We start from the raw sequence: 52790 nt of genomic DNA on the forward strand, positions 1-52790 counted from the left end.
GGCCGGGACCCCACGGCGGGGGCGTGGTGGAAGTGGAAGAGGTCAGGCGGGCGAGCCGAGCAGGGGGCCGGGAGGAATGCGCAACGTCATCACGGGCAAGAGGTCGGCGACCGCGTGCGGGCGGTGGGCGGCGATGCCCGGAGGTGCGGGCGCCAGGGGTACGAGCACGTCGGTCGGGGCGAGTGTGCCGCCGGAGGGGTCGGCTTCGATGTCGCCGTGCAGCCACAGCGTGAGCATGTAGAGACCGGGGATGGACAGCAGGCGCGGCTGGTACGCGGCCGGCGCCGCTTCGGCCTGTCGCACGGCCAGCTCGGTCGAGGCGATGTACGGACCCTCGAAGAAGTGCGAGAAGGCCCAGCCGTCGGGAGTCAGCATGGTGTCCGCGGCAGCGATGGCGTGGTCCCCGTTGCGGATCATGAAGCGCCAGCCGGCGAGGCGGGTGCGGGGTACTGACTCGTCCGGGGTGATCCGGTTCAGCACATGGACGGGGAGCGGGAGTTCGGGGCTCAGCGGTCCCTGGACGGACCGGAGAGCGGGCGTGCGGGCCTCGCGGACTGCGGTAGGAGAACCGAGTGCCGTGAGAACGCTGCGCAATGCGGGCGCGGGAGCCTGGGATACGTGCAGCGGCATGGTGAGTCGCCTCTCACTTCGGAGACACGGTGATGCGTGGGCGGGGTGCAGACGGCGCTGTCGGCGTGCCGGGGCCAGAGGACGGCCGGTAACGGGGCCTGTGCGTCAACTCTCTGCCTCGTTCGCGGAGTTTATACGACACGCGTTCGCCCGGTGTTTCCGCTAGCCGTTTCCCATATGGTCCGCAAGGTGGTATCAGGACTTCGGAATGCGGAGTTTCTGGCGATTCGGCCTGCCCGGACTTCCTCCGCCAGGGGTTTACCCGATACGGCGGTAGGCTGAAACTCGTCGGCGCTTTCGCCACGCGTCCGGCAGCAGAATGTGCACCTGACTCATGCTGAGGGAATGTGCCCCCGGCTTCCGTCATCAGACTATCGGGTACCCGGGGTCGACGGGGGCGTTATCGATCACCTCGTCTGGGCATTATCGATCCTGATACGAACGGCCTGGGCCGCGGGCCGGTCAATCGAGGAAGGACGCTGCGATGGGCGAGAAGGTCATGGCGGGCGCCTTTGACCTGTCCGATCGGCAGGCGTACCGCGACAAGCTCAACCAGTGCCTGGAGGGGCTGGGGAGACTGCTGGCCGAGAGGAGGTTCGAGCGTCCCAGGAATCTCATGGGCCTGGAGATAGAGCTGAATCTCGCAGGTGCGGACGGTATGCCGCGGATGATGAATGCCGAGGTGCTCCAGCGCATCGCGAGCAGGGATTTCCAGACCGAACTCGGGATGTTCAATCTCGAAGTAAACATCGTTCCGCACCGTCTGAGCGGCCGCGTTTTCGATCAGCTCGCCGAGGAGCTGAGAACCGGGCTCGCCTATGCCCACAGGAAGGCTGCCGAGGTCGACGCGGGGATCATGATGATCGGAATCCTGCCGACCCTGGGCCGGGAGGACGTGGTCTCGGCGAATCTTTCGCAGGTGGACCGCTATACGCTGCTCAACGACCAAATGGCGGCAGCTCGCGGCGAGGATTTCGCCCTCGATATCGAGGGGGTCGAGCGACTTGTGTTCACCTCCCCGTCCATCGCTCCCGAATCGGCGTGCACCTCGGTCCAGCTGCATCTCCAGGTGACACCGGCCCGCTTCGCCGACGTGTGGAACGCGGCGCAGGCCATCGCCCCCGTCCAGGTCGCACTCGGGGCCAACGCCCCCTTCCTCTTCGGCAAGGAACTGTGGCGGGAGTCCCGTCCGCCCCTGTTCCAGCAGGCCACAGACGTCCGGCCGCCGGAATTCCGCAATCAGGGGGTGCGGCCGAGGACCTGGTTCGGCGAGCGCTGGATCAGCTCCGCGTACGAGCTCTTCGAGGAGAATTTGCGCTACTTCCCTCCGTTGCTGCCCATCTGCGACGACGAGGACCCGCTGCGCGTGCTCGACGAGGGCGGAGTGCCGCACCTCGCGGAACTCGTCCTGCACAACGGGACGGTCTACCGCTGGAACCGGCCGGTCTACGGCCTGGCCGGCGGTGTTCCGCATCTGCGGGTCGAGAACCGGGTCCTGCCGGCCGGCCCCACCGTGACCGACGTCATCGCCAACGCTGCCTTCTACTACGGTCTCGTGCGCGCGCTGGCCGAGGAACCGCGGCCGGTATGGGCCAGGCTGCCGTTCGCCGCCGCCGCCGAGAACTTCGACACCGCCTGCCGCTACGGCATCGACGCCGAGCTGCTCTGGCCGCGGCCCGGCCGCTCGGGCGGCGTCACCAAGGTGCCGGTGGTCGAACTCGTGCGCGACGAACTGCTGCCCCTGGCCGCCGCCGGGCTCGATGCCTGGAACATCGAACCCGCGGACCGCGACCTCTACCTCGGTGTCATCGAGGAACGGTGCAAGCGGCGGATGAACGGAGCCTCCTGGCAGGTCGATACATACCACCGGGCCCTGGAGGCGGGACTTGGACGGGATGCGGCGCTGGCCGCCACCACCCGCCGCTACGGCGATCTGATGCAGGCGGGCGAGCCCGTGCACACCTGGCCGGTTGGCTTCCCCGCGCCCTGAGCGACGAGGGCGTCCGGGTGCGGAAGGAATCACGGCAGGGCGGCCGCCCGCCGCGGGCTACTCGCCCGCCGCGTGGCCGCTCTGTCCGGCCGTCATGATCGCCTGAAGGATCACGGCCTGGATCTCGGCCGGGTCGGTGACCTGATAGCCCCCGCCCCCGGTCACCTCGGCTATCTCGGCCACCTCCTCGCGATCGGCGTCAGGACCGACGGCGATCGCGATGATCGGAACGGGGCGCTGCGGGTCCGCGAGCTTTTCGAGCTGGGCGATCAGCGCGCTGCGGGAGATGCTGCGGAGGTCCTGGTTGGAGCCGTCCGTCAGGATCACCAGGGCGTTGAACTTGCCCTTCACATACGTCGACAGCGCCTCCTTGTACGAGGCCAGCGTCGTGTCGTACAGGCCCGTCGCACCGTTCGGTACGGGCTGGAGCGCGGCGAAGGCGGCGGCGAGCTCCTCCCGGTGGGTGCCACCGCCCTTCCCCGGGTCACCCAGCCGGTGCGTCGGCATCAGCTTGCGGTAGTCCTTGGCGCCGTCGAGCGTGGTCGCGAACTCCCACAGCCCGATCTCGTCGTTGGGCGTGAACTGGGTGAGCGCCTGGATCAGGGACGCCTTCGTGACGTCCATCCGTGACTGGCCGCGGCCCGGTACGAGCGTGGCCATGGAACCGGATGCGTCGACGACCGTGGTGAGCCGCGCGCTCTGCACGGTGATCGTCCACATGCCGAGCGTCTCCTGGAGCGCCGCCGCCGACGGAGGAGCGGCGGCCGAGGTGGCGTAGGGCTGGGGCTTCCTGCCGCCCGCCGAAGCGACGACCGACGTACCGGCAGTGCCGTCGGCGGTACGGAATCCCCGCTGCGCCAGCATGCGTTGGGAGCCCTCGCTCTTGAGCAGGGTCATGAACCGCAGGGCCGCCCGGCTCTCGTCGGTGGTCAGTTCCGGTTCGTTGACCAGGGTGTACGGATAGTTGAGCAGCGGGGTGCCGTCCTTCGGATAGAAGAGGTCGAGCTTTCCGCCGCCGGCCGAGTCCGCGTTGTGCGCGAAGGCCGCCTGCTCCGAGAGCAGCACCGCCTGGTTGCGCCTGGGGTTGCCCGCTTCGGCCCCCGAGCTGTCGAGGGCCAGCGTTTCCAGCACCTGGGTGTCACCGTCCGACATCCGTTGCGCCAGGACCTTCGCGGTCTCGGCGACCCGGGTGTCGCTGTCGCCGCCCTGCTTGCCGGACGACGCCCCGATGCTCGCGAGCGCCAGCAGGCCGGTGGCGCTGCGCGCGGGGTCCGCGGCGCCGAGACGCACCTTGTCCGACTGCATGGCTGCGGCGATCAACTCGGCCCAGGAGTACGTCTTCCTGGGCCAGCCGAGGGACCTGGACGCGGAGGGCACCATGGCGAGGGTGACGGGGGAGGAGGCCACGGAGTCGCCCGGGGCGACGGGGGTGCCGTCGCCGTTCCCCATGGCCCGGTCCAGCCAGAGGTCCGAGTCGGGCAGCCAGATCTCGTAATCGGGGGCCTTGTCTCCTCTGGCCAGCGCGTCCGCGACCTTGTAGGAGTCGCGGGCCACCACCTCGACGTACAGGCAGTGGCCGTCCGATCTCACCTCGTCCTTGCGCGCCTGGTCGGCGACGGCACGCGCGGCGGGGGCGATGTCGGGGGAGGCGGCCATGGTCACCCGTACCGCCGAGTCCTCGCAGGACTCGGAGAACGACAGCAGACCGCCCTGTGCGGCGACCGCCGTTCCCGCAGCCACCGCGAGCACGAGCATGGTGGCGATGGCGACGGTGCGGCGGCGCGGGGGAGGGGCGTCCCCGGAGCCCTCCGTCGCGTAGTCGTCGGGCAAGCTGTGACGTCCCATGTCGATGGTGCCCCTCCTTGATGATGAACAAGGAAAAGGGGGACCACACCATCACCAATGGTGGTCGTCCCCCGGCCGGTCGCGCATGATCTTCGTACCTGTATTCGAGACCCTAGCGGGGCGGTGGGCAGGATGAGACGTGAATGCACAACTAAGGGCAGGTGTACAGGTGGAGGCGGGGCGTGTGGCTGATATTTACCCCCAAGTGGGCGTTCCGCGACGGATCCTGCGGTCCGAGACGGTGCTTGTTCTGGCTCTCTCGCTCGGCGCCAGCGGGCTTTCTGCCCTCATCAGTTTTGTCGGATCGCTGACGAAGCCGGGGGGACTGAAGGACCAGGCGGCCACGCTGAACGGTTCGTACGCGCCGGGGCGGCCATGGCTGGATCTCGCCTGGCAACTGTTCGGTATCACCACGGCACTGGTGCCCGTCGCCCTGGTGGCGCATCTGCTGATCAGGGAGGGGGCGAACCTGCGGGCGATCGGGTTCGACCGGACGAGGCCCGGGTCCGACCTCGGCCGCGGCACTCTGATCGCCGCGGGCATCGGCAGCGTCGGGCTCGCCTTCTATCTGGCGGCACGGGCCACCGGATTCAATCTGACGGTGGTGCCGGAGTCGCTGCCGGACGTGTGGTGGAAGTTCCCCGTACTGATTCTCTCCGCGCTCCAGAACTCCGTGCTGGAGGAGGTGATCGTCGTCGGCTATCTGCTGCGCAGGCTGGGGCAGTTGGGCTGGACGCCGATGGCCGCCCTGGTGGCGAGTTCGGTGCTGCGCGGCTCGTACCACCTGTACCAGGGCATCGGCGGCTTCATCGGGAACCTGGTGATGGGCGTCGTCTTCGTGTTGCTGTACCGGCGCTGGGGGCGCGTCGGACCGCTGGTCGTCGCGCATGCGCTGCTCGATATCGGCGCATTCGTGGGGTACGCGCTGCTCGCCGGGAAGGTGGGCTGGCTGCCCACGCCGTGAGCGGTTCGCCGGCGAAGGGGCGTACGGAGTCTTCGTACGCCCCTTCGGGGTGTCAGGGCGCGGTGAGCAGTTCGCCGTCGATGACGGTGACGGCGGTGCCGGTCAGCAGGGTGCGGTCGCCGCGCAGGGTCGTGCGGACGAGGCCGGTCCGGGCCGAGCACTGGAGACCGGTGAGCTCGTCCCGGCCCAGGCGTGCCGACCAGAACGGGGCGAGGGCGGTGTGCGCGCTGCCGGTCACCGGGTCCTCGTCGATCCCGATCCGGGGGAAGAAGCCGCGCGAGACGAAGTCGTAGCCGCGTGAGGGGTCCTCGGCCGCAGCGGTGGCGATGATCCCGCGCCGCGAGCAGGCGACGAGTCCGGGGAGGTCCGGCGTCAGCGCGCGTACGGCTGCCTCGTCCGCGAGCTCGATCAGCAGATCGCCGACGTGCTCCCCGGTGTCGAGGACGGTGACGGGTTCGGCGCCGAGGGCCTCCGTCAGGCCGGGCGGGGCAGTGGCGGGCGTCAGTGGGGCGGTCGGGAAGTCGAGGGTCAGCGTGCCGTCCTGGTGGGCGGTGGCCGTGAGAATTCCGCAGCGCGCCACGAAGCGCACCGTTCCGCTCGCGGCACCCGTGGTGTGCAGGACGTGGGCGGTGGCGAGTGTGGCATGCCCGCATATGTCGACCTCGGCGGCCGGGGTGAACCAGCGCAGCGCCCAGTCGGCCTCTCCGTCCGGCGGCAGCGGGTGGGCGAACGCGGTCTCGGCGAGGTTGACCTCGGCGGCGACCTGCTGGAGCCAGGCGTCGTCGGGGAAGCCACCGGAGTCCAGGAGCAGGACCCCGGCGGGGTTGCCGGCGAAGGGACGGTCGGTGAACGCGTCGACGATGCGAATCCTCATGGCGCGACCGTAGGCCCGTCGCAAGGCCGCAGGCCAAGGCCAATCCGCGGCAACTGGACCGGAAGGACCGCCGGGCCGGGTAGCCGGAGAACAGGGCATCCAGGGAGAAGGGGATTGCCAAGCCACACGTACCGATATATCGTTGAAGCATCGCGACAGATCAACGATGGAAGGAGCGTAGCGATGCGTTCACATGGACACGGCAATGAGCACGGACATGGGCACTGCGGGCCCGGTCATCGCGGTCAGGGCGACTTCGAGGGGAGGCGGGCGGCGTTCGGCCCGTTCGGTCCGCCCTTCGGTGGTGGGCCCTTCGGTGGCGGGCGTGGTCGGGGTGGCGGCAGGGGGAGGGCGCGGCGCGGTGATGTGCGTGCCTCGATCCTCACGCTGCTCAAGGACCGGTCGATGCACGGTTACGAGATGATCCAGGAGATCGGCGAGCGGAGCGGCGGGGCCTGGCGGCCCAGTCCGGGTTCCGTCTATCCGACCCTTCAGCTGCTGGAGGACGAGGGTCTGATCGTCAGTGAGAGCGAGGGTGGCAAGAAGCTGTTCACGCTTACCGACGCCGGGCGCACCGAGGCCGAGTCCGGCCCCGACGCCCCGTGGGAAGAGGCTGGGCGCGGTGTCGACTGGGAGAGCGTCAACGAGATCCGGCAGGCCGGCTTCGGCCTGATGGAGGCGTACGGCCAGGTCTGGAAGACCGGCTCCGCCGAGCAGCGGCAGAAGGCGCTCGCCGTCATCAACGATGCCCGTAAGAAGCTCTATCTGATTCTGGCCGACGAGGGCTGACCCCGTCGTGCGGGAGTCGACTGTGAAGGGCCCCGCGGCCGGTAGCCGCGGGGCCCTTCCGGGATTCTGAGGTCGATCGTGGGGCGGCGGTCAGATGGTGACCAGGCCGCCCAGTTTGCGCAGGGATTCGTGCAGGGCGGAGGTGGCCGAATCCTTCAGCTTGCCCGCCATGAGGGAGACCGCGGCGCCGGTGAACTCCCCGTCGATCCGCACGGTGGTGGCGTCCCCTTCGGGGGTCAGTGCGTAGCGCATGGTCAGGTTGACGCCCATCGGACCTTTGCCAGTGGTCGTCAGCAGCCGCCCGGTCTCCAGCTCCGAAACCGTCCAGGTCACCTCGGCCGGGAAGCCCATCAGTTTCATGTTCTCCTCGTAGGTGGCCGCGAGCTCGAGGGAGTCCGGCCCGCCCTTGGGGAAGCTGGTGTGGGTGGCGTTCCACTCGCCGTACGCCGAGAAGTCCGTCAGCTGCGCCCAGACCTTCTCGGCCGGTGCTTCGATGCGTGCCTCCGCGCTGACTTCGGCCATGCGACCACCCCTTGCTCGTCGGGTTACGGTGTCGCGGAACGTAGTGGCAGCGGCGGCAACATTCAATACTGATGACCCGTCAGATCTGTTGGGTCTGGCGGCTCGACCAGATGACGGCGGAATCGAACCAGTCCGAGGCGCGCGGGTGCGGGCCCTCGTCGTGGCAGTGGAACGCCGCCCAGAAGAGATCGGCGGCCGGTGCGTCGTCCGGGGCGTGGACCCGGTAGACGTACTGCTGTCCGTCGACCGCCGGCAGGGCGACCATCCAGAACATGTCGCCCGCCTCCTCCGGCCTCGTCATCAGACTGTGGCCTGAGGGACGTACGCAGCGTGGCTGTCGGTTGCTCCGGGAGTGCGAGGCAAGGCGGCGCGCGCCGTTTCTCCTGATCGGTACCGTGCGGCCGCCAGATCTCATCCGGAAGGATGAGGAACCGCTCTCGTGTGCCCAACTTGGGTGGGATGTGTAAATGGGCCCCTCCGGGGATGCCTTCCGGCCACGGGACTGATGGGGTGAGAGGTGTGCAAAACCGGACGCCGCGGATTCCCGAACAGCCCGCACCGACCCGTGCCGAGCTCGACGCCAGCTTCACTCTGGAACTGACCTCGGTCGTGACCGGTGCGCGCAGACGGGCCCTGCGTGACGGTGACCGTCACATCGACACCGCCCACTTGCTGCACTCGCTCATCGAGTCGGACCCCGAGGTCCGTGCGGCCTTCGCAGGCGGTCCGCAACTCGCGAGGGTGCTCGGCTATCTCGTGCAGCGCAGCATCGGCTACGGGCTCCGCTGGCAGGGGGCGGTCGAGGACTCGGGCGCGGTCCGGCAGGTACGTGAGCCCGCGGTGGACGGCTGGTCGCCCTCCGCCGTGGCCGCCATGGCAGAGGCCAGGGCGCGTGCCGAGCGGCGTGGGGAGAGCCGTGCCGGCGGTCTGGATCTGCTCGCCGCCCTCGCCGCGGACCCCGAGTGCCGGGCGGTGGAAGTGCTCGACAGGGCGGGCGTGGACGCCGTGTGGCTGGCGGACCGTACGGCTGACCGCATAGCGGAGGCGTCCGGCCGGGCATGACAGGGGTGACAGAGGTGACGGTGCTGTTGGCACCTGTCATGATGTGCCGATGTACGCGTCTCAGGGGAGAAGCGCCGGCCTGGGACTAGCCCTGGTCTCGGCGTTCGCATTCGGTGGTTCGGGAGTGGCGGCCAAGCCGCTGATCGAGGCGGGGCTCGACCCCCTGCATGTGGTGTGGCTACGGGTGGCGGGTGCCGCGCTCTTCATGTTGCCGGTCGCCTGGCGCCACCGGAATCTGGTCCGTGAGCGGCCCGCACTGCTGGCCGGTTTCGGACTGCTCGCCGTCGCGGGCGTGCAGGCGTGCTACTTCGCCGCCATCTCCCGTATCCCCGTCGGTGTCGCCCTTCTCGTCGAGTATCTGGCGCCCGCGCTCGTGCTCGGCTGGGTCCGGTTCGTGCAGCGCCGGCCGGTCACTCGGGCCGCGGCCGTAGGTGTGGTCCTGGCGGTCGGCGGTCTCGCCTGCGTCGTCGAGGTCTGGGCGGGGCTGAGTTTCGACGCCATCGGCCTGCTCCTCGCGCTCGGCGCCGCCTGCTGTCAGGTCGGCTACTTCGTCCTCTCCGACCAGGGCGGCCAGGACAGCGAAGGCGGCTCCGGAAAGCACGCCGAACCTCCGCACCCGGTCGGCGTGATCGCGTACGGACTGCTCATCGGCGCCGCGGTCCTCACCGTGGTCGCCCGGCCCTGGGGCATGGACTGGTCGATTCTCGGCGGCAGCGCGGACATGAACGGAACCGGCGTCCCCGCCTGGCTGCTGCTCGTCTGGATCGTGCTGCTCGCGACCGTCGTCGCCTACGTCACCGGGGTCATCTCGGTGCGGCTGCTCTCCCCGCAGGTGGCGGGCGTGGTCGCCTGCCTGGAGGCGGTCATCGCGACCGTACTCGCCTGGGTACTGCTCGGCGAGCACCTTTCCGCGCCCCAGCTCATCGGCGGCACCATGGTGCTGATCGGTGCGTTCATCGCTCAGTCCTCCGCGCCGAAGGCGCCGTCGGGGCCGGTGGCTTCCGGGCCCGGCGCCGACGCTGCGGAGCAGGGTGCTGAGGATTCCCAGGGGGAGTTGTCCGCCCGGCGGGCCTCCCCGTAGTGTGACGATCATGCATCTCACTGTGCTTCCGCCGCCTGCCGTCTAGCGCGGGCGGCACCTCCAGACGAAGACCGGGCTCGGGCAGTCCCCGAGCGGTTCGTCGCTGCCCGCGTGCGGAGCCGAGCGACCACCTTCCCGTTGTCTGTTTGGAGAAGCACGTGTCCCACCTCACGTCCGGCCTGCCCATCGGCCGGAGCATCGTCTATCTGATCGTTGCCGGAGTCGCCTGGGGGACAGCGGGGGCCGCAGCCTCCCTGATCTTCCGGGCCAGCGATCTCGGCCCGCTCGCCCTGTCGTTCTGGCGCTGCGTCGGCGGCCTCGTCCTGCTGGCGGGAGCGCTCGCGCTGAGGCCCGGGCGGCGCGCGTCGAAGCCTGATGAGTCCCGCCGTCGCCGGCTGCTGCGCATCCTGGGCACCGGCATCGGTCTCACCATGTTCCAGAGCGCGTACTTCGCGGCTGTGGAGGTGACCGGTCTTGCCGTCGGGACGGTGGTCACGCTCGGTGCCGGGCCTGTCCTCATCGCCGTGGGCGCACGGCTGACCATGGGGGAACGGCTCGGCAGCGGCGGGGTGGCGGCCGTGGCGGGTGCGCTCACCGGTCTCGTCGTCCTGGTGCTCGGGGGCGACGGGGCCGAGGTCGAGCCGCTCGGTATCGCCCTCGCCCTGCTCTCCGCCTCGGGGTACGCGGCCATCACGCTGCTGACCCGGTGGCTGGGGCGTGACGGCCGGGGCGGCGACGCGCTGGCCACCAGCGCCTGGGCCTTCGGAATCGGCGCTGTGGGGCTGTTGCCCATGGCGGCCGCGGAGGGGCTCGTACCGCACACCGCCGATACCGCCCATGTGGTGTGGCTGCTGGTGTACGTGGCCGCCGTGCCGACGGCGCTCGCCTATGCGCTGTACTTCGCGGGGGCGGCGGCCGTACGGTCCGCGACCGTGTCCGTGATCATGCTTCTGGAGCCGGTGAGCGCGGCCGTGATCGCCGTGACCGTGCTGCGTGAACAGCTCACGGCCGCCACCGTCGTCGGCACGCTGCTGCTGCTCGTCGCGGTGGCCGGCCTCGCCCTCGCCGAGGCGCGTGGAGCGGCCCTCGCGCGCCGGGAGGCCGTGCTCGTCTGACGCGTTTCTCTGCGACGGACCCGCTCCCCTGTGGCGGGTCCGTCGCAGAGGGGCCTTTCAGAGGGACGTCAGATAATCCGGCACCGCGATCGCCGGGTCCAGATCGTCGGCGGGGACCGGGGCCGCGTATCCGCTGGTGAGCGGGACGACGCCGGCCCAGTAGGGGAGTGAGAGGTCCTCGGGATCGTCGTTCGGACCGCCGGTGCGGACCTTGGCGGAGACCTCGTCGAGGTCCAGGCGGATCACCGCGGTTGCGGCGAGTTCCTTCGCGTCCGCGGGCCGCGAGTCCTGGGAACGGCCGGGAACGACCTGGTCGACGATGGCGTCGAGCGCGATCCGGCGCTCCTCGGGGTCGGTGACGGTACGGGCTGTGCCGTGGACGACCACCGAGCGGTAGTTCATCGAGTGGTGGAAGGCGGAGCGGGCCAGCACCAGACCGTCGACATGTGTGACCGTGAGGCAGACCGCGAGGCCCGGGTCCGCCTTGCCGGCGGCCAGCAGGGGCCGGGAGCCCGTCGAGCCGTGCACATAGAGCGCCTCGCCCACCCGGCCGAACAGCGTCGGCAGGACGACCGGGGCTCCGTCCCGTACGAAGCCGAGGTGGCAGAGGTAGGCCGCGTCGAGAACGGAATGGACCAGCTCGCGGTCGTAGGTGGCGCGTTCACGGCCCCTGCTCGGGACCGTCCTGTCCGTCGGCTCGTAGAGGGCAGCGACGCGCGGGCCCGTGCTGTCGGGCGTGAGGGTGTCCGGCACGGCGGTGTCCGACATTGCATACTCCATTGCACTAGTGCATAATGTTGTTTGTGCTAGGAGACTATCCGATCAGTGGGCGGCGTGCATCCGAGATTGCCGCGAGTGTGGAGCGGGCGGTCGGGTCGGGTGACCTCGCGCCCGGCCAAGTCCTTCCTCCTATGCGGGAGTTGGCGACCCGCTTGGAGGTCAATCCGAATACGGTGGCGGCCGCCTACCGAACACTCCGCGAGCGAGGGGTGATTGAGACGGCCGGGCGCCGGGGGAGCCGGGTCCGGCCACGCCCGGCGAGTACCGCGCGGGGCTCGCTGCGCGTCGAAGCGCCGCCCGGCGTACGGGACTTGGGGGAGGGTAATCCGGACCCCGACCTGCTGCCCGATCTCGGCGAGGCGCTCGCCTCGGCTGCGCGCGCGAATGCGGCGGGGCCGGGCATGTACGGGGATGCGCCGGTGCTCGCGGAACTCGCCGCGCTCGCGCGTGCCGCGATGGACGCAGACGGGGTGTCCCCGGGACCTGTGGTCGTGACGTCCGGTTCGCTGGATGCGATCGAGCGGGTGCTGTCGGCGCATCTGAAGCCGGGCGACGCCGTCGCCGTCGAGGACCCCGGCTGGGGAAGCCTGCTCGATCTCGTACCGGCTCTGGGACTGCACGCCGTGCCGGTCGGAGTGGACGACGAAGGGCCGCGGACCGCCGATGTGGAGCAGGCGTTGCGGGAAGGTGCGCGGGCGTTGGTGGTCACCGACCGGGCGCAGAACCCCACGGGCGCCGCGGTGAGCGCCGGCCGGGCGCGCGAATTGCGGGCGGTGCTCGCCGACCACCCCGGCGTCCTGCTGATCGAGGACGACCACGGGCACGCGATCGTCGATCTGCCGCTGCATCCGCTCACCGGGATCACGGACCGCTGGGCGTTCGTGCGGTCCGTCGCGAAGGCCTACGGTCCTGATCTGCGGCTCGCCGTGCTGACCGGTGACGCGGTCACGGTCGATCGGGTGGAGGGACGGCAGCAGCTGGGACCCGGCTGGGTCAGCAGACTGCTGCAACAGGCCGTGGTGCACCTGTGGACCTCGAAAGCCGTCGACACGGCGGCTGTCGCCCGGGCGTACGCGGAGCGACGGGACGCGCTCGTCCGGGCGCTGGCGGACCGAGGCGTCCCGGCGCACGGCCGGAGCGGGATGAACGTGTGGGTGCCCGTCAGTGACGAGACCGGGGCCGTGACCCGGCTGCTGCACGCCGGCTGGGCGGTGGCGCCGGGCGCACGCTTCCGGATGTCCGCTCCCCAAGGGGTGCGGGTCACCGTGTCGGGGCTGGCCGCCGCCGACATCGAACCGCTGGCGGACGCGGTCGCCGCAGCGGCGGGCCCGGCGCGGCCGATCAGCTTCGGCTGAGCCGTCGTCCCGGGGCGGTGCGCCCGTCCTGTGGCTCCTGCAGCGTCTTCCGGGGCGTTTTCCCGGGCGTTTGCCGGGGCGGCGTTCCGGCGGAGGAGCGGGCGCGGCTCTGGGTCAGGGCGGCCCCGGCGATGACGATCAGGGCGCCGACCGGAGTGTTCCAGCTGAGCTGCTCGCCGAGCAGGGCCACTCCGGCGGCGGTGGCGATGACCGGGACGAAGTACGTCACCATCTGTGCGGTCGTCGGCCCGATCTCCTGGACCAGTCCGTACTGGACCAGCATGGCGAAGCCCGTTCCGATCGCCCCCAGGGCCAGGACCGAGAGAGTCGGCAGCAGCGGGAACCCGTCCGGGGCGGCGGTGAAGAAGGGTGTCACCAGGGCGAGTTGGGCGGTTCCGACGAGGAGCTGGCTGCCGGTCAGTGCGAGGGCGGACGAATCGCTGCCCGTCAGGGTCCGGCGTACGTAGATCCAGCCGATCGGGTAGCAGAGGGAGGCGAGCAGTGCCATCGCCGTACCGGCGAAGTCCAGGCCGGAGAATCCCTGCCAGGCGCCGAGCACCGTCAGTACACCGATGAAGCCGAGTCCGAGGCCGGCGACGCGGCGGCGGGTCGGCCGGTCCTCGGAGAGCGCGACGAGGGAGAGCGCCATGCCCCACAGCGGCGAGGTGGCGTTGCAGATGCCCGCCAGCGTCGACGGGATGGTCAGTTCCGCGTAGGCGAACAGCGAGAACGGAAGCACGTTGAGGAACAGCGCGGCGACGAACAGATGGCCCCAGGTCTTCGCCGAGCGCGGCAGCCGCTCACGGCGCACCACCATGGCGACGGCGAGCACCGCCGCCCCCGAGAGCAGGCGGCCGAAGGAGACCTGGAGCGGGGCGTACCCGTCGGTGCCCACCTTGATCAGCAGGAAGCTGAAGCCCCAGATGAGTGCGAGAGCGGCGAAGCGGATGCGCCAGTCGACCGACCGGTGGCCGGGGGCGGCGGCTGCGGCGGCAAGGGCCGGCGGGGGAGGCGGGTCGACGGAGGACGGGGTTCCCGGAACTGCTCGCGGGGCGGAAGGGGCGCTCATGAGCTCAAGGATGACCAGCAAGACCACGTAGGACAAGTGAGACTTTCTGGTGACGTTCGCGTAGCATTTCTTACATGTTGAATCTGGAGCGGCTGCGGACGCTGGACGCCCTCGCCCGGCACGGCTCGGTGAGCGGGGCCGCCGACGGGCTGCACGTCACGACCTCGGCGGTCTCGCAGCAGATGGCCAAGCTGGAACGGGAAGTCGGACAACAACTGCTCGCCAAGAACGGCCGCGGGGTCCGCCTCACTGACGCCGGACGGCTGCTCGCCGATCACGCGGCCCGGATTCTCTCCCAGGTGGCGCTCGCGCAGTCCGACATCGAGGCGCAGCGCGGCCGGGTGGTGGGCGAGGTCCGGCTCGCGGCCTTCCCGACCGCTGCCCGCGGCCTCTTCCCCGCGGCGCTCACGGCGCTGCGTGCGGACCACCCCGAACTGAAGGTCCGTACAACGGAACTGGAGCCCGAGGACGGTATTCGCGCGGTGCTCCGCGGCGACAGCGACCTCGCGGTGGTGCTCGACTGGAGCAACAAGCGTCTGCCGGTGCCCGGCGGACTCGCCAAGGCCGAACTCCTCGACGACGCACCGGACATCGCCATGCCGGCCGGTCATCCGCTCGCGGACCGTACCGAAGTCGATCTGGAGGACTTCGCCGACGACGAATGGGTGTCCTGGCCCGAGGGCGAATTCTGTTACGAGTGGCTGATGTTCACCCTGCGCTCCAAGGGGATCGAGCCCCGTATCGCGCATCTGGCGGGTGAGCACCACACCCAACTCGCGCTGATCGCAGCCGGGTTCGGGGTGTGCGTGGCCCCCCGGCTCGGGCGCGGACCGGTACCGGACGGTGTGCGGCTGGTGCCCGTACGGCAGAAGATGCGGCGCCATATCCATGCGGTGTGGCGGACCGACGCGGACCGGCGGCCTTCGATCAGGGCGGCGGTCGAGGCGCTGCGCGCGGCGGGCCGGACGCTGGACGCACCCTGATCGCACCGCCCCGGGCGCGCTGACGGGCGGGTGCTACGAAAGGCCCGCCAGTTTCCGGAAGTCCCAGGAGGTGACGGCATCCGGCGTGAGGCGGAGCCAGGCGTGCCGGCCGTCGTGCGGCATGTCCTCCAGGCCGAAGTACTTCGACGCGAACAGCCGCTCCGGTACGTCCAGTTCGGCGAAGGTCTCGCCGGTACGGGGCGCCTCGCCCACAGCGACGGCCGTACCGGAGAGTTCCACGCCGCGCAGCTCGCCGTACTCCACTCCGTCGTCGACGACCACGGCGATCCGGGGGTCCTGGCGCAGCTGGGACCACCGCAGACTCCGGGTGATCGAGTACAGCCAGAGCGAGGTGCCGTCCCAGACGAACCACAGGGCTCCGATGTGCGGACGGCCGTCCTCGGAGACGGTGGCCACGCGGCACGTGCGCTGTTCGGCGAGGTAGGAATCCCGTTCGCCGGGGGTCATCATGATCCGGCGGCCTCGCCGCTGAGTGGCGGTCATGGGGCGTTCCTTCCTGCTGGGCCAGTGATCCGACTGAGTTCTGACTAGGTGTCAGGAAGCATGGAGCCTCTTCCTTCGTCACGCAATGGGCGCTAGCGTCGCGCGCCCGGCCGACACGTACGAAAGGGGACGCAGTGCCCTCGAAACAGTCGAAGGAGCAGCTCGCCGAGCAGCTCGATCCGGCGACCACCGTCCTGTTGACCGTCGAATGCCAGCAGGGCGTCGTGGGCCACGACAGCGCGCTGCCTGAACTCGCCAAGGAGGCCCGGTCCTCCGGCGTGCTCACCCGGATCGCGCGACTCGTCGCCGGGGCGCACGAGTCGGGGGTCCAGGTCGTGCACGCCGTCGCCGAGCGACGCCCGGACGGGCGCGGCGCCAGTCTTAACGCCCGTCTCTTCCGGGCCGCATCCCGGCTGCCCGTCCAGCAGCACACCGGCAGTACGGCGGTACGCGTCGCCGCGCCCATCGAGGTGGCGGACGAGGACTTCGTCGTACGGCGGCTGCACGGTCTGTCCCCGCTGGCCGGGACGGATGTGGACGCGCTGCTGCGCAATCTGGGCTGCCGGACGCTGGTCGTCACCGGGGTCTCGGCCAATGTGGCGATCCCGAACGCCGTCTTCGACGCGGTGAACCTCGGCTATACGGCGGTGGTGCCGGCCGACGCCATCGCGGGGGTGCCCGCCGAGTACACCCCCGCGATGATCCGCAACACGCTCGCGCTCGTCGCGACGATCACCACCACCGACGAGGCGCTGGCCTGCTGGAGGCGGCCGGGGCGGCAGGGGGCGGTCACACCAGGCTGATCGACCCGTCCTCGACCCTGATGGCCTTGGCGGGCAGCGGCTGGGTCGCGGGTCCGCCGGTCACAGTGCCGGTCTCCGCGTCGAAGGTGCTCCCGTGGCAGGGGCAGTTGATGACGCCGTCCGAGATGCCCTTCACCGAGCAGCCCTGGTGCGTGCACTTCGACGAGAACGCCTTGAACTCACCGGCCTTCGGCTGCGTCACCACGACACCCTGGTCGGCGAAGACCACTCCTCCGCCCTCGGGGATGTCGGCGGTCTTCCCGAGGATTTCGCCGCCCGTGTTCGCCCCGCCCCCCTCCCCGCCCGCTCCGGCCTTCTCGGTTCCGCACGCGGTGAGTGCGGCGGCCACCCCTGCCACACCGACCGCGGTGACGACGGTGCGGCGCCCGAGGCGGACCTGACGCTCCTGCGATGCGCTCATGCCGGCTTTCCCTTCATCGGATCCATGACGTCGATCATGCATACGGAAGCGAACGCCGCAGTGTTCAGGACGCGGGGGAGTTCAAGAACCGGGGGAGTTTCGTCCGGGTGGTGGATCAGGGCGTTTCGGCGGTGGTGGCCGGTGTGCCCTGCTCCAGGCAGGCCCGGAGCGTGGCGGCGAAGTCCTCGGCGCGGGACAGCTGGACGCGGAGCTTGTCGACCTGCTCGGTGGCGGCCTGCTCGTACGCCCGTACGCGACCCATCAGCGCCTCGCGTTCGTCCGCTTCGAGTTCCGGCCGGTGTCTTCCAGGTCGTGCTCGGCGCGCTCGGTGTGGCCAAGCTGCTGCGGTTCATTCCGCGTTGCGGAAACCGCGGCAGACGTGGACAGGCAGGCGCGCTTTCCCGCCGAAGCGGTGGCCGCGTTGCGAGTCGGTGGGCTCCTCAACGCGGCCGCCCCCGCGCACCTGGGCGGTCTCGGCCTGGCCACGCGGGACCTTGTCGAGATCGCCGGCAGTCTCGCAGCCGGCTGCGGCGCCTCGGCCATGGTGTGGGCGATGCACCAGGTTCAACTGGCCTGCCTCGTGCGCCATCACCCGGAGCGCCGCTGCTCGCCCGGACGGTCGATGAGCAGTGGCTGATTGCCTCGGTGACCAGTGAGTCCGGTGTGGGCGGCGACTTTCGCACCAGCAGGGCCGGGGTGAGCACCACGCAGGACGGGCACACGCTGGGGATGCGGGGCACCTGCAGCCCCTCGTTCGACCTGAGTACGACCTTCGAGGAAGCGCAGATCCTCCCCGTGCCCTTCGGTGACATCGCGGCCCGCACCATGGTGCCGCTTTCCCACCTCCTGTGGTCGGGCGTGTGGGCCGGGCTTGCCGCAGAGGCGGTGGACAGAGCTGCCCGTCGCGACCTCGATCGGCCTGTGCGTGGCGACGCCGGCTTCCCTCAGCCTCGCCGAAGCGAGACGGGCCAGATGCTGTCGTGGATCTTCCAGTCGATTGTCCTCGTCCTGGGGCGCGTCATCGCGCCTGGCCAGGTGATTGTCGCTCGGTACGTCGAGTCCGACTTCAGAAGGTCCGGTGACGCGGCGGAGCGAGGTTCGGAGACGAACTCCCCAGATTCTCCCCGTGGCATCCCAGGCTTTGGGTGAGGAGTGGACTGGTGCCCGCGCCAGCACTCGATAAGACCTGGCGGCGGGCCCGATAGCCTGGGGAAATGCTCACAGAAGTCACCGCGACCCGCTACGTCACGCCCCTGCGGGAGGGCGGCTCGCTCCCCGGCATTGTCGAGGCCGACGATTCCGGAACGTATGTCATGAAGTTCACCGGCGCGGGGCAGGGCCGCAAGACCCTCGTGGCGGAGGTGATCTGCGGGGAGCTCGGCCGACGGCTGGGGCTGCGTGTCCCGGAGCTCGTGACCATTCAGCTCGACCCCGTCATCGGGCTCGCGGAGCCCGACCAGGAGGTCCAGGAGCTGCTCAAGGCGAGCGGCGGCCTGAATCTCGGCATGGACTACCTTCCCGGCTCGCTGGGCTTCGATCCGCTCGCGTACGAGGTGGAGCCGGCCGAGGCCGGGAAGGTCATCTGGTTCGACGCGCTGATCAACAACGTCGACCGGTCGTGGCGGAATCCCAACATGCTGGTCTGGCACGGGGATCTCTGGCTGATCGACCACGGCGCCACGATGATCTGGCACCACAACTGGCCGGGGGCGCAGACCTCGGCGGCCAAGCCCTACAACGCGTCGGACCATGTCCTCGCGCCCTTCGGCCCGGACATCGCGGCTGCCGCTGCCGAACTGGCCCCGCTCGTCACCGAGGAGCTGCTCACCGAGGTCGTCGCCGACGTACCCGCCGAGTGGCTGGTCGACGAGCCCGGCTTCGATTCGACGGACGCCTTGCGCCGGGCCTATGTGGCACCGCTGCTGGCGCGCGCCGGCAGCATTCACGAGCGGATCACGCTGGACGCGCCGACCAGGACGAAGCCCTCGCAGGCTCCGGGCTGGCTCGTCGAGCGCCTCGCCCCCCAGCCCGCGAGCAGCGACGAGCAGAGCAGCAAGGACGGCGGCCGATGACCCAGCGCGATGTCTTCGAGTACGCCGTGCTGCGGGTCGTCCCCCGGGTGGAGCGCGGCGAGTGCTTCAACGCGGGCGTGCTGGTGTACTGCCGTGCGAAGTCCTTCGTCGCGGCCCGTACGCACCTCGACGAGGCCAAGCTCGCGGCGCTGGACCCGCAGGCCGATGTGGTCGGCGTGCGGGCCGCCCTGCGCGCCGTGGAAGGGGTCTGCGACGGCGGCGACGCGGCGGGTCAGGCATCGGGCGACGACCCGGGCCGGCGCTTCCGCTGGCTGATCGCGCCGCGTTCCACGGTCGTCCAGCCCGGCGCCGTACACAGCGGCCTCACCACCGATCCGGCGGCCGAGGTCGAACGGCTGCTCGACCTGCTCGTGCGCTGATCCGGCACTCGGCGGCGCCGCGCGGGAGGGTCCGGGCGCGGCGTCGGCGAGTGTGACATGCACCCCTGCACCCGTGGGCCGTTGACACCGGGTGCCAGGGCTTCTAGCGTCTCGTCTGCTGAAGGTACTAAGCGGTTGCTCAGTCATCGGGAACTTTTCTGTCAGGGAATGTCCCACGTCCGCTGAGCCGCGATCCAAGGGCGAGGAGAACCAAGCATGTCCACCACCGAGCAGCGCGTCGCCATCGTGACGGGAGCGGCGCGGGGCATTGGCGCCGCCACCGCAGTGCGCCTGGCGGCCGAGGGCCGCGCCGTCGCCGTACTCGACCTCGACGAGGCGGCCTGCAAGGACACGGTCGAGAAGATCACCGCCGCCGGGGGCACCGCCCTCGCAGTCGGCTGCGATGTGTCGGACAGTGCGCAGGTGGAGGCCGCCGTCGCGCGGGTCGCCGCCGAGCTGGGCGCCCCGACGATCCTCGTCAACAACGCGGGTGTCCTCCGTGACAACCTGCTCTTCAAGATGAGCGAGTCCGACTGGGACCTCGTGATGAACGTGCACCTCAAGGGGGCGTTCCTGATGGCCAAGGCCGTCCAGAAGCACATGGTGGACGCCAAGTTCGGCCGGATCGTGTCGCTGTCCTCCTCCTCGGCGCTCGGTAACCGCGGCCAGGCCAACTACTCCGCCGTGAAGGCCGGTCTCCAGGGCTTCACCAAGACCCTCGCCAAGGAGCTCGGCAAGTTCGGCATCACCGCCAACGCCGTCGCCCCCGGCTTCATCGTCACCGAGATGACCGCCCAGACGGCGGCCCGGGTCGGCATGGGCTTCGAGGAGTTCCAGGCCGCGGCGGCCACCCAGATCCCCGTACAGCGCGTGGGCCACCCCGCGGACATCGCCAACGCCATCGCCTTCTTCACGGGCGACGACGCGGGCTTCGTCTCCGGCCAGGTCATGTACGTCGCCGGCGGACCGCTCAACTAACCCGAAGGGCAAAGGACATGACTGTGCAGGACAGCGGCAGGGTCGCCCTCATCACGGGTGGGAGCCGCGGCATCGGCTACGGGATCGCCGAGGCGCTCGTCGCCCGCGGCGACCGGGTCTGCATCACGGGCCGGGGAGCGGACGCGCTCAAGGAGGCCGTCGAGAAGCTCGGCGCCGACCGGGCGATCGGCGTCCCCGGCAAGGCTGCCGACGAGGAGCACCAGGCGGCGGCCGTCGCCCGCACCATGGAGGCCTTCGGCCGGGTCGACTTCTTGATCAACAACGCCGGTACGAACCCGGTGTTCGGCCCGATGGCCGAGCTCGACCTCAACGTCGCCCGCAAGGTCTACGAGACCAATGTGATCTCGGCGCTAGGCTTCGCCCAGCAGACCTGGAAGGCGTGGCAGAAGGACAACGGCGGGGCGATCGTCAATATCGCATCGGTCGCCGGCATCTCCGCCTCGCCCTTCATCGGCGCGTACGGCATGAGCAAGGCCGCCATGGTCAATCTGACCCTGCAGCTGGCGCACGAGTTCGCGCCGGTGGTCCGGGTCAACGCTATCGCTCCGGCCGTGGTGAAGACCAAGTTCGCCGAGGCTCTGTACGAGGGACGGGAGGCGGAGGCGGCCGCCGCCTACCCGCTCGGCCGGCTCGGCGTACCGCAGGACATCGGCGGCGCGGCGGCGTTCCTCACCTCCGAGCAGTCCGACTGGATCACCGGACAGACGCTCGTGGTGGACGGCGGGATCTTCCTGAACGCGGGCGTCGGCTGAGACGGCCTGAGCGGATTTGGCCCTGATTGACGTAAGTGCCCCGTCGGGCCAGCGGATTGACCCGATGGGGCACTGCGGTATGGTCTGCCGACCCATGGCTGATCGAGGAGCGTGCACGTGTTCTACCGGGCCAGTCTGCAGGCTGCTGCAGCCCTTGCTTCCCTGTCATTGCTGGCCGGCTGCGGTTTGCTGTCCGACAGCAGCTCCGAGACTGATCAGCAGATAACGGTCGGTACGACGAGCTCACCCTCGACGCTCGACCCCGCCGCGGCCTGGGACGGCTCCTGGGAGCTGATGCGGAATGTCTTCCAGACCCTGGTGAGCTTCCCCACGGGCAGTACGAGTCCCGAGCCCGATGCGGCCGACTCCTGCACGTTCACCGACGAAACGAGCATGGCCTACCGGTGCACGCTCCGTAAGAACCTGAAGTTCTCCAACGGCGAGAAGATCGATGCGGAGGCTGTGAAGCACTCCATCGACCGCATCAGGACGATCAAGGTCAAGGGTGGCCCCCTCGGCATGCTCGGCTCCCTGGACCGGGTGGAGACGAAGGGGGATGACGAGGTCATCTTCCACCTCAACAAGTCGGACGCCACGTTCCCGTTCATCCTCGCCACTCCGGCGATGTCGCTGGTCCCGCCGAGCGAGTACCCCGAGGACAAGCTCCGCAGCGACGGGAAGGTCACCGGCTCGGGGCCGTACCTCCTGGAGTCGTACAAGGCCAAGAAGACGGCCGAGCTGACGAAGAACCCCGACTACAAGGGCTTCGCCAACCGCAAGAACAATGCCGTGACCATCCGGTACTTCGATGACTCGGCCTCGATGGTGGCGGCACTGAAGGCCAAGGAGATCGACGCCACGTACCGCGGTCTGACCGCCGAGGAAGTGGTCAGCCTGGAGGACAAGAAGTCCGACAACAACGGTCTCCAGATCGTCGAGACGGTCGGCGCGGACATCCGGTTCCTGGTCTTCAACCCGCAGGACACCGCGGCGGGGAACCCCGCGGTACGACGGGCCATCGCCCAGCTCGTGAACCGTGACGCCCTGGTCGCCAAGGTCTACCAGGGCACCGCCGAGCCCCTGTACTCGATGGTGCCGAAGGGCATCGCCGGTCACACCACCAGCTTCTTCGACACCTTCGGCGACCCCAGCGAGGCCAAGGCCAGGGCCATCCTCACCAAGGCGGGCATCACCGAGCCGGTCAAGATGACCTTCTGGTTCACGACCGACCGGTACGGCTCCTCGACCGCTCCCGAGTTCGCCGAGCTGAAGCGTCAGCTGGAGGAGTCCGGGCTGTTCGAGATCACGCTGAAGAGCGCGCCGTGGACGGCCTTCCAGGAAGGTTTCACGAAGGGGAATTACCCCGTCTTCGGACGTGGCTGGTTCCCGGACTTCCCGGACCCGGACAACTTCATCGCCCCCTTCGTGGGCAAGGAGAGCGTCACCGGCACCCCGTACCTGAACGCGGAGATCACCAACGAGCTGCTGCCGTCCTCCCGGCAGGAGAGCGACCGGGGCGCGGTCAGTAAGCAGTTCGAACAGGCGCAGCAGATCCTCGTCGAGGACGTCCGGCTGCTGCCACTGTGGCAGGGCAAGCTGTACGTCGCGGCGGGCGAGGACATCGGCGGCGGCGAGCGGGCCCTGGACCCGCAGACGGTCATGCAGATGTGGGAGCTGTACCGGAAGACCAGCTGGTAGGGCTCGCCGGGCCCGTTGTCAGTGGCCCCCGGTAGGTTCTGTGGTCAAGAACCTGATTGCTTACCGGAGGTTGTGGACGTGACCGACACCGACCTGCTGCCCGAGTCCTGGCGCGGCGTCCTCGGCGAAGAGCTGCAGAAGCCGTACTTCAAGGAGCTTGCGGACTTCGTCGAGGAAGAGCGGGCCAAGGGGCCGGTGTATCCGCCGCGCGAGCAGGTCTTCGCCGCGCTGGACGCCACTCCGTACGAGCGGGTGAAGGTCCTCATCCTCGGCCAGGACCCCTACCACGGGGCGGGCCAGGGGCACGGACTGTGCTTCTCCGTGCAGCCCGGCGTCAAGACGCCCCCCTCACTGCGCAACATCTACAAGGAGATGCAGGCGGAGCTCGGCCTGCCCATCCCGGACAACGGATATCTGATGCCGTGGGCCGAGCAGGGCGTCCTCCTGCTCAACGCCGTACTGACGGTCCGGGGCGGCGAGGCGAATTCGCACAAGGGCAAGGGCTGGGAGAAGGTCACCGACGCGGTGATCCGGGCCGTGGCCGCGCGCCCCGACCCCGCCGTCTTCGTGCTCTGGGGCAATTACGCGCAGAAGAAGCTCCCGCTGATCGACGAGGAGCGCCATGTCGTGGTGAAGGGCGCGCACCCCTCTCCGCTTTCCGCGAAGCGGTGGTTCGGCTCCCGCCCGTTCACCGGTATAAACGAGGCGGTCGCCGCCCAGGGCCATGAGGCCATCGACTGGCGCATCCCCGACCTCGGCTGACCGCGCGGCCCCGCTGACCGTGCACGGACCCGGCCGACGGGGCCGGGTCCGTGCCTGAGCGGGATTCTCCATCGCGGCGGCTAGCGTCAGGACGACCGGAACGGGCCGGACGGGCGCGAAGGAGACCGCAGTGTCAGAGCAGCAGGAGGCGTCACGGGACGCTCTCATGACCAGGATCGGCCAGGCGATCATGCTGCTCCACGGCGGGGACCGGGAAGAGGCCCGCAATCGCTTCGGTGTCATCTGGTCGGAGATCGGCGAGGACGGCGACGCCCTGCACCGCTGCACCCTCGCGCACTACATGGCCGATACGCAGGACGACCCCGGGGACGAGCTGGCCTGGGACCTGCGGGCGCTGACCGCGGCGGACGGCCTGACCGACGAGCGCGTGGGCCGGCACCAGGACGCGCTCGCCGTGCGCGCCTTCTACCCCTCGCTGCATCTCAATCTCGCGGCGGACTATCTGAAACTCCACCGTCCCGAGGCGGCCCGGCTCCACCTGGACCGGGCGCGGGACGCCGCCGACGTTCTCACGCACGACGGGTACGGGGGAGGGGTGCGCGCCGCCATCGGGCGGCTGGAGCAGCGGATGCGCGACCGGTGACACCGAGGCCCGTCGGATGCGACGGGCCTCAGTGGTACATGAGCGGATCAGTGGCCGTAGCTCTCCTCGCAGATCCTCGCCTCGGCGCTGCCCGCGGGCCAGCCCCCGTATCCCCTCCCGAGGGCGCAGACGTCCGTCCCGGTAAGAGACGAGTCGGGTGCCGCCGGTACGCCGACGGGAGGCACACGGGGAGCCTGGTGCGGTGCGCGCCGGGTAGGTGCCTGGGCGGGCCTGCGCTGCTGAGGTGCGCGCGGCTCGGCACGGTCGGCCGCGGAAGGCGCCTCGGGCGGAGTGGCGGAGGCGGACGGTGTGGGGTCCGGCAGGGATTCCAGGGACTCCCGGACGGGTGGCTGCACGATCTGCGGGGCCACGTCCTGGATGGGCCTGCTCGTCTCGGGCCGGGGCGGCGGGACGGCCGCCTGGGGCCCCACCGACACGCAGCCGGAGACGGCCGTGACAGCCACCCCGACCAGGAGCTTCACTGTGATTCTGGTTCGATGCACGCGCCAACCCTGCTGGTGCGCGGGGCTCGTTGGGAGCCGGTGGGCCGGGATTGGCCCGCACGGGTGACCCGGTCAGCGGGACGACACCGGGAGACGCCCCAGGAACAGGGGGCCGGGCGCCGGGCGCATGCGGGCGCCCGTCCTTCGGCCACGGTCTCCAAGGCCACGGCCTCCCGGCCTCGGATCTGCCCGGGTGGCTCAGACGCCGGTCGCGCCGTCGATCCGCTCCCGGACAAGATCCGCGTGGCCGTTGTGCCGCGCGTACTCCTCGATCATGTGCGTGTAGATCCAGCGGAGGTTGAAGGGCTTGCCGCTGCGGCTCAGGCCGACCGACAGGTCGTCGAGCCCGTACTTCGCCGCGTTCGTCCTGGCCTGCTCGATCTCGGCGAGCCAGGTCGTACGCGCCTCGTCCCAGGTGTCCGTCTCGCTGAGATGGAACTCGCCGTCCGGGTCCTCGTCCGTTCCGTAGATCGGCGGAACGTCCTCACCGACCAGCACCTCGCGGAACCAGCCGCGCTCGACCTCCGCCATGTGCCGCACCAGCCCGAGGAGCGTGAACTCGGACGGGGGGACGGACGCCTCCCGCAGCTGGGTATCGGTGAGGCCCGCGCACTTCGAGGCCAGCGTGTCGCGGTGGAAGTCCAACCAGCCTTCGAGCATCGGGCGTTCGGCGGCGTCGATGGCGGGTTCGGTTCGTTCAGGTGTTGTCATGCCGGTCATACTCGCCGATGGATCATGACCCGGCCACGCGATATCGGTTCTGTTGCGCGAGCATGCCGTGCAGGAGCTCGTAAGTCGGCACAGGTCGCCCGGCTTATGGCGTGGTCCAGCGCCCCCGCCGTCGCCCTCCGCGACGGCCTCATGGCGACCGTCACTGGCCTCGGACCCGGACTCGTCCTGCGCACCCTCGACGGCATCGCCGACTGGCGGCCGCCGCAGCGCACGTATGCTGCGGAACCGAAGACGCGCATATGACAGTGACGAGGGAGACCCTTGTGAAGGTCGGCTGTATCGGGCTCGGCGACATCGCGCAGAAGGCGTACCTGCCGGTGCTGAGCACACTGCCCGGGGTCGAACTGCATCTGCAGACCCGCACCCCGGCGACCCTGGCCGCCGTTGCCGCGACCCACCGGATTCCGGCGGCGCAGTGCCACACGGACCTCGAGTCGCTGCTCGCCCAAGGGCTCGACGCGGCCTTCGTGCACGCCCCGACAGCGGTACACCCGGAGATCACCCGGCGTCTCATCGAAGCGGGCGTCCCCACGTACGTCGACAAGCCGCTCGCCTACGAGTACGCCGACTCCGCACGGCTGGTGACGCTCGCAGAGGAGCGCGGCGTCGGCCTCGCCGTGGGATTCAACCGCAGGCTCGCCCCCGGATACGCACAGTGCGCCGACCACCCCCGCGAGCTGATCCTCATGCAGAAGAACCGGGTGGGACTGCCCGAGGACCCGCGGACCCTCGTGCTCGACGACTTCATCCATGTCGTCGACACCCTGCGCTTCCTGGTGCCGGGTCCGGTCGAGAGCACCGTCGTACGGGCGAGAATCGTCGACGGGCTGATGCACCACGTCGTGCTCCAGCTGTCCGGCGAGGGCTTCACCGCGATCGGCATGATGAACCGCCTCAACGGATCGACCGAGGAGATCCTGGAGGTGTCGGGACAGGACTCCAAGCGTCAGGTGCTCAACCTCGCCGAGATCATCGATCACAAGGGCCAGCCCAGCGTGCGGCGGCGCGGCGACTGGGTGCCGGTCGCCCGGCAGCGCGGCATCGAGCAGAGCGTGCTGTCGTTCCTGGATGCGGTCCGGGCCGGGAAGGTGCTCAGCGCCCGGGACGCTCTGGCGACCCATGAGCTGTGCGAGCGAGTGGTACGGGACGCCCTGGAGCAGGCCGCCTGAGAAGCCGCGTCCCCTCGGAGGCGCCCAGGGCGGCCAGCAGCGCCAGCGCCGCGTACACCGCCCAGTCGCCCAGCCGCACATAGAGCGTGGTGCCCGTCGCGAGTGGTACGTCGTAGACGGCGGCGGTGCTCGCGTGCGTACCGAGCGGTGAGCCCACCCTCTCGCCCTGCGGGCCGTACACCGCACTCGTGCCGGTGAGCGTGGCGTGCACCATCGGGCGGCCGCTCTCGGCCGCGCGCAGGGCGCCGAGCGAGGCGTGCTGACCGGGCGCCCAGCTGTGCTGGAACGTCGAGGTCGACGACTGGGCGATCAGTACCTGGGCACCGTCCCGCACCAACTGCCTGCTCATATCGGGGAACGCGGACTCGAAGCACACCAGCGGTCCGAGCCGCGGCCCGTCGGCGCCGGGCAGGTCCATCACCACCTGCCGTGTCCCGCGCAGCCGGTCCTCGCCCGCGGCCTTGCCGACCGAGGTGGCCCAGCCCAGCATCGAACGGAACGGGATGTACTCGCCGAACGGGACCAGGCGCATTTTGTCGTAGCGGTCCCCGGTCGGTCCGTCCGGACCCACCAGGACCGCGGACTTGAAGATTCCGGTCCGCTCCGCGGCGTCCGTCTGCCGGGCGTCCGTATTGACCAGCACCTCGGCCCCGACCCGGCGCGACAGCTCCGCGATCCGGGCCGCGGTCGCGGGGCTGCCCGTCAGATCCACGCCGACGCTGCTCTCCCCCCACACCACCAGATCGACGTCCCGGCCCGCGAGCCCGCGCGTCAGCTCGGCACTGCGTGCCAGGCGGCGCTGCACACTGTCCGTGCCCTCCACTACACCCGGCTGCACGACGGCGATCCGGACCTGGCCGGTGCGTTCCGGCTGCGGCGCCCAGGTCCAGACCGCGCCCACTGCCAGCGCGCAGACCACGAGCGAGGCGGCCGCCGTCGTGCGGGCCGGCGGCGAGACGAGCAGCAGGACGACGGCGGTGTTCACCGCGAGGACGAGCAGACTCACCAGCCATACGCCGCCCACCGATGCCACCCGCAGAGCGGGCGCGAAGTCCCATTGGCTGGCCCCGAGCAGCCCCCAGGGGCCGCCGAGCCCTTCCCAGGACCGCACCAGCTCGATCATCAGCCACCCGGACGGCACCGCGGCGACGGCCGCCGCGCAGCGCAAGGCCGACGGCGATCCGCCGAGCAGCCGGGCCACGAGCAGACCCCAGGGCGCCCACAGCAGGCCGAGCAGCGCCGCCAGCACGACGATGAACACATGCAGGTTCGGCAGCAGCCAGTGATGTACGGCGATGACGAAACCGGTCCCGCCCAGCCAGCCGTCGAGAGCGGCACGGTGGGGCGTGGGCGCCGAGCGGATCAACAGGAGCCAGGGCACCAGCGCGACGTACGCGAACCAGCCCAGCGACGGCTCGGGAAACGCGAGGGCGGGCAGGGCGCCCGCGAGCAGGGCCGCGGCACCGCGCCCCCAGGGCGACCGCAGCAGCGCCGCGCCCCGCTCCCGTCGGCCGGCGGGGGGCCTGCCCGCGGAGTGCGCGTCGGCAGGCGGCCGGTCGTCAGGAACCCGGCCCGCCGGGGCTCGCCCGATCCGCATGCCCATGCCGCGCCCTCCTCGTCCTGCCTGGTGAGCGATGTCCGTATCGCCGCATGGTCAGGCTGTGATCCCAGTGTGGAGGAGAGCGTCCGGGGCGGACAGCGGGCCTGTGCGTACGGGCGCGTCACCGGGGCGGTCCGGGCCGGCCGGATCAGCCTGGCATGCGCCGCCACTTCTCGTGGACGACGACGGAGCGGATGCGCCAGCCCGGCTCCGTGCGGAGCAGGTCGAAGGCGTAGCGGCCGCCCGAGACGAAGTTCGGTGCCGTCTCCCCGCCCGCGGCCGCGTCCTGGCCGCCCGCGTCGAGACGCATCGGGTTCAGGTAGTCGGCCCGCACCTGCGCGTGGTCGCCGGGATAGCCGCCCAGATCCTGGAGGTCGAGCCGCCGATTGACGATCAGGTGCTGACGGAGGGGGAAGAGCCGCATGGTCTCCGCGAGCCACCGCGAGACGTCGGCGGCCGGGCCCTCCATGCCGCCCGCGCTCCGGTAGTCCGCGCGGCCGTCCGGCACGAACAGGGCGCGGTAGTCCTCCCACGCGCCGTCGTCCACCGCCACCGCATAGCCGGTGATCACCGCATCGATCGAGAGCTGGTCCATCACCGTTGCCAGAGCCACGCGCTGTGTCATCGGCCAAGTCTCGGCCACCGGACCCGTGAGGCCAAGGGGCCTGCAACGACCCGTCGGGCCGGGCGGCCGACAACTGCCGTTGACCGGCCGCCTGTTCAGCAGGGGACGACGGCCACCGGGCCGAGTGCGTGCGTCACCGTGGTCTGGGCGACGGGGGAGAGGCCGAGACCGAGGTCCTCGCCGCCCTTGCGCCGGCCGACGACGGTCAGCGCCGCGGTGCCCGAGGCCGTGACCAGGGTGCGCGAGGCCGATCCGCTGACCGGTTCGCGTACGACCTCCACCTGCGGGTACTTCTCCTGCCGGCCCGCGGTCACCTCCGCGAGGCTCCGCTCCGCCGCACCCGCCGCCGCCTCCCGGTCGAAGACGGGGCCGCCGGAGAGCATGGAGGAGAACATCGTCCATCCGTGCACGAGCCGCAGCCGGGCGCCGGGCCGGGTCGCGGCCGTCGAGAAGGCGAACTCCAGCACCGCCCCACTGCTCTCGTCGGCAGCCACTCCCGCGACGATGTCCGGGAACGCCTCCGCCGCCTCCTCGTCCTCCTCGCCGCTCTCGCCGTGGACGACGACGACCGGGCACGCCGCCATCGATGCGACCGCCAGGCTGTTGGAGCCGATCATGAGGGAACGGAAGCCGCCCAGACCGCGCGAGCCCACCACGACCATCGACGCGTCCTGGCTGAGCGAGATCAGCGCCGCCGCCGGGAAGTCCAGCGGGGCGAGGGTCGACGGGTGCAGTTCCGGGGCGAGCAGAGCGGTCCGCCGTACGGACTCCGTCAGCAGTTCCTCGGCCTCCCGGAGCTGGGACTCCTGGCTCATCCGCCGGGTCGGCGGCCGGACGTGCACGATCATCAGAGGCAGCTGCCTCCGAAGCGCCTCCTGGGCGGCCCAGTCGAGGGCCTGCCGGCTGTGCGCGGAACCGTCGACTGCGGCGATCACGGGAAGGTCGGTGGCGGTCATGGTTCCCTCCAGGGTCCGGGGGTGGCGGTGGGGCACGGTCCGAACGCTACGGCCGTACGGCGGAGGCCGCCCGGGACGCACGCCCGTCCGGGCCAGGGTTGGACAGGTCCTGGGGTGCGATGCGCCGCACCAGACGCCGCGTCCTGTCCGACCCTGATCCGCCGGACAGGCCCTAGTCGTGGTTGTGGGTGGAGGAGGTGTCGTCGGGGGGAACGGCGCGGCCGCCGTCGTGCCCGCTGAGTACGACCGCGAGTACGGCCACGGCGATGCCCGCGACCGCCAGCCGCCCGGTCAGGCGCAGGGTCCAGCCCGCCGGAGACCCGGTGCCGGGCCGGGGCAGGCGCTCCGAGCGGCGTGCGGGCCTCAGCAGCCGCAGAAGCAGAAGGGCCGCGATCGGGAGCTGGAGGAGCCAGATGCTGGTCCGGAACCACCCGTCGTACCAGACGTTCGTCCCGTAGAGCAGGGTGTGCCAGACGCTCAGGACGTACACGACGATCACGCAACGGTGCAGGACCCGCCAGGTCCTGGGGCCGATGCGGTGCCTGACGTAGAAGAGCAGGCCGAGCGGTATCGCGAGGTACAGCGCGGCCTGGCCGACGGGAATGGCGATCCGGCCGGTGCCGGAGTCGTACCCGCCCGGCACGAACGCCTCCATGAAGGCGGTGGCGATGGCCGAGTGCCAGCGTGCGGTGTCGTGGCGTATCAGCTCGGCGGCGAAGAGCAGGGCATGAGCCGCGATCAGAGCCATCGTATTGAGGCTCGTGGTGCGGTGGAGGCGTTCGAGGCGGGGGCCGGACAGCGGGAGCCGGCGCGGCCGGGGGCCGGAGAGCAGCAGACCGAGGACGATGGTGCCCCACGCCCAGAGCAGTGCTGACCAGCCGAAAGCCTGGCTCAGGAAGTACATCCAGAAGCCGCCCGCGTCGGCCATGAACGGCATGACGGAGACCGTCGATGAGGTCTTGGCCTTGATCCGGACGTAGAGCAGCGCGAAGACGGCCCCGGTCACGGCCAGGGCGACCAGTCCGTCGGGCAGGGAGGCGCGGAGATCGGAGCGCAGGGTGGGGCGCGGCTGCCGGTCGCCGGTGCCGGTCGTGGGGGTGACGGCGGAGGCGTCGGCCTCGGAGGGTTCCGGTGCGGGTGGCGCTGGGGACGGCTTCATCGTGCGGCCTCTTCAGTCGCGTCGGCGGTGCGGCGGGTACGGTCCCGGGCCACCAGGCGTGCGGGGGTGCGTTGTTGGAGCAGTCGCGGACGGGGTGCGGAAAGTTCCCACGGGTTTCGTGTGACATGGATCACGCGGTGCTCGTATCGGCTGATAGTCGGTCAACTGCGGTTGTTTGAGGACTTGATGGTCTTCTCGCGAGGGCGGGTGGCGCTGGCACGATGGCGGTCATGGAGGCCGGACCCGCACTCCGTTTCGTACGCGCCGTGATGTTCGCGGTCGTGTGCGTCGCCGTGTCCGGGCTCGGGCATGCCCACATGTCCGGCGGGTCCCTTCCGCTTCCCGTCCTGGGGTCCGCCCTGCTGCTGGTGACCGGCGCCGGGTGGTGGCTGGCGGGCAGGGAACGGACCGCTTCCGGCGTCGTGGCGGCGAGCGCCCTGGGCCAGGTGTCACTGCACGCCTTCTTCAGCTCGCTCCCGTCCGCTCCGGCGTCGATGGCCGGCCACGCATCGGCTGTCCGTCACTCCGGCGCGATGGACCACTCGGCCCACTCTGCCCACTCGGCCCACGAGTCGATGGGCGACGGTCCGTCCGACCCGATGGCCCTGGTGGCCGCCTTCGACGGGTCCGTGCTCACGACGGGTATGGCGGCGGCCCACCTGATCGCCGGGCTGGTCTGCGGCTGGTGGCTGTGGCGCGGCGAGACGGCCTTCGTTCAACTCGGCCGTTCCCTCGCCCTGTTCGTCTGCGCACCGCTGCGAACGGCCTGGCGGCTGTGGACTGTTGGGTCATCCGCAGGGCCGGTCACGCGATGGCGCACGCGGCGCCGGCCGGGACGCCGTCTACAGGGCCTTCTGCTGCTGCATTGCCTCTCCCTGCGCGGCCCGCCCCCACACGGCTTCTCCGTCCGGCCTTCATCCGCCCACTGACCCTGCCGGGCGGCTTCCGGGACGTGCGCGCGGTTCGCGTGCACGCGCCCGTGACAGGCATGCCGGTTCCGCTCCCTGACGCACGGTGACAGGTCGGGGGAGCCGGTCACGAGGAGCCCGTGTGTGTACGCCGCGGCTCCGCGAAAGACGCGAAGGACGTGTTGTGATGACCCCTGCCCCGATGCTTTCCCCTGCCCCGATGCTTTCCCCTGCCTCGGCGCTTTCCCCCGCCACGCTGCTTTCCCCTGCCCCGGCGCGTTCCGGCGCCCGGAGGATTCCCGCCCAGCAGCGGGACGTACAGATCACCGGCTGGGCGCTGGCCGCCGGCTGCGGAGACCGCGAGGCGGCCGAGCACTTCGTCCGGGCGACGTATGACGACGTACGCCGCTTCGTCACGTACCTCGGTGCCGACGGGCCGGGCGCCGAGGATCTGGCCCAGGAGACCTATCTGCGGGCCATGACCGGCCTGGCCGGCTTCGCGGGACGGTCCTGTGCCCGCACCTGGCTGCTGGCCATCGCCCGGCGCGTCGTCATCGACGGCTACCGCACGGCCTCCGTCCGGCCACGGATCGCCGATACGGCCGACTGGCAAGCGGTGGCCGAGCGCGCCCAGCCCCGTCATACGCCCGGATTCGACGAGACCGTGGCGTTGTTCGACGCGCTGCGGACCATGGACTCCGCGCGCAGCCAGGCCTTCGTACTCACCCAGCTCCTGGGGATGTCGTACGAGGAGACGGCGAGCACCGCCGGCTGCCCGATCGGCACGGTGCGCTCCCGCGTGGCGCGTGCCCGGCGGGACCTCGCGGCGGCCTGGAGTACGGAGCCGTCGGCACCGGCCGGTGGGTCAGGCCCCGAGGCCCTACTGCCGTGACCTGACAGGCTCGCCGGGTTTCTCCGGCGGCCGTCGGCTCCTCCGTCGCCGGACGGTTTCCGAGACCGGACCTGTCCGGCGACGGAGGAAGCACACGGGAAGGATCAGAGCCTGGAGGCACACGGCCACCCAGAACCCCCGGGCCGAGCCCGCCGCGTCGGCCGCCGCGTACAACTGCCCCCCGACGACGCCGCTCCCGAACGCGCCGATCCCCGCCGCCAGCCGCTGTCTGCCGAAGACCGTGGCGGCGGGCGTGGACGAACGGGCCAGCGCCTCGAGGTCGTTCTTCAGGAAGAGGACGATTTCCCCCAGGCACATCAGCACCGCCCCCGCGCCGATGCCCGCGTACCCGCCGAAGCCGATGACGGCCGTCCCGGCAGCCATGGCGCCGAATCCCACCCGCATCGCATTCCGGTAGGTCAGTGCGGCGATCCGGCGCGACAGCAGCGGCTGGGCGACCACCAGGAGGCCGGCGTACCCCATCAGTACGGCTCCGTAGAAGGCCGCCGAGGTACGTGGCACCGCGTACAGGGCCAGGTAGTGCTGGAAGAACATGAAGACGTATACGCCGAGGACGGTTACCGCGAAGGGGGAGGGGCCCGGACTCCGGCTGCGGGAGTGACCGCTCCCCACCGCAGCGGCGGTCGCCGCCGGTCCGGAACCGACCGGCGGCAGCAGCGCGTGCCCCACCCCGACGAGCGCGAACAGCGCGGCGACGCAGGCGAACAGCACGGCCGGCGAACCCAGGACGAACGGCGCCGCGGCGGGCGGCCCGAGGGCCATGCCCGCGTTGAACGCCGAACTGCCGGCCGACAGTACCCGGGGCCGTTCCGCCTCCGTGGCGCCCTCCACCAGATACGCCTTGTTGGCCGGCAGATAGAGGGCGGCACCACACGACACCAGCAACAGGGCACCGATCGCGACGGCCGGGCTGTGCAGCCCCGGCAGGAACGCCGCGAACCCCGCCGTACGCAGCGCGAGCGCCACCAGCATCGTCGCCCGCAGACCGATCCGGCCGGCCACGGCCCCAGCCGCCACACCCCCGGAGAACTGCACCAACGAGGCGACGGCCAGGACGAATCCGACCGTGCCGAGCCCCAGCCCGAGCCGCTGATGCAGCAGCACCGACATATACGGCAGGACGGCGAAGCTGCCGAGCGTGATCAGGAACGAGCCGGCCAGCAGGAACGCCTGCGGGCCGGTGACCCGCCTCCCGACAGCCGTGGGCTCACGGCCCACCGGTGACGACGGGCCGCACCCGTGTGGCCGCGCTCCACGCCCGGTGCTGCGCCAGCTCCGCCGTCGCCGCCTCGGCCAGCACGATGCCGGTGCACCCGCGCTGATCGCCGACATGGGGCAGGACGTCGCCCGGTTCCCTCGTGGGATACCAGCGCACCGAGCCGGGGAAGGAGGCCAGTTCCTCCAGCCCGAGCCAGCCCTTCAGCACACCGGGTTGGTCCGCGTGGACGAGGACGAAGCCGAACGCGGGCCCGGTGGAGCCGAGTTGCGCGTCCATCAGGCCGGGTCGCCGGCCGAGCGCCTCCTCCATCATGGCGGTGTACACATTCGTCCCCAGGGAGAGGCACAGCACCTCGCCCACCAGCGCCCCGCCGATCCGCCGGTTGATCTCGACCAGCTCGGGGCCCCCGGTCGTGAGGATGAACTCCACGTGAGCGAAACCGCTTCGGTGCCCCGCCGCCGCCAGGACCTGGCCGACCCACTCCTCGATTCCGCGTCGCTCGGTGTCCGGCAGGGCGACGGGAAAGGCGGCGGCCTCCTCCCGTACCGCGGGCTGCCGGGAGGTCTGGCGGCTCAGAACGCCGAGCAGCCGTGTGGTGCCGTCCCAGCTGAGCGTCTCCGCGCTGTACAGCGGTCCGGACAGGAAGCCCTCCGCGAACAGCCCGCCCATGAGCCGCTGTTGCCCCGCCTCGTCCAGCGCGTCACGCAGCGCCTCCTCGTCGTGGACGATCCAGACGTTGCGGGAGGAGGTGCCCGCCGAGTCCTTGAGCACCGCGGGCAGACCCACCTCACGCAGGACGTCCCCGGCCGCGTCGCCGCCCGCCTCGATGCGCACGGCGGTGCTGCGGCTCAGACCCCGGCGGTGCAGCAGGCCGCGCACCCGGGACTTGTCGCGCAGCAGCCGCACCGCTGCCGGGTCCGGTCCGGGGAGCCCGAGTTCCGCCGCGAGATCGGCGGCCGGGACGCTCCAGGTGTCGGTGGTGTTGATCAGACCGGCCAGACCGGGCACCGCGGCCAGCGCGCGACAGACCGCGACCGGGTCGTGGGTGTCGACATCGACGACGGTCAGCGCATCGTCAGGGAGGGTGGCCAGTTCGTGCTGGTACACCGACCGGTCGCCGGTGAGCAGACACAACCGGTGTCCGGTCTCCGCGGCGGCCGAGGCCATGCGGCCGAGACCGAAGGAGAGCGATTCGAGTGCGGCGAGCGTCATGGTGTCAGCTCCACGGACGGTACGGGTTCGGGGGCGGCCTCGCCGGCACAGCGACCGCCCGCCGGTGCGGCGCGGTGCGCCCACTCCATGACCGACCACGGCGGGCGCAGGTCGGCGAGTGATCCGATGGGCAGGGGCCGGAGCCCTGCCATGTCCTGGGCTTCGGCGTGCCGGGCGAAGACCCGCTCCGCGTACCGGTGGCCGGTGTCGGCGCCGAGGACGAGATGGAGGCGTTCGGGGTGTCTGGCGGCCTCCCACGAGGCGACGAGATGAGCGGCCCCCGTGGACAGCCCCGCGAATACCGCGTGATGGCGCAACAGGCCGACGGCCCCTGCCATCGCGTGCCGGAAGTCCAGCCAGTGCACGGTGTCGTACAGCTCGTGGCGGACATTCCGGAAGGGGATGGAACTGCCGATCCCGGCGATGATCGCCTCCGGGTCGCTGAACTGCTCGCTGCCGAACGTGACGCTGCCGAACGGCTGGATGCCCACCAGGCGCACCGCGCGCCCGGACGCCCGCAGGGCCTGGGCGAGACCCCCGGTGGACGCCCCCGTGCCCACGGCGCCCACGACCGTCACCGGCCCCTCGGGCAGCGCCCCGGAGAGGAGATCGGCGCACTCCCCGTAACCCTCGTAGTGGACGGCGTCGTGGTACTGCCGCATCCAGTGGAAGTCCGGACGGTCGGCGAGGAGCCGGCGCACATGGCGCACCCGGCGCTCCTGATCGAGGAGGAGGCTCTGCGAAGGCGGCATCTGGTCGACCGTGGCGCCCAGGATCTCCAACTGGGCGCGCATCACCGAGTCGACGGTCGTGGATGCCACGATGTGGCACCGCAGACCGTAGCGGTGACAGGCCATGGCGAGGGCGAGCGCGTAGATGCCGCTCGAACTGTCGATCAGTGTCTGCCCCGGCACGATCCGCCCCCGCCGCAGCAGTGAGCGGACCGCGCCGAGCGCCGCGTACACCTTCATCGTCTCGAAACGGGCGAGCACGACATTGCCGTCCAGCCGGACGAGGTCGGGGGCCTTGATGGCGTCGGTGATGTGCTCGTGGACGGCCCGAGGCGCGGAACGCGCGTCCGTGGTGGGAGGGCTCGCCTCCGGGCGGGGGCTCACTTGCGCCGCCCGCGGACGATCAGCCGTTCGGACCGGTGGTCGTAGGCCGATCCGTCGAAGCCGCCGAAGCATTCGACCTCGCTGAATCCGGCGGTCTCGAACAGTTCGTGCAGTTCGGCGGCGCTGTAGAGCCAGGACGTCAGCGAGGCCGCACGCGCCGAAGTGCCGCGCACCAGCGTCCAGTCGGTGCGCAGCCGCCGCCAGCTGTCGAGGACGGTATCCCGCTGGACGACGTACGAACCGTCAGGCAGATCCACGGCCTGCGGGCGTCCGATCCAGCCGGCCAGCACCTCCTTGCCCATGACGTCCACCAGGAGCCGGCCGCCCGGGGCGAGGTTCTCCCAGGCGTTGCGCAGAACCCGAAGATTGTCGTCGGGGTCGTCGAAGTACCCGAAGGACGTGAACACGTTGAGTACGGCGTCGAACGCGCCCGGAGCCGTGTACGTCAGCATGTCGGCCCGCTCCAGCCGTACTTCGGCCCCCGCCTGCTCGCACGCGCTCCGGGCCCGGTCCAGCATGGAGGGCGAGAGGTCGACGCCCGTGACGATGTAGTCGCGGCGGGCCAGCGGCACCAGGAAGAGCCCCGGGCCGCAGCAGAGATCGAGCACACGGCTGCCCGGTGGGAAGTCCAGCAGTGGTGAGGACTCCACCAGGGTGGCCGCGGTCGCGGTGCGGCCGGCGGAGAACATCGTGGGTGCGAAGTCGGACCACAGGGAGTCGTCCTCGTACCAGTGCATGCCTGTCGGCCTCCTCCTGGGCCACATGGGCCCCTGATACCGCTTGTGTCACTGTGCTTCGTCCCAGTAGTCGGTGGATTCCGGCGCCTGGTTCCCGGAGATCATGACGGAGGACGAACCCGGGGGACGCGGGACGGGGCGGTGTCAGTGGCCGACGAGCCGTACTTCGGTGGCCTTGATGCCGGCGAACACGGCGCTGCCCTCATGGAGGCCCAGTTCGGCGGCGGACGCCGGGGTGATCTCCGCGACGAGTCCGGGCACACCCTCGCAGTCGACGAGAATCCGCAGGCGGCTGCCGAGCGCGGTGATTTCACGGATGGTGCCGGGGTAGACGTTGCGCGGGCTGCCCTCCGGTCGGCTCCGGTGCAGCGATACCGCTTCGGGGGCGATGACGGCGAGGGCGTCGGTGCCGGTCGCGAGGGGTTCCGCGGCCACGAGGTGCGCGCCGCCGCTCAGCGTGAGGCCGTCGGAGGTTGCGGTTCCCGTCCAGGCGTTGCTGCCGAGCATGCGGGCGACCCAGGGCGAGCGCGGATGCCGGGTGACCTCGGCCGGCGGGGCGTCCTGGATCGTCCTGCCGTCCTCCAGCACCAGCACCCGGTCGGCCAGCGCGACCGCTTCGACCGGGTCGTGGGTGACGATCAGGCAGACCCCGGCGAAGCCGTCGAGATGGGCGCGCAGGGTGTGGCGGACCTGGGCGCGGGTGGTCTGGTCGAGGGCGGCGAGCGGTTCGTCGAGGAGCAGCAGACGGGGGCGGGCGGCGAGGCCGCGGGCCAGGGCGACACGGCCCGCCTGACCGCCTGAGAGCTGGGCGGGGCGGCGGTGGGCGAGGTGGCCCACACCGAGCCGGTCGAGCCACCGCTGCGCCTCGCGCCGCGCCTCGGCCCGGGGGACGCCGTGGGCGCGCAGCCCGTACGCCGTGTTGGTCAGGGCGCTGAGGTGCGGGAAGAGCGCACCGTCCTGGGGGACCCAGGCGACGCCCCTGCGATGCGGTGGCAGTTCGGTGACGTCGGTGTCGCCGAGGCGGAGTTCCGCGTGGGCCCTCGGAGTGAGGCCGAGAAGGGCGCGCAGGAGGGTGGTCTTGCCCGCCCCGTTCGCGCCGACCACGGCGATGGTGGTGCCGGGAGCGGCGTCCAGGGTCAGCCGAGTGAAGCCGGTGACCACCGCGTGGAGCGGCCACTGCTGCTCGGGGAACGCCTCATAGGCGGGTACGGGGACCGGCGGCTGCGCCGGGGGCGGCGTGGTGTCTTCGGCCGGATTCCGTGCCTCGCGGACCCTGCCTCCCGCCCCGCCGGTCCAGCGGCCCCGCAGGGCGACGAGGACGGCCATGGCGATGGCCAGCAGGAGCAGGGACACGGAGGTCGCGGCCTCCGGGGAGTCCTGGAGCAGCAGATAGACCTGAAGGGGCAGGGTCTGGGTGGTGCCGGGCAGATTCCCCGCGAAGGTGATGGTCGCGCCGAACTCACCCAGCGCCCGCGCCCAGGTCAGCGCCGCGCCCGCGGCGAGTCCGGGGGCGACCATCGGCAGCGTGACGGTCCAGAAGACCCGCAGGGGGGACGCCCCGAGGGAGCCCGCGGTCTCCTCGTAACTGGGGCGCAGCCCGGCGAGCGCGCCTTCGAGACTGATGACGAGGAACGGCATCGCGACGAACGTGGCGGCGAGCACCGCACCCGAGGTGTGGAACGGCAGCGTGATGCCGAAGGTGTCCTCCAGCCACGGCCCGAGCAGCCCGCGCCGCCCGAAGGCCAGCAGCAGGGCCACGCCCCCGACCGTCGGCGGCAGCACCATCGGCAACAGCACGAGCGAGCGGACCAGGGCCTTGCCGGGGAACTCCACACGGGCCAGCAGCCAGGCCAGCGGCACCCCGAGGACCAGGGAGAGACCCAGCGCCCAGAAGGAGACCAGCAGCGACAGCCGCAGTGCCTCGGTGACGCCGGGGCTCATCAGATGGGTGCCGAGGTCGCTCCACGACGTACGCGCCAGGATGCCGACCAGGGGCATGAGCAGGAACGCGATCCCGAGCAGCGCGGGAACGGCCAGGGCCAGGGGAGTACGGGCGCCGGTGGTACGGCGGCGAAGGCGTCTCATCGGCGGTTCCTGAACTGGGACGGGGCCAAGGGGGATGACCGGGGGCGGGCACGGACCGCCCCCGGATGAGCCGCGCGGTTACGGCTGCTGGAACCCGGCGTTCTTAAGGATCTTCTGCGCCTCGGGCCCGCTGAGCCACTTCACGAACGCCGTCGCGGCCTTCGTGTTCTTCGACTGCCGCAGGATGGCGGCCGGGTAGGAGGCGACGGCGTTCTGCGCGTCGGGGATGTCGACCGCGTCGACCCGGTCCATGTCCGACGCGGCGTCGGTCCGGTAGACGAGGCCCGCGTCCGCTTCGCCGAGCGCGACCTTGCTGAGGACCGCGCGGACGTCCGTCTCCTGCGAGACCGGCTTCACGGTGAGCTTCTGGGCGTCCAGGATCTGCTTGCTGTAGCGGCCCACGGGGACCTCCGGTGCGGCGAGAACCACCTTCAGCCCGCTGTCGGTCAGGTCCCCCAGGCCCTTGATCTTCTCCGGGTTGCCCTCGCCGGTGGCGATGACCAGCCGGTTCTTCGCGATCACGGTGGGCGTGCCCGTTTCGGACGTCAGCCCGTCCATGGTCTTCGTGTCGGCGGTGACCAGCGCGTCCGCCGGGGCACCCTGCTCGACCTGGGCGGCGAGCTCCTGGGAGCCGGCGAAGGAGAACGTCACCTTCGTGCCGGGGTGCTCCTTCTCGTACGCCGCGCCCGCCGTCGCGAACACGTCGGTGAGGGAGGCGGCGGCAAGGACGGTGAGTTTCGTGTCCGGCGCACCGGAGGCACTGTCCTCGCTCCCGCCGTCGCTGCCGCAGGCGGCGAGCGGTACGAGCAGGGCGGCGGTCAGCGCGGTCGCGGCGAGACGGCGTCCGCCGAACGTGGGTGACATGGGTGGGGACTCCTCGGGAAACGCGTCGGCCGGTGCCGGACGGCAGCCGGCGGGGTCAGGGACTCAGACGCTCAGGTCCTCAGGTCTCAGGTGCGGTCGATGTGCACGCTGGTCGACTTCACACGGGCGGTGGCCCGCATGCCGACGGCCAGCCCGAGCTCCTCGACGGCCTCGCGGGTCAGGAGCGAGACGATCCGGTGCGGTCCGGCCTGGATCTCGACCTGGGCCGCGACATCGCCGAGCTTGACCGCGGTGACGATGCCCGGGAAGGCGTTGCGCGCCGAGGTGAAGGAGGGGTCCTCCTCCTCGCTCCCGGGCCGGCCGACCTCTACGGCGAGGGCCGCGAGGTCACGCCCGTCGATGAGTCGGCGCCCGGCCTCGTCCCGGTGGGTGGCCACCCGTCCGGCGTCGGCCCAGCGCCGGGCGGTGTCGGGACTGACGCCGAGAAGACGGGCCGCCTGACCGATTGTGTAGGACTGCATGTGCGACAAGATATTCGAATTCATCTCGCATCTGCAATGAACATCGCCCATGTTTGGAGCACCTGCGGATGCGGCTGGAGGATGATCCAAAGAAGTCGCCGCGGCGCGCGCAGGTGGCCGGTATCCCGGGGCCGTCAGGCGCCGTACAGCACGTCCCGCAGGAAGGCGTTGGTGAACGTGGCCGACGGGTCCAGCTCGCGGGCCAGCGCCTCGAAGTCCGCCATCCGCGGATACCGCTCACGCAGCCGGTCCGGGCGCACGGTGAACACCTTCCCCCAGTGGGGCCGCGGGGCGAACGGGGCGAGGCGCTCCTCCAGGCGGGCGAGCACGGGCACTACGTCCGCGGTCTCGGGCACCCAGGTGAAATGCAGGCCGACCGTGTCCCGGCCGTGGGCGGGGCTCAGCCACTGCTCGTCCCCGGCCATCGTGCGGACCTCGCAGACCTGGAGTACGGGGGCGATGGCCTCCCGCATCCCGTCCAGCACGGTCAGTGCCGCCACCGCGTCCGCGCGGGCCACCAGATACTCGGACTGGAGCTCGGCGCCGCTGCTGGGGGTGAACTCCGCGCGGAAGTGCGGCAGTCGCTCATGGGCGGGGCCGGGCACGCCCAGCTGCGGGGTGCAGTTGACCGCGGGCATCCCCGGCACCGGATGGAGCTGCTCCACGGCCGGCGCCGCCCACGGGAAGTCGGGCCGGGGCTCGTCCGCACGGCACTTGAGCCACACCTGCCCGAAGGACGAGTCCTGCCACCGGGTGAACAGGCTCACGCTGTAACCGGCCGACGTGATCGCGTCGAAGTGCGCCAGCGCGTCGGAGAGGTCGAGGCCCGTGTGGACGTACTGCCGCACGTCGAATCCGGGCACCAGGTCCAGCGTCAGCGAGGTCACCGCACCGAGCGCGCCCAGAGCGACCACGGCGCCGCCGAAGCGCTCGCCGTCCTTGTCGCGGCTCAGGGTCCGCAACTCACCGTCGGCGGTGACCAGTTCCGCCTCCCGGACCGCCGTCGCCAGCGCCCCGTTCGCATCGCCCGAACCATGCGTACCGGTGGCGACGGAACCGGCGACGGAAATGTGCGGCAACGAGGCCATGTTGTGCAGGGCGAACCCCTGCTCGTGCACCCGCCGCGCCAGCTCGGCGTAGCGCACCCCGCCCGCCACCCGCACCGTGCGCGCCGCCGTGTCGACGTCCACGGCCGGCGGCAGCCCGGCCAGCGACACGAGCACGTCGTCGCTGTCGGCGATCGAGTTGAACGAGTGCCCACTGCCCAGCACCCGCACGCGCCGCCCGTCCGTGACGACGCGCCGCAGCTCGTCGAGCGTGGTGGGACGCAGCACCTCGTGGGCCGTGAAGCCGACGTTCCCCGCCCAGTTGGTCACGGTCGTCCGCAGGTCGTCCGCCGTCATCGCGTTTCTCCCCAGCCCTGGTCCCACAACGGTCGAAAGACCCTAACCGGCCGACTCACCCGCGTGCGCGGGCTGAGCACACCGGCCGACACAAGCACGAACAGGAGGATGCCCAGCAGCACGCGATAGATGACGAACGGCATGAAGCTGTTGGTGGTAATGAATTTCATGAACCGGTCGGTCAGTTGAGCGATGCTGCGGCTGTGACCTGCCTGTTCATCCAGCCCACAAGATCCACTGGGAGAGGTCTGGGAGAAATGGGCTCCCAGTCCTGCCCCAACGTTCCGGCGAACTGTACCCATCGGACCTGCAACGACACCATGATGGCACGCTCCATCACCGGCGTGACGTTGCTGTACGTCCCCTCGACGCCAGGCAGCTCATGCCTCATCCGCGACTCGACGGCGACGCGGCTGTGCCCGTCCTCGTCGGTCCACTCCTTCGCGCCGTGACGCACCAGGTAGAGCCGCTTCCCCTTGTACGCCGGCACCTCACGCCAGGCGGGCAGCGGGCGACGCGAACCGCCCCGGCCCCCGCGCTTCCCGCGAATGACCGTCGCAGGGCGCCCGTCGGCGATGGGCCTCCAGTAGTGGTAGCTGAAGTTGGCCTTCGCCAGTTCGCCGCCATTGATTGAGGGAAACACGTACTCGGACTGGTGCGAGGCGAGCAGCATCTCCAGCAGCTCCGCCAGGAACGGGGGGATGACCAGCGTCCTGTGGGAGTCGTACTTCGGCGGCAGCAGGGACAGGGTTGGCTCGCATCGCCCTGACGCTGATCCGCAAGAACCCCGACCTCGCCGACTGCACCACCGAGTCCTTCCTCGGTGCCCTGATGACCTGCTCGCAGCTGGGCTTCGAGCCCGGCTCGCCCACACAGGAAGCGTTCATCATCCCGCGCCAGGGGCAGGCCGAGTTCCAGCTCGGCTATCAGGGCATGGTGACGCTCTTCTACCAGCACCCCATGGCGTCCTCGCTCAAGGTCGAGACCGTCCACGAGAACGACCACTTCGAGCACGAAGAAGGGCTTGAGGAAAAGCTCGTTCACCGCCCGTGCCCGAGCGGCCCCCCGGGGCGCGCCGTCGCGTACTACTCCGTCGCCCGACTGATCAACGGCGGGCGGACCTTCAAGGTCATGTACCCGGACGAGATCGAGGAGCGGAAGAAGAAGTCGTCGTTCGCGAACTCGCCGGCCTGGAGGAACCACTACGACGAGATGGCGAAGAAGACGGTTCTCCGCAACCACTTCAAGGCCCTGCCGAAGAGCGCCGAACTCGCGCGCGCCATGGCCCACGACGGCACCGTCCGCACGGACCTCGACCCCAGCCGTCATCGACGTGCCGCCCGAGTACCTCGAGCCGACACCTGCACCTGCCGCTATCACCACCGGCGACGACCGGTGGGCCGGCGAAAACGTCACCCCGTAACCACATTCCGCGGTCGGGCCGCCGCAGCCCGAACCTGCGGCGGCCTCGGCATCCAGCACATCCACGTCCTGTACGAGAGCGACGTGGACATGAACCTCGCACTGCGACCGGCATCTGACCAGGAGGGATTGCCATGACCAAGATCGTGAAACATTCCGTGAAACCAAACGTGTCGGTGCCGTTCCGTAAGACGGACGACATGACAGCACCGATCCAGTCCGCCCTCGACGGCACCGTTCCCGTCGCCCCGCTCGCCAACTCCCGCCGTCAGTCCGAGGACTACGAGACTTGGCTCGCCGACGTCTGGCCCAAGTTCATAGACGCCGCGGCGACCGGCCGCACCTTCACCTGCTACGAGATCGTCGACGCCCACAAGCTCCCCGACCCGCCGAACCCGCAAGCGCACTGGGGCCGGCTGATGACCCTCCTGCGCGACGAGGGCTACATCCGCACCGCGGGCTGGGCCTGCTCCGACCGGCCCACCGTCCACCACTCCGGGGTCCGCACCTGGAAGGGCACCGCCGCAGCCAGGCGGGAGGCAGTCGCATGACCGCCGCCGACCTCTTCTTCACCGCCAGCATCGTCGCCGAAGTCCTCGCCTGGACCGCCGCCGTGTTCGCCCCCGGCCTCTTGCTCGCTGCGCTGCACCACCTCGCGAAGCGCGCCGCCGCCCGTCGGGCCTGGGCCGCCACCACCCGCACCGTCGCCGCCGAATACGAGCAGGCCGCCGTGCTCGACGACCTTGCCCACCATCTCGACGCCTACGCCGAACGCGTCATGCCGCTGTACGGAATGGGGGAGTGATGGGCACCGCGACCCGGGCCAAGGGGCCGCTCGTCGACGCAGAACCCGTCCGCCGACACGTCCGCGAACTCATGGCGGGCGGCGCCGGATACGCCCGCATCGCCAGAGCAGCAGGCGTCAACGTATCCACGATCAACCACATGCTCTACGACCGAGGCTCACAGCCCCGAACCCAGCGGCTGACCAGTAAGAACCCGCAGCGCATCCTCGGAGTTCAGTCGCACCAGATCTCGACCGGGCTCGTCGACAACACCGGGTCACGCCGCCGCCTCCAGGCGCCGGCATTACGTCAGCGAGGTCCAGCGCACCCCCAAGGTGTTCGCAAAAACGGCACACGCTCTCGCCGTCACCTACAACGAGCTATGGAACCAGCAGCCAGAACTTCACGGCGTCACTCGACAGGCTGCCAACCGCTTCCGTAACTACGCGCGCGCTAAGGGCTGGCCGCCGCCGGCCGCATGGGATGACGATGTCATCGACGACCCCGCCGCCCTGCCGGAATGGACCGGCTGCTGCGGTACTGACCGCGGCTGGTGGATGCACACCCTGCAGAAGCTCCCGATGTGTGAGCTCTGCGAGGCGGCTCACGAGCGGTGGAATGCCAAGCACCGGGGCCTCGAGAAGGGCGCCTTCCAGGCAGCCCTCATGAAGTCCCGTGCCTCCGCTTCCAGTCGGGGCAGCGACATCGCCGAAGACGGGCGCGAGCTCATGCGCCTCGGTCACAGCTACGACACGGCCGCCGGCCGGCTCGGCGTCACCCTCAACCACCTGCAGCAGGAACTCCACCGTCATCCGGCCAGGCCCCGCGGCCGATCACCGACGGCGGTTGGGAAGAAGCCGCCCGAGCCATCCACCGGCAGATGATGGCAACTTGACCCCCAACCTGCAGCGCTGGCCCTAACCGGCAGATCGGCACCAACCGGACCCCACACCCGGTACATTCACGATCCCCCACGGATCACCCGCACCGCGCCCATAAGGGGAACCCATGAGCAACCAGTACCCGCAACAGCCCTACGGCCAGCCGCACCCCGGCCAGGCCTACGCCGGCGGCCCCGCCTTCCCGCCGCCCCCGAAGAAGGGCCTGTCCACCGGCGCGATCGTCGGAATCGTACTCGGCGGCATCTTCGGGGTCTTCGTTCTCCTCGTCATCCTCGGCCTCGCAGTTGGCGGCAGCACAGATAACGCCGGCAACAAGCAGCCAGCTGCAAGCGCCAAGCCTGCCGCGACGGAATCAAGCGCCCCCGCCAAAGCCGACGACAAGCCCGCGACGAAGGCCCCCACCAAGCCCAAGGCGGCCGAGAAGAAGCCCGAACCGACGAAGGCCACGGAGTTCCCGTCAGGCGACTACGTCGTCGGCGAGGACATTCCCGCCGGGACGTACACGTCAGCCGGGGCAGAGAAGGGCATCTTCGAGTTCTGCTCCATCACCACCGAGCCGACCGGCGAGACGACAATGCCGAAGATCAAGTCGGCCAACACCAACGAGCGCATCATCATCACCCTGACCAAGGCTGACGGCGTCGTCACCATCCACGGGTGCGAACCCCTCAAGCCGCGGCAGTAGTTCACCGCACGACAAGGCCCCGGACCTCAAGGTCCGGGGCCTCGGTGTTCGGCGCGCAGTGTGACCTCTAGTCGTCGAGGTCCGGTTCCGTCTGCCCCCGCTTCTTCGCGCAATCCACGCAGTAGTCCCTGCTCCACGTGCCGGTGTGGCGCGTCCCGCAGTCCTTGCACTTCAGCTCGTTCGACCTGCCCATAACCCCTCCAGATTCGTGCGTACCAACTGCGACTACTCCGGGGACTTCTCCAGGATCTCGCCGATCTCTACCAAGAACTCCCGCCACGGCTCCGCCTCGGCGTCCCCCGACCGCTGGTAGGCGGCTGCCCACTCCTGCATCACCCACATGCGAAAGTCGTCCCAGATGTGCCCGTTACCAGGCGGCAGAAGAATGCTCGCCTCCAGGAGGCGGTTGTACATGTCCGATCTGACTTCGACGAACGGCCGGCCGCCGTCGATGGCGCGCTGGTAGTTGCCGAGCTCCTCGAACAGGACTTTCAGCCGATTCATGGCGGTCACGTGTTACCCCCCTGCTGTTGCTGAACCTCACCGTATGGGGGCGGGGATGTGCGAGGGAGAGGTGTGCAGCGAGAGCTTTGCCTTGATCGGCATGGAATTGTCTACGCAGAACCTGGGCGGCCGGTAGACGGTACGGCGCAGTCGGGAACAGCCCTCGCCGCCATCACGGCCCGTGCCACCCACCCGCGGCGGACCGGGTTCGCCGGCGGGTTCGTCGGGGTTGCCCCCAACCGCTGGCACAGGTCGTCCAGTGCGTGCTGGCATTCCGCTCGGGTGACACCCCGCACCGTGTAACTCACGCCCATGCCAGCAGTCTGACGGGGGAGAGGCGGCAGCGGGGGAGTTCGGCGGAGCTACGCCTGGTCGGGAAGGCTCAGCCGTGCGGATAGTCCCGGTGCTCAACGTAAGGCGCAGCGAACAGTCGGAGCTGGAATTCGGCGTTCTGGCGGCCTGGTCCCGCAGTTCCTAGGTACGGCACCACGGTGTCCTCAAGCAGCGCGAGCCGGGCTGCTGTGACGGTGCTCGTCTACGGGCAGCTCTCCTCGTACTTCACCGCGGTGAACTCAACAGGCTGCCCGTTGAGGGCGGCACCGGGGGTGGGCGACTGGGTGCACACCTGCCAGTTGCTTTCCAGCAGAACCATGCGGCCCTCCGCCGCGTCCGTTGTCGTGATCGATGTACCCGAGTCTAGGGCGCCGCGGGCCGCCTTGACGGACTTCCCGACCAGGTTCGGCATCTTGCCGCCTGCCGCTTCGGGGGCCTTGGCGTCGTTGGCGGGGCACGTCTCCTCAAGCTTCACCGCACCGAAGTCCAGTTTGGTGTCGGTGGACACTGTCTTGCCCGCCTTGACGTTCTGGGAGCACACCTTCCAGTTCCGGTCGAGAGCCTGGAGTCTGTCCCGGCCGGCGCTGTCGTGGGACGTCAACAGGTAGAAGCCTTCGGCTTGCGCCTTGTCCTGTGCCGACTGCAATCCCATGCCGACGAAGTTCGGGACCGCCTTGGATTCGGCGGGCTCGTCTTCCTTCTCGGGCGGCGTCGCTGCGGGGGCGGCGGTAGAGGACTCAGAGGCTGCCGGCGCTGTGGGCTTCGGATCTGTGGTGGCCGGGTCGCAACCGACGAGCGTCACGGCGGCGAGGCAGGCGAGGGCGGCGGTGAGTGTGCGGGTGTTCAAGTTGTCCCCCAAGGGCGGTTCGTGGAGGCATGACCGTAGCGGTGCGGTATGTGGCGGGGGAGCGGGATGTTCCGGTGGTGACGGAGTTGTGACCAAGCAGTGGGGGAGGAGTGTGCGGTTCCTGCGGCAGAGTGGGGCGCCATTCGCCCAACGCGCGTACTCTGTAAGCGGCGCGGGGCCAGACGGACGGACTAACCATGTTCAAGATCCCTGACCGTGTCGCTGACCTCTTTGGAGACCACCAACTCCGCGTCGAGTTCGAGCGGGCCCTCTTTGTCGCTGGAAAGCTCGAACGTCGCGAGGAGCGGTACTTCCAAATCACGCCGTTCAGTGAAGCGGCCCGGATCACGTACCGCAGCCTCGCCAACTTCGACGGGTCACTCCTGCCGGCCGAGCAGCGGGAACTCGTAGCCGGAGCCAAAGCTCTCACCCACCGCCTCATCACGTCGGGCTACGCCATCGACATTGCAGCCAAGGCCGGTCAGCGCGTGGGTGACGACTGGCCTCAGCTCCTCGACTTCGCGCAGCGCAAGTGCGCCGCCCGCGTGGGACTCCCCGATCACGAGGGATGGGAGCGGTGCTCCACCTACATCGTCAGCCACGCAGAAGAGGCCATCCATCCGAAGCGGTCGACTGAAGACCGCGACGCCGCCTACGCGGTTCTCCGACACCTCGCCTCATTTTTTGCCGGTGATGCAGGGTTTGAGAGGGCATGGCGGATCGAGGTACCCGAGCCGGAAGTCGGATGAGCGACAACGTCTGCACAATCCCGCTCCTCGAAGCCGCCGCGACACGGCGTGGACGTGGGAGTCGGCAGCCTGAACCACCAATGCCCCCGCTGCTCTGATGGGCGGCGGGGGCACACTTTGCTGTCTGCCGACCCGGGCCCTGCCTAGCGAGTTCGCTCGACTGCCCAGGCTCCGCCGATCGACCTGTCCATTTCGTAGGGGACAACCCATGGCGCGAATCCTTCACGCCTGCATGTCAGTACCAGTTTGATCGGCTTGCCGAGCCACTGGTCTCCCCACCGCTCTTCCCGGTCGTTGCCTTCCTGCCAGTGCGGAGGCCGGGTTCGCTCAATACTGAACGGGCGCCCGCGTCCTACCTCCATGGGGACCGGCTGCACGGTGTGCCCGTTGACGTCCGCTCCGTCCGCGCCATGAGTGAAGCGGTACGGACCCCACACCTGGGCGTCAATTTCCTCTTGGGTCGGTCCTCCGGGAAGGCGGTCGGTTCGCATGGCGTCGTCGCTGCTACCGATCGAGATCGCGACGGAGTCAAGGCGCCTGAGCGGTAGAGGGCCGACGAGTTGCACGTCGAGGGTTCTCCTACCCCCTTCGCTGCGCCCCAGTGTGATCTCGAACTCCGGCGTGAGGTCGGCGTGCCAACGGTATGGGAAGACCCCGACCTCGACCCCGTCCGTGCAACCCGCGCATGGCTCGACACCCTCCACCGCCTTGGCGTCCACGACGGCGCCTTCATCCGGGCCCTCACCCGCGAAGGCCGCCTCCAATCCCGGGCCACTGCCACCGACCGCGGCGACCACGTCACCGGCGACGCCATCAACGACTGGGTCAGAGAACGTGCGCGACTCGCCAACATCAAAGGCTGGGAGAAGATCACGGCCCACGGCCTACGCCGCGGAGGCGCTCAGGCCATCGCAGACGTCGGCGGCGACCCCACATCACAGGGGCGCTGGAAAACGGGCTCAGCCGTCGTCAAGCGGGAGTACCTTGACCGCGCCGCCAAGCGTTCCGAAAACCCGTGGCTCAAGCTCGCCCGGCCAGAACCATCCAGCGCCCAGGGGGACTCATGAACATCCGCGCAGCTCTCACCGCCGTCTTAATGCTCGCCGCCCTCGCCGGCTGCGGCAGCGCAGGTGACGCTACCGAGACGAACGCGAAGCCCAGCGCCAGAAGCAGCCCTACCGCGACGCCTACTTTCGACGTCCACGACTGCCGGGCGCTCTTGGACCGCGACTACGACAACGATTCCCTTCGTGACGCATCCGGCGAACCGGAGTGTGCGCACCTGACCCACGACGAGTACCTGGAAGTCGTGAAGAAGACGCTCACCGGCCGCAAGGACGAAATCCTTGAGGACTCCGCCCAACACGTCGTCTGGGACGAGGCGTGGGAGGAGACAGATCTGGAACGGCAGCAGATGGTGTGTGAGCGTCTTCTCGCCGACGGGGTCGAGGTGGTGAGCCAGGAGATGATCGACGCCGCTGGCGACGACTTCAGCGGTGATGAGGTCGAGATGTCGCAGTACTACCTCGACGAAAAGTGCTGACCTGACCCGACGTTTTCCGGTCACGCCTCTATCCGTGTGGCCGGATCAGGTGCATCGTTGATCACGCGGTAGGGACTTCGCCCCCCAGGCAGGCCCTCCGCTCAGGCCCTGCCTGCTGCCCCCGTTGCGGGCGGGGCCTGCCGCCCCTCCCGGTCCTCCCCACGGGAGGGTTGCGGCACGTCTACGCCAGCACTGGTGCGCCCTTCCGCCCACTCCAGCTGGTCGAGATGCGGTGGTGATTACGCCTTCACTGTCGCCTCGGCACACAGTCTGGCGGTGCTGTACGTGGGCAAGCTGGTCAGCGGAAAGAAGAAGATCAAATAACCGCAAGGGGGGCCTGGAGGTTCGCAGCGGTCTGGGTCGGCGCGAAGAAGGCCGCAGCGAAGAAGGCGCCCAGCCGGAAACCGCGCAGCGCCTAGGGTCCGCCGAGCACGGTCTCCGGACGGCACACGTCGCAGGCCTGAACTCCGTCGGCAAGCGCGGCGGCTGCTTCATCGCGCTCGACGCCCCGTAGCGTCTTCCCGGCAGCCCAGCAGTCGCCTCTGTGAACCTCCGCTGTGGGGGAGCCTTGCCGACGTCGACGATGCCCCAGTCAGGGGTGGGCTGGCTGACCGGTTTCTCGACGGGTTGCTTCTCACGCTGCGCCTCGCCTTGCTGGTGGCTGCGCTGCTCGGCGGCTGCGATCGCCTCGTCCAGGTGCCCTACCCACATGGCGTGCCATGTCCGCAGGGTGCGGAGTCGTGGAAGGTCGGGAGGCAGGATGCCGGACGGCAAGTCGGTCATGTGTTCGATTCTACGCGCGTTCGCACCCTCACTCATCTTGGCGAAAGTTCGGCGAGCGTCTAGCGTGAGTGTCAGAGGCGACTGCTTGACTGCGAGCACACACCACAAAAGGGGAGCGCGGCATGACCACCATGATCCGCACGACGCGTGAAGAGCTCCAGCGGCAGCGTGTGGAGCTGCTCACCGAAGTGCACATGACCTTCGAAGAGCTCCGGGACAGGGCCGAGACCTACAGTCTGAGTTCCAGCGAGCTGGACGTTTGGCACACGATCGAAGGCATCGACTACCTTCTCGAAGGTGAGTGCTGAAGAAGCAACGCTCGAAGACAAGGCGACTGAGTTCGCCGACACCTTTACTGCACTGACGCGGGGAGTGCTGGGCCCAGACTCCCCGCGTTTTGCTGCGCTGAACGTAGGTAACCGGATCCGTGTTGCGCCGTTGGCCGCAGACGGGCGGAGTATGAGGATCCCCGTCAAGATCGACGGGGAACGATGCTTGAACCTTCATGTCCAGCATTTTTGCTGTTGGGATGGCACAAACAAGTACATCGCGACGGACAGGGCGGACGTGCACGTCTTCTTTGAGGGGGTCCAGGATCCCTTGCTTCGCTACGAGTACTTGCGAGATTCACGGAATCCTCCGGGCGCACACCTGCAGATCCATGCCCACAGGGACGAGATGGCTTACCTGCTCCGGCTGGGAGAGAAGAAGAAGGGACGTCCGGCCGCCATGATGCGGAAGGGGAAACTGCCGCGGCTGGCAGAGATGCATCTCCCTGTGGGCGGCCACAGGATGAGGCCGGCCTTTGAGGACGTTCTGCTGCTCCTGGAGCGAGAGTTCGCCATCGACGTTGAGCCCGATTGGCGGGCGGTTTTGGATGTCCACCTGCGCAACTGGAGGATCCTGCAGCTAAAAGCTGCTGTCCGCGACGCGCACGAGTCGGCTGCCGAGACGCTGAGAGATATCGGCTACACGGTTGAACCTCCGAAGGGCATGGAGCCTCAGAGGGAATGGTCACGCCTGTACTGGCCGTAACGCCTACGGTGCCGCGGGCCTGCCCGGTTGTCATACCCCGCTCGTAGACTTGTCGCATCAACCCCCGGGCCGCGGCCCACGACAAGGGGATTGCTTCCCGCCTCGCCCCGAGGACAGCGCCAACGGGCGAGGCGGAGCTGCGTCAGTCGCCGTCCGGTGCGGGATGCAGAACGGCCTTCTTGACCGCCTGCTCCAGTTCGTGCCGGTTCACCGCAGCAGCCCGTGCGTGCTCGGTGACGGCTTGCTGGAATTCGGCGGCGGCTTCTCGCCAGGCCGCCCACCCTTCTTGGCTGTACGGCTGCGCGAGGGCCTTCTCCTGCTCCGCAGCGGCGGAACGTTCCAGCATGATCAGTTCTTCGGGGATGTCGATGGCCGCGGCCGGATCGTAAGCGGCGGCACTGACAATCAGCCGCAGGTCACGCCTCCTCGGCGACAGCCTCCCGCACCGCCGCGGCCCACTCGACGAGGAGCCGCTCGTACTCTCGCCGGCCTTCCGGCGAGCGCACGCCACTCGATCGCTCCCAGAGCGCGCGAATGTCCTCGTTCACCGCGGCGGGAGAGCGCACAGACGTGGCAGGCGCAGAGGCTGGGGGCATGAGAACAGACTACGAGGCGGGACTGACAATGGCGTCGACCGCGGCCAAGGTCAGATGCCACGGGTAGCCCTCCGGCCGCAGCTCACCGGGCTGGTTCGGCACGAAGCCACCCTCTCCGTACAGCACAGTCACACCCATCGACCGCAGCGCATCCACCGACCAATGGAACTGGGGATGCTGGGCATAGGCGCTGTTGACACACGGCATTGCCACAGTCGGGATCTCCTTGCCGATCGCCTCCGCGACCACCCCGACGACGAACTTGCCCGTCAGGCCGAGGGACCACTCGTTGATCGTGTTGAACGTGGCCGGCGCGAGCAGGATGACGTCCGCCTTCGGCCACACGTCCGGCTCTCCAGGCAGCTTGTACTCGGAGCGCACCGGGTGTCCGGTCAGATCCTCCAGGGCGGGCAGATCTGCAGCTAGCCACCGGGCCGCAGTCGGCGTCAACCCCAGACACACATCCCACCCCCGGCCCTTCCCGGCCTTGATGACCTCGGCGACCTCAAGGACCGGAGGGGCTGCAGAGCCGAACAGATAGAGAGTCGTCATGGGCTCATCCGACCACATGCAACCGCCCCCGAACCATGAGGAATCGGGGGCGATGCTGGGTCCAGCGCGCGGGCGCGCGGGTACCGTTCCAGATGGTGAGTCAGGAACGGAGCCCATTATGCCCAGACTGGACGACGACCACACAGGTGCCCGGATCAAAGAGCAGCGGAAACTCGCCAGGCTGACACAGCGGCAGCTGGCGGACTTGCTTCCGTACTCGTACAGCCTCCTCAATCAGGTCGAGTGCGGCGCGAAGCCGGCCAACCTGGACTTCTTGGCGGCGGTTGCCCAGGCCCTGCGGATCGACGTCACCGCGCT

The 52790-nt window shown here is 70.0% G+C and carries 64 protein-coding genes and 2 pseudogenes (1 of these 66 running past the window's edge); 34 read left to right on the forward strand and 32 right to left on the reverse strand.

The annotated features are described in order from the left end of the window. Positions 1–42 precede the first annotated feature (42 nt). Positions 43–630, reverse strand: a complete 588-nt coding sequence (locus ACFT7S_RS11055; RefSeq protein ID WP_382729722.1) for a hypothetical protein — start codon at positions 628–630, stop codon at positions 43–45. A gap of 484 nt (positions 631–1114) precedes the next feature. Between ACFT7S_RS11055 and ACFT7S_RS11060 the strand changes: the two genes are divergently transcribed. After that, complete coding sequence (locus tag ACFT7S_RS11060; protein WP_382729724.1) at positions 1115–2620, forward strand: glutamate-cysteine ligase family protein; 1506 nt, start codon at positions 1115–1117, stop codon at positions 2618–2620. 57 nt (positions 2621–2677) lie between these two features. Here the strand turns inward: ACFT7S_RS11060 and ACFT7S_RS11065 are convergent, their stop codons facing one another. Further along, the gene (locus ACFT7S_RS11065) at positions 2678–4465 is read right to left on the reverse strand and encodes a substrate-binding and VWA domain-containing protein (RefSeq protein WP_382729725.1); all 1788 of its coding nucleotides are present in this window, start codon (positions 4463–4465) and stop codon (positions 2678–2680) included. Positions 4466–4649: 184 nt separating this feature from the next. Here ACFT7S_RS11065 and ACFT7S_RS11070 point away from each other — a divergent pair, with 184 nt between their 5' ends. After that, positions 4650–5429: a CPBP family intramembrane glutamic endopeptidase gene (locus ACFT7S_RS11070; RefSeq protein ID WP_382729727.1), complete on the forward strand. Its 780-nt coding sequence runs from the start codon at positions 4650–4652 to the stop codon at positions 5427–5429. A gap of 52 nt (positions 5430–5481) precedes the next feature. On the opposite strand, the gene ACFT7S_RS11075 is transcribed toward ACFT7S_RS11070, so the two are convergent. After that, complete coding sequence (locus ACFT7S_RS11075; protein WP_382729730.1) at positions 5482–6303, reverse strand: PhzF family phenazine biosynthesis protein; 822 nt, start codon at positions 6301–6303, stop codon at positions 5482–5484. A gap of 183 nt (positions 6304–6486) precedes the next feature. Here ACFT7S_RS11075 and ACFT7S_RS11080 point away from each other — a divergent pair, with 183 nt between their 5' ends. Beyond that, a complete protein-coding gene (locus tag ACFT7S_RS11080) occupies positions 6487–7092 on the forward strand; it encodes a PadR family transcriptional regulator (RefSeq protein WP_382729732.1) in 606 nt (201 codons plus the stop codon). Between the two features lie 90 nt (positions 7093–7182). On the opposite strand, the gene ACFT7S_RS11085 is transcribed toward ACFT7S_RS11080, so the two are convergent. Together ACFT7S_RS11085 and ACFT7S_RS11090 are read right to left on the reverse strand one after the other, a co-directional pair. Beyond that, positions 7183–7614 (reverse strand): SRPBCC family protein, encoded by a 432-nt coding sequence (locus ACFT7S_RS11085; protein WP_382729734.1) that lies wholly within the window; start codon positions 7612–7614, stop codon positions 7183–7185. Positions 7615–7693: 79 nt separating this feature from the next. Continuing rightward, positions 7694–7888, reverse strand: a complete 195-nt coding sequence (locus ACFT7S_RS11090) for a hypothetical protein (protein WP_382730241.1) — start codon at positions 7886–7888, stop codon at positions 7694–7696. Between the two features lie 245 nt (positions 7889–8133). Between ACFT7S_RS11090 and ACFT7S_RS11095 the strand changes: the two genes are divergently transcribed. The 3 genes from ACFT7S_RS11095 (at position 8134) to ACFT7S_RS11105 (ending at position 10872) form a co-directional block, all read left to right on the forward strand. Continuing rightward, positions 8134–8676 (forward strand): Clp protease N-terminal domain-containing protein, encoded by a 543-nt coding sequence (locus ACFT7S_RS11095; RefSeq protein ID WP_382729736.1) that lies wholly within the window; start codon positions 8134–8136, stop codon positions 8674–8676. A gap of 49 nt (positions 8677–8725) precedes the next feature. Beyond that, complete coding sequence (locus tag ACFT7S_RS11100) at positions 8726–9757, forward strand: DMT family transporter (RefSeq protein WP_382729738.1); 1032 nt, start codon at positions 8726–8728, stop codon at positions 9755–9757. Between the two features lie 158 nt (positions 9758–9915). After that, positions 9916–10872, forward strand: a complete 957-nt coding sequence (locus ACFT7S_RS11105) for a DMT family transporter (protein ID WP_382729740.1) — start codon at positions 9916–9918, stop codon at positions 10870–10872. A 57-nt stretch (positions 10873–10929) separates the two neighbouring features. On the opposite strand, the gene ACFT7S_RS11110 is transcribed toward ACFT7S_RS11105, so the two are convergent. Next, positions 10930–11640, reverse strand: coding sequence for a pyridoxamine 5'-phosphate oxidase family protein (locus ACFT7S_RS11110; RefSeq protein WP_382729742.1), 711 nt, complete (start codon positions 11638–11640; stop codon positions 10930–10932). A 35-nt stretch (positions 11641–11675) separates the two neighbouring features. On the opposite strand from ACFT7S_RS11110, the gene ACFT7S_RS11115 reads away from it, so the two are divergent. Continuing rightward, on the forward strand, positions 11676–13007 hold the full coding sequence (locus tag ACFT7S_RS11115) for an aminotransferase class I/II-fold pyridoxal phosphate-dependent enzyme (protein ID WP_382729744.1): 1332 nt from the start codon (positions 11676–11678) through the stop codon (positions 13005–13007). On the opposite strand, the gene ACFT7S_RS11120 is transcribed toward ACFT7S_RS11115, so the two are convergent. Further along, a complete protein-coding gene (locus tag ACFT7S_RS11120) occupies positions 12994–14076 on the reverse strand; it encodes a DMT family transporter (RefSeq protein WP_382729746.1) in 1083 nt (360 codons plus the stop codon). The two genes, ACFT7S_RS11115 and ACFT7S_RS11120, sit on opposite strands and share 14 nt — an antisense overlap. Positions 14077–14150: 74 nt before the next feature. On the opposite strand from ACFT7S_RS11120, the gene ACFT7S_RS11125 reads away from it, so the two are divergent. Then, a complete protein-coding gene (locus ACFT7S_RS11125) occupies positions 14151–15059 on the forward strand; it encodes a LysR family transcriptional regulator (RefSeq protein ID WP_382729748.1) in 909 nt (302 codons plus the stop codon). Between the two features lie 33 nt (positions 15060–15092). Here the strand turns inward: ACFT7S_RS11125 and ACFT7S_RS11130 are convergent, their stop codons facing one another. Continuing rightward, a complete protein-coding gene (locus ACFT7S_RS11130) occupies positions 15093–15563 on the reverse strand; it encodes a pyridoxamine 5'-phosphate oxidase family protein (protein ID WP_382729750.1) in 471 nt (156 codons plus the stop codon). A gap of 134 nt (positions 15564–15697) precedes the next feature. Between ACFT7S_RS11130 and ACFT7S_RS11135 the strand changes: the two genes are divergently transcribed. After that, entirely contained in the window at positions 15698–16366 is a 669-nt protein-coding gene (locus tag ACFT7S_RS11135) for a cysteine hydrolase (RefSeq protein ID WP_382729752.1), read from the forward strand. Here the strand turns inward: ACFT7S_RS11135 and ACFT7S_RS11140 are convergent. Then, complete coding sequence (locus tag ACFT7S_RS11140; protein WP_382729754.1) at positions 16353–16787, reverse strand: Rieske (2Fe-2S) protein; 435 nt, start codon at positions 16785–16787, stop codon at positions 16353–16355. The two genes, ACFT7S_RS11135 and ACFT7S_RS11140, sit on opposite strands and share 14 nt — an antisense overlap. A gap of 115 nt (positions 16788–16902) precedes the next feature. Further along, a pseudogene (locus ACFT7S_RS11145) lies at positions 16903–17076 on the reverse strand (MerR family transcriptional regulator); the annotation flags it as partial. A gap of 90 nt (positions 17077–17166) precedes the next feature. On the opposite strand from ACFT7S_RS11145, the gene ACFT7S_RS11150 reads away from it, so the two are divergent. The 9 genes from ACFT7S_RS11150 (at position 17167) to ACFT7S_RS11190 (ending at position 24054) form a co-directional block, all read left to right on the forward strand. Continuing rightward, the gene (locus ACFT7S_RS11150; RefSeq protein WP_382729756.1) at positions 17167–17424 is read left to right on the forward strand and encodes an acyl-CoA dehydrogenase family protein; all 258 of its coding nucleotides are present in this window, start codon (positions 17167–17169) and stop codon (positions 17422–17424) included. A gap of 59 nt (positions 17425–17483) precedes the next feature. Then, positions 17484–17936, forward strand: coding sequence for a hypothetical protein (locus ACFT7S_RS11155; RefSeq protein ID WP_382730271.1), 453 nt, complete (start codon positions 17484–17486; stop codon positions 17934–17936). 65 nt (positions 17937–18001) lie between these two features. Continuing rightward, positions 18002–18859: a HipA family kinase gene (locus ACFT7S_RS11160; protein WP_382729758.1), complete on the forward strand. Its 858-nt coding sequence runs from the start codon at positions 18002–18004 to the stop codon at positions 18857–18859. After that, positions 18856–19239 (forward strand): DUF3037 domain-containing protein, encoded by a 384-nt coding sequence (locus tag ACFT7S_RS11165; protein WP_382729760.1) that lies wholly within the window; start codon positions 18856–18858, stop codon positions 19237–19239. Before ACFT7S_RS11160 ends, ACFT7S_RS11165 begins: the two co-directional genes overlap by 4 nt. 216 nt (positions 19240–19455) lie before the next feature. Then, entirely contained in the window at positions 19456–20217 is a 762-nt protein-coding gene (gene fabG, locus ACFT7S_RS11170) for a 3-oxoacyl-ACP reductase FabG (protein WP_382729762.1), read from the forward strand. A 17-nt stretch (positions 20218–20234) separates the two neighbouring features. Next, a complete protein-coding gene (locus tag ACFT7S_RS11175) occupies positions 20235–20990 on the forward strand; it encodes an SDR family oxidoreductase (RefSeq protein WP_382729764.1) in 756 nt (251 codons plus the stop codon). Positions 20991–21107: 117 nt separating this feature from the next. After that, entirely contained in the window at positions 21108–22688 is a 1581-nt protein-coding gene (locus tag ACFT7S_RS11180; protein ID WP_382729766.1) for an ABC transporter substrate-binding protein, read from the forward strand. A gap of 78 nt (positions 22689–22766) precedes the next feature. Continuing rightward, the gene (locus ACFT7S_RS11185; RefSeq protein ID WP_382729768.1) at positions 22767–23450 is read left to right on the forward strand and encodes a uracil-DNA glycosylase; all 684 of its coding nucleotides are present in this window, start codon (positions 22767–22769) and stop codon (positions 23448–23450) included. A 130-nt stretch (positions 23451–23580) separates the two neighbouring features. Beyond that, positions 23581–24054, forward strand: a complete 474-nt coding sequence (locus ACFT7S_RS11190; protein ID WP_382729770.1) for a hypothetical protein — start codon at positions 23581–23583, stop codon at positions 24052–24054. A 47-nt stretch (positions 24055–24101) separates the two neighbouring features. On the opposite strand, the gene ACFT7S_RS11195 is transcribed toward ACFT7S_RS11190, so the two are convergent. Then, positions 24102–24557, reverse strand: coding sequence for a hypothetical protein (locus ACFT7S_RS11195; RefSeq protein WP_382729772.1), 456 nt, complete (start codon positions 24555–24557; stop codon positions 24102–24104). 198 nt (positions 24558–24755) lie between these two features. After that, positions 24756–25268, reverse strand: coding sequence for a DinB family protein (locus ACFT7S_RS11200; protein WP_382729774.1), 513 nt, complete (start codon positions 25266–25268; stop codon positions 24756–24758). 105 nt (positions 25269–25373) lie between these two features. Between ACFT7S_RS11200 and ACFT7S_RS11205 the strand changes: the two genes are divergently transcribed. Together ACFT7S_RS11205 and ACFT7S_RS11210 are read left to right on the forward strand one after the other, a co-directional pair. After that, complete coding sequence (locus tag ACFT7S_RS11205; RefSeq protein ID WP_382729776.1) at positions 25374–25532, forward strand: hypothetical protein; 159 nt, start codon at positions 25374–25376, stop codon at positions 25530–25532. A 20-nt stretch (positions 25533–25552) separates the two neighbouring features. After that, positions 25553–26458 (forward strand): Gfo/Idh/MocA family protein, encoded by a 906-nt coding sequence (locus ACFT7S_RS11210; protein ID WP_382730244.1) that lies wholly within the window; start codon positions 25553–25555, stop codon positions 26456–26458. On the opposite strand, the gene lnt is transcribed toward ACFT7S_RS11210, so the two are convergent. From lnt to ACFT7S_RS11230, 4 genes are all read right to left on the reverse strand, one after another. Further along, positions 26382–28055, reverse strand: a complete 1674-nt coding sequence (lnt, locus tag ACFT7S_RS11215; protein ID WP_382730246.1) for an apolipoprotein N-acyltransferase — start codon at positions 28053–28055, stop codon at positions 26382–26384. The genes ACFT7S_RS11210 and lnt overlap by 77 nt on opposite strands. 151 nt (positions 28056–28206) lie before the next feature. After that, positions 28207–28683 carry a nuclear transport factor 2 family protein gene (locus ACFT7S_RS11220; protein ID WP_382729778.1) on the reverse strand — a complete coding sequence of 159 codons (477 nt, stop codon included), beginning with the start codon at positions 28681–28683 and terminating at the stop codon, positions 28207–28209. 95 nt (positions 28684–28778) lie between these two features. Then, a complete protein-coding gene (locus ACFT7S_RS11225; protein ID WP_382729780.1) occupies positions 28779–29639 on the reverse strand; it encodes a universal stress protein in 861 nt (286 codons plus the stop codon). A gap of 172 nt (positions 29640–29811) precedes the next feature. After that, the gene (locus ACFT7S_RS11230; protein ID WP_382729782.1) at positions 29812–30798 is read right to left on the reverse strand and encodes a ferric reductase-like transmembrane domain-containing protein; all 987 of its coding nucleotides are present in this window, start codon (positions 30796–30798) and stop codon (positions 29812–29814) included. A gap of 230 nt (positions 30799–31028) precedes the next feature. Here ACFT7S_RS11230 and ACFT7S_RS11235 point away from each other — a divergent pair, with 230 nt between their 5' ends. Further along, entirely contained in the window at positions 31029–31727 is a 699-nt protein-coding gene (locus ACFT7S_RS11235; RefSeq protein WP_382729784.1) for a hypothetical protein, read from the forward strand. A 199-nt stretch (positions 31728–31926) separates the two neighbouring features. Further along, entirely contained in the window at positions 31927–32598 is a 672-nt protein-coding gene (locus ACFT7S_RS11240; RefSeq protein ID WP_382729786.1) for a sigma-70 family RNA polymerase sigma factor, read from the forward strand. Here the strand turns inward: ACFT7S_RS11240 and ACFT7S_RS11245 are convergent. The 10 genes and pseudogenes from ACFT7S_RS11245 to ACFT7S_RS11290 form a co-directional block, all read right to left on the reverse strand. Next, a complete protein-coding gene (locus ACFT7S_RS11245) occupies positions 32587–33837 on the reverse strand; it encodes an MFS transporter (protein ID WP_382729788.1) in 1251 nt (416 codons plus the stop codon). The genes ACFT7S_RS11240 and ACFT7S_RS11245 overlap by 12 nt on opposite strands. Continuing rightward, positions 33827–35050, reverse strand: a complete 1224-nt coding sequence (locus ACFT7S_RS11250; protein WP_382729790.1) for an ATP-grasp domain-containing protein — start codon at positions 35048–35050, stop codon at positions 33827–33829. The genes ACFT7S_RS11245 and ACFT7S_RS11250 overlap by 11 nt, the downstream gene beginning before the upstream one ends. Continuing rightward, entirely contained in the window at positions 35047–36165 is a 1119-nt protein-coding gene (locus ACFT7S_RS11255) for a pyridoxal-phosphate dependent enzyme (RefSeq protein ID WP_382729792.1), read from the reverse strand. The genes ACFT7S_RS11250 and ACFT7S_RS11255 overlap by 4 nt, the downstream gene beginning before the upstream one ends. Further along, positions 36162–36902, reverse strand: coding sequence for a class I SAM-dependent methyltransferase (locus ACFT7S_RS11260; RefSeq protein ID WP_382729794.1), 741 nt, complete (start codon positions 36900–36902; stop codon positions 36162–36164). Before ACFT7S_RS11260 ends, ACFT7S_RS11255 begins: the two co-directional genes overlap by 4 nt. 144 nt (positions 36903–37046) lie before the next feature. Beyond that, a complete protein-coding gene (locus ACFT7S_RS11265) occupies positions 37047–38987 on the reverse strand; it encodes an ABC transporter permease (RefSeq protein WP_382729796.1) in 1941 nt (646 codons plus the stop codon). Positions 38988–39065: 78 nt separating this feature from the next. Further along, positions 39066–39851 (reverse strand): molybdate ABC transporter substrate-binding protein, encoded by a 786-nt coding sequence (gene modA / locus ACFT7S_RS11270; protein ID WP_382729798.1) that lies wholly within the window; start codon positions 39849–39851, stop codon positions 39066–39068. A gap of 86 nt (positions 39852–39937) precedes the next feature. After that, complete coding sequence (locus ACFT7S_RS11275) at positions 39938–40333, reverse strand: molybdopterin-binding protein (RefSeq protein ID WP_382729800.1); 396 nt, start codon at positions 40331–40333, stop codon at positions 39938–39940. A 134-nt stretch (positions 40334–40467) separates the two neighbouring features. Next, positions 40468–41736 (reverse strand): FAD-binding protein, encoded by a 1269-nt coding sequence (locus ACFT7S_RS11280; protein ID WP_382729802.1) that lies wholly within the window; start codon positions 41734–41736, stop codon positions 40468–40470. 42 nt (positions 41737–41778) lie between these two features. Continuing rightward, positions 41779–41909: pseudogene (locus ACFT7S_RS11285) on the reverse strand (undecaprenyl-diphosphatase); the annotation flags it as partial. 8 nt (positions 41910–41917) lie between these two features. Beyond that, entirely contained in the window at positions 41918–42409 is a 492-nt protein-coding gene (locus ACFT7S_RS11290; protein WP_382730274.1) for a hypothetical protein, read from the reverse strand. A 77-nt stretch (positions 42410–42486) separates the two neighbouring features. On the opposite strand from ACFT7S_RS11290, the gene ACFT7S_RS11295 reads away from it, so the two are divergent. The 5 genes from ACFT7S_RS11295 to ACFT7S_RS11315 all read left to right on the forward strand — a co-directional run bounded on the left by ACFT7S_RS11295 (position 42487) and on the right by ACFT7S_RS11315 (position 45530). Next, positions 42487–43296 carry a recombinase RecT gene (locus tag ACFT7S_RS11295; RefSeq protein ID WP_382729804.1) on the forward strand — a complete coding sequence of 270 codons (810 nt, stop codon included), beginning with the start codon at positions 42487–42489 and terminating at the stop codon, positions 43294–43296. Further along, positions 43293–43709, forward strand: a complete 417-nt coding sequence (locus tag ACFT7S_RS11300; RefSeq protein ID WP_382729806.1) for a hypothetical protein — start codon at positions 43293–43295, stop codon at positions 43707–43709. The genes ACFT7S_RS11295 and ACFT7S_RS11300 overlap by 4 nt, the downstream gene beginning before the upstream one ends. After that, the gene (locus ACFT7S_RS11305) at positions 43706–43963 is read left to right on the forward strand and encodes a hypothetical protein (protein WP_382729808.1); all 258 of its coding nucleotides are present in this window, start codon (positions 43706–43708) and stop codon (positions 43961–43963) included. Before ACFT7S_RS11300 ends, ACFT7S_RS11305 begins: the two co-directional genes overlap by 4 nt. 315 nt (positions 43964–44278) lie before the next feature. Continuing rightward, a complete protein-coding gene (locus ACFT7S_RS11310; protein ID WP_382729810.1) occupies positions 44279–44827 on the forward strand; it encodes a hypothetical protein in 549 nt (182 codons plus the stop codon). A 124-nt stretch (positions 44828–44951) separates the two neighbouring features. Beyond that, positions 44952–45530: a hypothetical protein gene (locus tag ACFT7S_RS11315; RefSeq protein WP_382729812.1), complete on the forward strand. Its 579-nt coding sequence runs from the start codon at positions 44952–44954 to the stop codon at positions 45528–45530. Positions 45531–45755: 225 nt separating this feature from the next. Here ACFT7S_RS11315 and ACFT7S_RS11320 read toward each other — a convergent pair whose 3' ends face one another. Next, positions 45756–46043, reverse strand: coding sequence for a hypothetical protein (locus ACFT7S_RS11320; protein ID WP_382729814.1), 288 nt, complete (start codon positions 46041–46043; stop codon positions 45756–45758). A gap of 526 nt (positions 46044–46569) precedes the next feature. Then, entirely contained in the window at positions 46570–47226 is a 657-nt protein-coding gene (locus ACFT7S_RS11325) for a hypothetical protein (protein WP_382729816.1), read from the reverse strand. Positions 47227–47411: 185 nt separating this feature from the next. Between ACFT7S_RS11325 and ACFT7S_RS11330 the strand changes: the two genes are divergently transcribed. The 4 genes from ACFT7S_RS11330 (at position 47412) to ACFT7S_RS11345 (ending at position 49830) form a co-directional block, all read left to right on the forward strand. After that, positions 47412–47963: a hypothetical protein gene (locus ACFT7S_RS11330; protein ID WP_382729818.1), complete on the forward strand. Its 552-nt coding sequence runs from the start codon at positions 47412–47414 to the stop codon at positions 47961–47963. 632 nt (positions 47964–48595) lie between these two features. After that, complete coding sequence (locus ACFT7S_RS11335; RefSeq protein WP_382729820.1) at positions 48596–49030, forward strand: hypothetical protein; 435 nt, start codon at positions 48596–48598, stop codon at positions 49028–49030. Further along, entirely contained in the window at positions 49027–49506 is a 480-nt protein-coding gene (locus tag ACFT7S_RS11340; RefSeq protein WP_382729822.1) for a hypothetical protein, read from the forward strand. The genes ACFT7S_RS11335 and ACFT7S_RS11340 overlap by 4 nt, the downstream gene beginning before the upstream one ends. Before the next feature lie 195 nt (positions 49507–49701). Further along, positions 49702–49830 (forward strand): hypothetical protein, encoded by a 129-nt coding sequence (locus ACFT7S_RS11345; protein WP_382729824.1) that lies wholly within the window; start codon positions 49702–49704, stop codon positions 49828–49830. A gap of 91 nt (positions 49831–49921) precedes the next feature. Here the strand turns inward: ACFT7S_RS11345 and ACFT7S_RS11350 are convergent, their stop codons facing one another. Next, positions 49922–50098: a DUF6233 domain-containing protein gene (locus ACFT7S_RS11350; protein ID WP_382730248.1), complete on the reverse strand. Its 177-nt coding sequence runs from the start codon at positions 50096–50098 to the stop codon at positions 49922–49924. 313 nt (positions 50099–50411) lie between these two features. Between ACFT7S_RS11350 and ACFT7S_RS11355 the strand changes: the two genes are divergently transcribed. Continuing rightward, the gene (locus ACFT7S_RS11355) at positions 50412–50597 is read left to right on the forward strand and encodes a hypothetical protein (RefSeq protein ID WP_382729826.1); all 186 of its coding nucleotides are present in this window, start codon (positions 50412–50414) and stop codon (positions 50595–50597) included. Continuing rightward, on the forward strand, positions 50587–51324 hold the full coding sequence (locus ACFT7S_RS11360) for a hypothetical protein (RefSeq protein WP_382729828.1): 738 nt from the start codon (positions 50587–50589) through the stop codon (positions 51322–51324). The genes ACFT7S_RS11355 and ACFT7S_RS11360 overlap by 11 nt, the downstream gene beginning before the upstream one ends. Positions 51325–51466: 142 nt before the next feature. Here ACFT7S_RS11360 and ACFT7S_RS11365 read toward each other — a convergent pair whose 3' ends face one another. From ACFT7S_RS11365 to ACFT7S_RS11375, 3 genes are all read right to left on the reverse strand, one after another. Further along, on the reverse strand, positions 51467–51670 hold the full coding sequence (locus ACFT7S_RS11365; RefSeq protein ID WP_382729829.1) for a hypothetical protein: 204 nt from the start codon (positions 51668–51670) through the stop codon (positions 51467–51469). Between the two features lie 70 nt (positions 51671–51740). After that, a complete protein-coding gene (locus tag ACFT7S_RS11370) occupies positions 51741–51920 on the reverse strand; it encodes a hypothetical protein (RefSeq protein ID WP_382729831.1) in 180 nt (59 codons plus the stop codon). Positions 51921–51929: 9 nt separating this feature from the next. Then, complete coding sequence (locus ACFT7S_RS11375; RefSeq protein ID WP_382729833.1) at positions 51930–52472, reverse strand: flavoprotein; 543 nt, start codon at positions 52470–52472, stop codon at positions 51930–51932. Positions 52473–52590: 118 nt separating this feature from the next. Here ACFT7S_RS11375 and ACFT7S_RS11380 point away from each other — a divergent pair, with 118 nt between their 5' ends. Continuing rightward, positions 52591–52790, forward strand: partial view of a helix-turn-helix domain-containing protein gene (locus ACFT7S_RS11380; RefSeq protein WP_382729835.1) — the beginning only. Its footprint extends 985 nt past the window's final position; 200 of the gene's 1185 nt are visible here — the first part of the coding sequence; it begins with the start codon at positions 52591–52593; the stop codon falls past the right edge of the window.

The sequence above is a fragment of the Streptomyces sp. NPDC057136 genome (assembly GCF_042670885.1).
Lineage (GTDB): Bacteria > Actinomycetota > Actinomycetes > Streptomycetales > Streptomycetaceae > Streptomyces.

What these genes read in the sequence shown, in the direction of transcription:
- fabG (WP_382729762.1), top strand. Translation starts at nt 19,456, where the DNA reads ATGTCCACCACCGAGCAGCGCGTCGCCATCGTGACGGGAGCGGCGCGG.
- ACFT7S_RS11100 (WP_382729738.1), top strand. Translation starts at nt 8,726, where the DNA reads ATGTACGCGTCTCAGGGGAGAAGCGCCGGCCTGGGACTAGCCCTGGTC.
- ACFT7S_RS11130 (WP_382729750.1), bottom strand. Translation starts at nt 15,563, where the DNA reads ATGACCGCCACTCAGCGGCGAGGCCGCCGGATCATGATGACCCCCGGC.
- ACFT7S_RS11065 (WP_382729725.1), bottom strand. Translation starts at nt 4,465, where the DNA reads ATGGGACGTCACAGCTTGCCCGACGACTACGCGACGGAGGGCTCCGGG.
- ACFT7S_RS11305 (WP_382729808.1), top strand. Translation starts at nt 43,706, where the DNA reads ATGACCGCCGCCGACCTCTTCTTCACCGCCAGCATCGTCGCCGAAGTC.
- modA (WP_382729798.1), bottom strand. Translation starts at nt 39,851, where the DNA reads ATGTCACCCACGTTCGGCGGACGCCGTCTCGCCGCGACCGCGCTGACC.
- ACFT7S_RS11125 (WP_382729748.1), top strand. Translation starts at nt 14,151, where the DNA reads ATGTTGAATCTGGAGCGGCTGCGGACGCTGGACGCCCTCGCCCGGCAC.
- ACFT7S_RS11375 (WP_382729833.1), bottom strand. Translation starts at nt 52,472, where the DNA reads ATGACGACTCTCTATCTGTTCGGCTCTGCAGCCCCTCCGGTCCTTGAG.
- ACFT7S_RS11340 (WP_382729822.1), top strand. Translation starts at nt 49,027, where the DNA reads ATGAACATCCGCGCAGCTCTCACCGCCGTCTTAATGCTCGCCGCCCTC.
- ACFT7S_RS11200 (WP_382729774.1), bottom strand. Translation starts at nt 25,268, where the DNA reads ATGACAACACCTGAACGAACCGAACCCGCCATCGACGCCGCCGAACGC.
- ACFT7S_RS11160 (WP_382729758.1), top strand. Translation starts at nt 18,002, where the DNA reads ATGCTCACAGAAGTCACCGCGACCCGCTACGTCACGCCCCTGCGGGAG.
- ACFT7S_RS11220 (WP_382729778.1), bottom strand. Translation starts at nt 28,683, where the DNA reads ATGACACAGCGCGTGGCTCTGGCAACGGTGATGGACCAGCTCTCGATC.
- ACFT7S_RS11165 (WP_382729760.1), top strand. Translation starts at nt 18,856, where the DNA reads ATGACCCAGCGCGATGTCTTCGAGTACGCCGTGCTGCGGGTCGTCCCC.
- ACFT7S_RS11085 (WP_382729734.1), bottom strand. Translation starts at nt 7,614, where the DNA reads ATGGCCGAAGTCAGCGCGGAGGCACGCATCGAAGCACCGGCCGAGAAG.
- ACFT7S_RS11260 (WP_382729794.1), bottom strand. Translation starts at nt 36,902, where the DNA reads ATGCACTGGTACGAGGACGACTCCCTGTGGTCCGACTTCGCACCCACG.
- ACFT7S_RS11290 (WP_382730274.1), bottom strand. Translation starts at nt 42,409, where the DNA reads ATGCTGCTCGCCTCGCACCAGTCCGAGTACGTGTTTCCCTCAATCAAT.
- ACFT7S_RS11330 (WP_382729818.1), top strand. Translation starts at nt 47,412, where the DNA reads ATGTTCAAGATCCCTGACCGTGTCGCTGACCTCTTTGGAGACCACCAA.
- ACFT7S_RS11175 (WP_382729764.1), top strand. Translation starts at nt 20,235, where the DNA reads ATGACTGTGCAGGACAGCGGCAGGGTCGCCCTCATCACGGGTGGGAGC.
- ACFT7S_RS11275 (WP_382729800.1), bottom strand. Translation starts at nt 40,333, where the DNA reads ATGCAGTCCTACACAATCGGTCAGGCGGCCCGTCTTCTCGGCGTCAGT.
- ACFT7S_RS11205 (WP_382729776.1), top strand. Translation starts at nt 25,374, where the DNA reads ATGGCGTGGTCCAGCGCCCCCGCCGTCGCCCTCCGCGACGGCCTCATG.
- ACFT7S_RS11230 (WP_382729782.1), bottom strand. Translation starts at nt 30,798, where the DNA reads ATGAAGCCGTCCCCAGCGCCACCCGCACCGGAACCCTCCGAGGCCGAC.
- ACFT7S_RS11370 (WP_382729831.1), bottom strand. Translation starts at nt 51,920, where the DNA reads ATGCCCCCAGCCTCTGCGCCTGCCACGTCTGTGCGCTCTCCCGCCGCG.
- ACFT7S_RS11315 (WP_382729812.1), top strand. Translation starts at nt 44,952, where the DNA reads ATGAGCAACCAGTACCCGCAACAGCCCTACGGCCAGCCGCACCCCGGC.
- ACFT7S_RS11080 (WP_382729732.1), top strand. Translation starts at nt 6,487, where the DNA reads ATGCGTTCACATGGACACGGCAATGAGCACGGACATGGGCACTGCGGG.
- ACFT7S_RS11090 (WP_382730241.1), bottom strand. Translation starts at nt 7,888, where the DNA reads ATGTTCTGGATGGTCGCCCTGCCGGCGGTCGACGGACAGCAGTACGTC.
- ACFT7S_RS11120 (WP_382729746.1), bottom strand. Translation starts at nt 14,076, where the DNA reads ATGAGCGCCCCTTCCGCCCCGCGAGCAGTTCCGGGAACCCCGTCCTCC.
- ACFT7S_RS11300 (WP_382729806.1), top strand. Translation starts at nt 43,293, where the DNA reads ATGACCAAGATCGTGAAACATTCCGTGAAACCAAACGTGTCGGTGCCG.
- ACFT7S_RS11265 (WP_382729796.1), bottom strand. Translation starts at nt 38,987, where the DNA reads ATGAGACGCCTTCGCCGCCGTACCACCGGCGCCCGTACTCCCCTGGCC.
- ACFT7S_RS11140 (WP_382729754.1), bottom strand. Translation starts at nt 16,787, where the DNA reads ATGAGCGCATCGCAGGAGCGTCAGGTCCGCCTCGGGCGCCGCACCGTC.
- ACFT7S_RS11225 (WP_382729780.1), bottom strand. Translation starts at nt 29,639, where the DNA reads ATGACCGCCACCGACCTTCCCGTGATCGCCGCAGTCGACGGTTCCGCG.
- ACFT7S_RS11240 (WP_382729786.1), top strand. Translation starts at nt 31,927, where the DNA reads ATGCTTTCCCCTGCCTCGGCGCTTTCCCCCGCCACGCTGCTTTCCCCT.
- lnt (WP_382730246.1), bottom strand. Translation starts at nt 28,055, where the DNA reads ATGCGGATCGGGCGAGCCCCGGCGGGCCGGGTTCCTGACGACCGGCCG.
- ACFT7S_RS11355 (WP_382729826.1), top strand. Translation starts at nt 50,412, where the DNA reads ATGACCACCATGATCCGCACGACGCGTGAAGAGCTCCAGCGGCAGCGT.
- ACFT7S_RS11365 (WP_382729829.1), bottom strand. Translation starts at nt 51,670, where the DNA reads ATGCTGGAACGTTCCGCCGCTGCGGAGCAGGAGAAGGCCCTCGCGCAG.
- ACFT7S_RS11060 (WP_382729724.1), top strand. Translation starts at nt 1,115, where the DNA reads ATGGGCGAGAAGGTCATGGCGGGCGCCTTTGACCTGTCCGATCGGCAG.
- ACFT7S_RS11055 (WP_382729722.1), bottom strand. Translation starts at nt 630, where the DNA reads ATGCCGCTGCACGTATCCCAGGCTCCCGCGCCCGCATTGCGCAGCGTT.
- ACFT7S_RS11110 (WP_382729742.1), bottom strand. Translation starts at nt 11,640, where the DNA reads ATGTCGGACACCGCCGTGCCGGACACCCTCACGCCCGACAGCACGGGC.
- ACFT7S_RS11280 (WP_382729802.1), bottom strand. Translation starts at nt 41,736, where the DNA reads ATGACGGCGGACGACCTGCGGACGACCGTGACCAACTGGGCGGGGAAC.
- ACFT7S_RS11075 (WP_382729730.1), bottom strand. Translation starts at nt 6,303, where the DNA reads ATGAGGATTCGCATCGTCGACGCGTTCACCGACCGTCCCTTCGCCGGC.
- ACFT7S_RS11235 (WP_382729784.1), top strand. Translation starts at nt 31,029, where the DNA reads ATGGAGGCCGGACCCGCACTCCGTTTCGTACGCGCCGTGATGTTCGCG.
- ACFT7S_RS11250 (WP_382729790.1), bottom strand. Translation starts at nt 35,050, where the DNA reads ATGACGCTCGCCGCACTCGAATCGCTCTCCTTCGGTCTCGGCCGCATG.